This window comes from Marinobacter sp. F4216 (assembly GCF_019931195.1).
GTDB lineage: Bacteria > Pseudomonadota > Gammaproteobacteria > Pseudomonadales > Oleiphilaceae > Marinobacter > Marinobacter suaedae.
In genome coordinates, this window is sequence record NZ_JAIOUO010000004.1 from 287149 (window position 1) to 344819 (window position 57671).

At 58.7% G+C, this 57671-nt stretch carries 53 protein-coding genes (2 of these 53 only partly in view); 27 read left to right on the forward strand and 26 right to left on the reverse strand.

Features of this window, described 5'->3' with window-relative positions:
* From K8I84_RS10770 to panP, 3 genes are all read left to right on the forward strand, one after another.
* A protein-coding gene (locus K8I84_RS10770; RefSeq protein ID WP_411722673.1) for an isovaleryl-CoA dehydrogenase crosses the window boundary here: on the forward strand, positions 1–292 show its 3' portion. Its footprint begins 1409 nt before the window's first position; only the last 292 of its 1701 coding nucleotides appear in the window; the start codon falls outside the window, past its left edge; it ends in the stop codon at positions 290–292.
* Positions 293–320: 28 nt separating this feature from the next.
* On the forward strand, positions 321–659 hold the full coding sequence (locus K8I84_RS10775; RefSeq protein ID WP_223794762.1) for a DUF503 domain-containing protein: 339 nt from the start codon (positions 321–323) through the stop codon (positions 657–659).
* A 190-nt stretch (positions 660–849) separates the two neighbouring features.
* Positions 850–2526, forward strand: a complete 1677-nt coding sequence (panP, locus tag K8I84_RS10780) for a pyridoxal-dependent aspartate 1-decarboxylase PanP (RefSeq protein WP_223794763.1) — start codon at positions 850–852, stop codon at positions 2524–2526.
* A gap of 35 nt (positions 2527–2561) precedes the next feature.
* Here the strand turns inward: panP and K8I84_RS10785 are convergent, their stop codons facing one another.
* Both K8I84_RS10785 and K8I84_RS10790 read right to left on the reverse strand, forming a co-directional pair.
* A complete protein-coding gene (locus tag K8I84_RS10785; protein WP_223794764.1) occupies positions 2562–2828 on the reverse strand; it encodes a hypothetical protein in 267 nt (88 codons plus the stop codon).
* Between the two features lie 96 nt (positions 2829–2924).
* Positions 2925–4490 carry an inorganic phosphate transporter gene (locus K8I84_RS10790; protein WP_223794765.1) on the reverse strand — a complete coding sequence of 522 codons (1566 nt, stop codon included), beginning with the start codon at positions 4488–4490 and terminating at the stop codon, positions 2925–2927.
* A gap of 198 nt (positions 4491–4688) precedes the next feature.
* Between K8I84_RS10790 and K8I84_RS10795 the strand changes: the two genes are divergently transcribed.
* From K8I84_RS10795 to K8I84_RS10805, 3 genes are all read left to right on the forward strand, one after another.
* Entirely contained in the window at positions 4689–5792 is a 1104-nt protein-coding gene (locus K8I84_RS10795) for a GGDEF domain-containing protein (RefSeq protein WP_223794766.1), read from the forward strand.
* Positions 5793–5861: 69 nt separating this feature from the next.
* Positions 5862–6311, forward strand: a complete 450-nt coding sequence (locus K8I84_RS10800) for a flavodoxin (protein WP_223794767.1) — start codon at positions 5862–5864, stop codon at positions 6309–6311.
* Positions 6312–6406: 95 nt separating this feature from the next.
* Complete coding sequence (locus K8I84_RS10805) at positions 6407–8956, forward strand: EAL domain-containing protein (RefSeq protein WP_223794768.1); 2550 nt, start codon at positions 6407–6409, stop codon at positions 8954–8956.
* 3 nt (positions 8957–8959) lie between these two features.
* Here K8I84_RS10805 and tesB read toward each other — a convergent pair whose 3' ends face one another.
* From tesB to K8I84_RS10820, 3 genes are all read right to left on the reverse strand, one after another.
* The gene (gene tesB / locus K8I84_RS10810) at positions 8960–9820 is read right to left on the reverse strand and encodes an acyl-CoA thioesterase II (protein WP_223794769.1); all 861 of its coding nucleotides are present in this window, start codon (positions 9818–9820) and stop codon (positions 8960–8962) included.
* Positions 9821–9954: 134 nt separating this feature from the next.
* On the reverse strand, positions 9955–11109 hold the full coding sequence (locus K8I84_RS10815) for an NAD(P)/FAD-dependent oxidoreductase (RefSeq protein WP_223794770.1): 1155 nt from the start codon (positions 11107–11109) through the stop codon (positions 9955–9957).
* Between the two features lie 18 nt (positions 11110–11127).
* Positions 11128–11295 (reverse strand): rubredoxin, encoded by a 168-nt coding sequence (locus K8I84_RS10820; protein ID WP_008173532.1) that lies wholly within the window; start codon positions 11293–11295, stop codon positions 11128–11130.
* 282 nt (positions 11296–11577) lie between these two features.
* Between K8I84_RS10820 and K8I84_RS10825 the strand changes: the two genes are divergently transcribed.
* The 8 genes from K8I84_RS10825 to rsuA all read left to right on the forward strand — a co-directional run bounded on the left by K8I84_RS10825 (position 11578) and on the right by rsuA (position 18978).
* Positions 11578–12135, forward strand: coding sequence for a hypoxanthine-guanine phosphoribosyltransferase (locus tag K8I84_RS10825; RefSeq protein ID WP_223794771.1), 558 nt, complete (start codon positions 11578–11580; stop codon positions 12133–12135).
* Positions 12116–12697: a chorismate--pyruvate lyase family protein gene (locus tag K8I84_RS10830; RefSeq protein WP_223794772.1), complete on the forward strand. Its 582-nt coding sequence runs from the start codon at positions 12116–12118 to the stop codon at positions 12695–12697. The genes K8I84_RS10825 and K8I84_RS10830 overlap by 20 nt, the downstream gene beginning before the upstream one ends.
* Positions 12698–12781: 84 nt before the next feature.
* Positions 12782–13669: a 4-hydroxybenzoate octaprenyltransferase gene (gene ubiA, locus K8I84_RS10835; protein ID WP_223794773.1), complete on the forward strand. Its 888-nt coding sequence runs from the start codon at positions 12782–12784 to the stop codon at positions 13667–13669.
* A 74-nt stretch (positions 13670–13743) separates the two neighbouring features.
* Positions 13744–14436 (forward strand): phosphate regulon transcriptional regulator PhoB, encoded by a 693-nt coding sequence (gene phoB, locus K8I84_RS10840; protein WP_223794774.1) that lies wholly within the window; start codon positions 13744–13746, stop codon positions 14434–14436.
* Positions 14437–14472: 36 nt separating this feature from the next.
* Positions 14473–15885 carry a phosphate regulon sensor histidine kinase PhoR gene (gene phoR, locus K8I84_RS10845; protein WP_223794775.1) on the forward strand — a complete coding sequence of 471 codons (1413 nt, stop codon included), beginning with the start codon at positions 14473–14475 and terminating at the stop codon, positions 15883–15885.
* Positions 15886–16046: 161 nt separating this feature from the next.
* Positions 16047–17243, forward strand: a complete 1197-nt coding sequence (locus K8I84_RS10850) for a lytic murein transglycosylase (protein WP_411722674.1) — start codon at positions 16047–16049, stop codon at positions 17241–17243.
* 5 nt (positions 17244–17248) lie between these two features.
* Positions 17249–18280, forward strand: coding sequence for a metal-dependent hydrolase (locus K8I84_RS10855; RefSeq protein ID WP_223794776.1), 1032 nt, complete (start codon positions 17249–17251; stop codon positions 18278–18280).
* A complete protein-coding gene (gene rsuA, locus K8I84_RS10860; protein WP_223794777.1) occupies positions 18277–18978 on the forward strand; it encodes a 16S rRNA pseudouridine(516) synthase RsuA in 702 nt (233 codons plus the stop codon). Before K8I84_RS10855 ends, rsuA begins: the two co-directional genes overlap by 4 nt.
* Positions 18979–18980: 2 nt before the next feature.
* On the opposite strand, the gene K8I84_RS10865 is transcribed toward rsuA, so the two are convergent.
* Positions 18981–19460, reverse strand: coding sequence for an asparaginase domain-containing protein (locus tag K8I84_RS10865; RefSeq protein ID WP_223794778.1), 480 nt, complete (start codon positions 19458–19460; stop codon positions 18981–18983).
* Between the two features lie 23 nt (positions 19461–19483).
* A complete protein-coding gene (gene pbpG / locus K8I84_RS10870) occupies positions 19484–20401 on the reverse strand; it encodes a D-alanyl-D-alanine endopeptidase (protein ID WP_223794779.1) in 918 nt (305 codons plus the stop codon).
* 208 nt (positions 20402–20609) lie between these two features.
* On the opposite strand from pbpG, the gene K8I84_RS10875 reads away from it, so the two are divergent.
* On the forward strand, positions 20610–23024 hold the full coding sequence (locus K8I84_RS10875) for a xylulose 5-phosphate 3-epimerase (protein WP_223794780.1): 2415 nt from the start codon (positions 20610–20612) through the stop codon (positions 23022–23024).
* A 104-nt stretch (positions 23025–23128) separates the two neighbouring features.
* Here K8I84_RS10875 and K8I84_RS10880 read toward each other — a convergent pair whose 3' ends face one another.
* The 3 genes from K8I84_RS10880 to ald form a co-directional block, all read right to left on the reverse strand.
* Positions 23129–23740: a Yip1 family protein gene (locus K8I84_RS10880; RefSeq protein ID WP_223794781.1), complete on the reverse strand. Its 612-nt coding sequence runs from the start codon at positions 23738–23740 to the stop codon at positions 23129–23131.
* Between the two features lie 200 nt (positions 23741–23940).
* Positions 23941–24510 carry a glutathione S-transferase family protein gene (locus K8I84_RS10885; protein ID WP_223794782.1) on the reverse strand — a complete coding sequence of 190 codons (570 nt, stop codon included), beginning with the start codon at positions 24508–24510 and terminating at the stop codon, positions 23941–23943.
* Between the two features lie 23 nt (positions 24511–24533).
* Complete coding sequence (ald, locus tag K8I84_RS10890) at positions 24534–25652, reverse strand: alanine dehydrogenase (RefSeq protein WP_223794783.1); 1119 nt, start codon at positions 25650–25652, stop codon at positions 24534–24536.
* Positions 25653–25815: 163 nt separating this feature from the next.
* Between ald and K8I84_RS10895 the strand changes: the two genes are divergently transcribed.
* The gene (locus K8I84_RS10895) at positions 25816–26619 is read left to right on the forward strand and encodes a dienelactone hydrolase family protein (protein ID WP_223794784.1); all 804 of its coding nucleotides are present in this window, start codon (positions 25816–25818) and stop codon (positions 26617–26619) included.
* Between the two features lie 35 nt (positions 26620–26654).
* Here K8I84_RS10895 and K8I84_RS10900 read toward each other — a convergent pair whose 3' ends face one another.
* From K8I84_RS10900 to cysZ, 6 genes are all read right to left on the reverse strand, one after another.
* Positions 26655–27353 carry a lysophospholipid acyltransferase family protein gene (locus K8I84_RS10900; protein WP_223794785.1) on the reverse strand — a complete coding sequence of 233 codons (699 nt, stop codon included), beginning with the start codon at positions 27351–27353 and terminating at the stop codon, positions 26655–26657.
* Between the two features lie 176 nt (positions 27354–27529).
* Positions 27530–27736, reverse strand: a complete 207-nt coding sequence (locus tag K8I84_RS10905; protein WP_223794786.1) for a cold-shock protein — start codon at positions 27734–27736, stop codon at positions 27530–27532.
* 250 nt (positions 27737–27986) lie between these two features.
* Positions 27987–28367 carry a fluoride efflux transporter CrcB gene (gene crcB, locus K8I84_RS10910; RefSeq protein WP_223794979.1) on the reverse strand — a complete coding sequence of 127 codons (381 nt, stop codon included), beginning with the start codon at positions 28365–28367 and terminating at the stop codon, positions 27987–27989.
* Positions 28368–28508: 141 nt separating this feature from the next.
* Entirely contained in the window at positions 28509–30959 is a 2451-nt protein-coding gene (locus K8I84_RS10915; protein WP_223794787.1) for an acyl-CoA dehydrogenase, read from the reverse strand.
* 123 nt (positions 30960–31082) lie between these two features.
* The gene (rapA, locus tag K8I84_RS10920; RefSeq protein ID WP_223794788.1) at positions 31083–33944 is read right to left on the reverse strand and encodes an RNA polymerase-associated protein RapA; all 2862 of its coding nucleotides are present in this window, start codon (positions 33942–33944) and stop codon (positions 31083–31085) included.
* An 11-nt stretch (positions 33945–33955) separates the two neighbouring features.
* Positions 33956–34711 carry a sulfate transporter CysZ gene (cysZ, locus tag K8I84_RS10925; protein WP_223794789.1) on the reverse strand — a complete coding sequence of 252 codons (756 nt, stop codon included), beginning with the start codon at positions 34709–34711 and terminating at the stop codon, positions 33956–33958.
* Positions 34712–34808: 97 nt separating this feature from the next.
* On the opposite strand from cysZ, the gene K8I84_RS10930 reads away from it, so the two are divergent.
* Complete coding sequence (locus K8I84_RS10930; protein ID WP_223794790.1) at positions 34809–35198, forward strand: VanZ family protein; 390 nt, start codon at positions 34809–34811, stop codon at positions 35196–35198.
* A gap of 440 nt (positions 35199–35638) precedes the next feature.
* Here the strand turns inward: K8I84_RS10930 and K8I84_RS10935 are convergent, their stop codons facing one another.
* A complete protein-coding gene (locus K8I84_RS10935; protein ID WP_263283085.1) occupies positions 35639–36292 on the reverse strand; it encodes a class I SAM-dependent methyltransferase in 654 nt (217 codons plus the stop codon).
* A gap of 138 nt (positions 36293–36430) precedes the next feature.
* Between K8I84_RS10935 and mnmH the strand changes: the two genes are divergently transcribed.
* From mnmH to K8I84_RS10960, 5 genes are all read left to right on the forward strand, one after another.
* Positions 36431–37534 carry a tRNA 2-selenouridine(34) synthase MnmH gene (gene mnmH / locus K8I84_RS10940; protein ID WP_223794792.1) on the forward strand — a complete coding sequence of 368 codons (1104 nt, stop codon included), beginning with the start codon at positions 36431–36433 and terminating at the stop codon, positions 37532–37534.
* Between the two features lie 136 nt (positions 37535–37670).
* Positions 37671–38504, forward strand: coding sequence for a mechanosensitive ion channel family protein (locus tag K8I84_RS10945; protein ID WP_223794793.1), 834 nt, complete (start codon positions 37671–37673; stop codon positions 38502–38504).
* A 170-nt stretch (positions 38505–38674) separates the two neighbouring features.
* Positions 38675–39229, forward strand: coding sequence for an aminoacyl-tRNA deacylase (locus K8I84_RS10950; protein ID WP_223794794.1), 555 nt, complete (start codon positions 38675–38677; stop codon positions 39227–39229).
* An 80-nt stretch (positions 39230–39309) separates the two neighbouring features.
* Positions 39310–40605, forward strand: coding sequence for an FAD-dependent monooxygenase (locus K8I84_RS10955; protein WP_223794795.1), 1296 nt, complete (start codon positions 39310–39312; stop codon positions 40603–40605).
* A 42-nt stretch (positions 40606–40647) separates the two neighbouring features.
* A complete protein-coding gene (locus K8I84_RS10960; protein WP_223794796.1) occupies positions 40648–41013 on the forward strand; it encodes a histidine triad nucleotide-binding protein in 366 nt (121 codons plus the stop codon).
* 19 nt (positions 41014–41032) lie between these two features.
* Here the strand turns inward: K8I84_RS10960 and phoU are convergent, their stop codons facing one another.
* The 5 genes from phoU to K8I84_RS10985 all read right to left on the reverse strand — a co-directional run bounded on the left by phoU (position 41033) and on the right by K8I84_RS10985 (position 46524).
* Positions 41033–41755, reverse strand: coding sequence for a phosphate signaling complex protein PhoU (phoU, locus tag K8I84_RS10965; protein ID WP_223794797.1), 723 nt, complete (start codon positions 41753–41755; stop codon positions 41033–41035).
* Positions 41756–41788: 33 nt separating this feature from the next.
* Positions 41789–42676 (reverse strand): phosphate ABC transporter ATP-binding protein PstB, encoded by an 888-nt coding sequence (gene pstB, locus K8I84_RS10970; RefSeq protein WP_223794798.1) that lies wholly within the window; start codon positions 42674–42676, stop codon positions 41789–41791.
* 11 nt (positions 42677–42687) lie between these two features.
* Positions 42688–43962, reverse strand: coding sequence for a phosphate ABC transporter permease PstA (gene pstA, locus K8I84_RS10975; RefSeq protein WP_223794799.1), 1275 nt, complete (start codon positions 43960–43962; stop codon positions 42688–42690).
* A complete protein-coding gene (gene pstC, locus K8I84_RS10980; protein WP_223794800.1) occupies positions 43955–45343 on the reverse strand; it encodes a phosphate ABC transporter permease subunit PstC in 1389 nt (462 codons plus the stop codon). The genes pstA and pstC overlap by 8 nt, the downstream gene beginning before the upstream one ends.
* Before the next feature lie 137 nt (positions 45344–45480).
* Positions 45481–46524 (reverse strand): substrate-binding domain-containing protein, encoded by a 1044-nt coding sequence (locus tag K8I84_RS10985; RefSeq protein WP_223794801.1) that lies wholly within the window; start codon positions 46522–46524, stop codon positions 45481–45483.
* A 194-nt stretch (positions 46525–46718) separates the two neighbouring features.
* On the opposite strand from K8I84_RS10985, the gene K8I84_RS10990 reads away from it, so the two are divergent.
* A complete protein-coding gene (locus tag K8I84_RS10990; RefSeq protein WP_223794802.1) occupies positions 46719–47144 on the forward strand; it encodes an acyl-CoA thioesterase in 426 nt (141 codons plus the stop codon).
* A gap of 5 nt (positions 47145–47149) precedes the next feature.
* Here the strand turns inward: K8I84_RS10990 and K8I84_RS10995 are convergent, their stop codons facing one another.
* Positions 47150–48334 carry an MFS transporter gene (locus K8I84_RS10995; protein ID WP_223794803.1) on the reverse strand — a complete coding sequence of 395 codons (1185 nt, stop codon included), beginning with the start codon at positions 48332–48334 and terminating at the stop codon, positions 47150–47152.
* 154 nt (positions 48335–48488) lie between these two features.
* Between K8I84_RS10995 and K8I84_RS11000 the strand changes: the two genes are divergently transcribed.
* Together K8I84_RS11000 and K8I84_RS11005 are read left to right on the forward strand one after the other, a co-directional pair.
* The gene (locus K8I84_RS11000) at positions 48489–49115 is read left to right on the forward strand and encodes a hypothetical protein (protein WP_223794804.1); all 627 of its coding nucleotides are present in this window, start codon (positions 48489–48491) and stop codon (positions 49113–49115) included.
* A gap of 105 nt (positions 49116–49220) precedes the next feature.
* Positions 49221–50018, forward strand: a complete 798-nt coding sequence (locus K8I84_RS11005; protein WP_223794805.1) for an undecaprenyl-diphosphate phosphatase — start codon at positions 49221–49223, stop codon at positions 50016–50018.
* Positions 50019–50340: 322 nt separating this feature from the next.
* Here the strand turns inward: K8I84_RS11005 and uvrD are convergent, their stop codons facing one another.
* Positions 50341–52506, reverse strand: coding sequence for a DNA helicase II (gene uvrD, locus K8I84_RS11010; protein WP_223794806.1), 2166 nt, complete (start codon positions 52504–52506; stop codon positions 50341–50343).
* Between the two features lie 198 nt (positions 52507–52704).
* On the opposite strand from uvrD, the gene K8I84_RS11015 reads away from it, so the two are divergent.
* On the forward strand, positions 52705–54450 hold the full coding sequence (locus K8I84_RS11015; RefSeq protein ID WP_223794807.1) for an N-acyl-D-amino-acid deacylase family protein: 1746 nt from the start codon (positions 52705–52707) through the stop codon (positions 54448–54450).
* 48 nt (positions 54451–54498) lie between these two features.
* Here the strand turns inward: K8I84_RS11015 and K8I84_RS11020 are convergent, their stop codons facing one another.
* Positions 54499–55950, reverse strand: a complete 1452-nt coding sequence (locus tag K8I84_RS11020; RefSeq protein ID WP_223794808.1) for an NAD-dependent succinate-semialdehyde dehydrogenase — start codon at positions 55948–55950, stop codon at positions 54499–54501.
* A gap of 173 nt (positions 55951–56123) precedes the next feature.
* On the opposite strand from K8I84_RS11020, the gene K8I84_RS11025 reads away from it, so the two are divergent.
* Positions 56124–57137, forward strand: a complete 1014-nt coding sequence (locus tag K8I84_RS11025; RefSeq protein WP_223794809.1) for a histone deacetylase family protein — start codon at positions 56124–56126, stop codon at positions 57135–57137.
* Between the two features lie 4 nt (positions 57138–57141).
* Here K8I84_RS11025 and thiI read toward each other — a convergent pair whose 3' ends face one another.
* Positions 57142–57671: the 3' portion of a tRNA uracil 4-sulfurtransferase ThiI gene (thiI, locus tag K8I84_RS11030; protein ID WP_223794810.1), read on the reverse strand. Its footprint extends 925 nt past the window's final position; the window shows 530 of its 1455 coding nt (coding positions 926–1455); the start codon falls outside the window, past its right edge; the stop codon is at positions 57142–57144.

The following is a 57671-nucleotide window of genomic DNA, read 5'->3' on the forward strand; positions in this document are numbered from 1 at the left end:
GAGTGAGGTATCACTGGCCCGGGGCGCGGACGCCCGATTCGACCGCTTCCTCGATCATCTGCAAAAGGATACCGGCGATCTGAGCGACGCCGAATACCGGGCCCGCAATCTGGTGGACCGCATGGCGCTGGCCCTTCAGGCGGCACTGCTGCTTCAGCACTCCGATCAGGCAGTGGCCGACGCCTTCTGTGCCACCCGCCTCACCCCACACGGTGGGCTGAACTTTGGCAACCTACCGGCTGACACCGACGCCAAAGCCATTCTCAAACGGGCGACACCTGTAGTAGATTGAAACTTTGACGCGGTAAGTGTGAAGCACTATGTCTGAAGCCCTGAGAAAACTCCTGAACCAGCCAACGGCCAAGCCGGTCATCACGCCCCACGTGGGCGTTCTTACCCTGCATTTCCAGCTCTATGGCTGCGAGGATCTCAAAGCCAAGCGCAAGGTCTTCACTGCACTCCGGGCGGTATGGGGCAAGGAGCCGGATCTGGCGGTGTCCGAAACGGCGGACCAGGATTCCCTGGACTGTGCCACCTGGACCATCGCGGCCCTGGGCACCTCCTCCCAACTGATCACCCAGCGCCTGGACCAGGTCGAAAAGGCCATCGCCGACCGGGTGGATGCGGCCATACTCGACATCCACCGGGAGATTCTCTGAGCCCCGTCCAGCCCCGGTCCGACCTGTAGCGAAGCCGGTGATCAAAACGTATACTGAGAAGCTTCAGGAACGCCGCTGTGCCTGCACTTTTTCGGGCCTCTGAGAACTCTGCGCCGGGAATCGAGCCCGGCATCTCCCGCGGGCATCGGACATCCGCCCGGCGAAGCAACACTGACCACGCGTGCCACCTATGACCGGAAAGAAAAAATCCGCCCAGGCTTCCGTGGAGGCCATGTACCGTGTGTTCACGGTGCCCGAGGCACCCGACTCTACACTCAGCCGGATTGACCAGAATATCTCCCAGAACCTTGCAGGCTTTTTGCAGGAGCACATTGTCGCGATTGAACGGGATCTGGCTGAGGTTGAGAAGGACTTTGCCGATCCCATAATCCCCGAGAAGCCGGTGTTCGTGTCGGAGCAGGCCCAGTTCCTGCTCGACAAACTGGTGGCAAACTCGGTTCATACGGCCTCCCCGGCGTTCATCGGCCACATGACATCCGCACTGCCCTATTTCATGCTGCCGCTGTCAAAGATCATGATCGCCCTGAACCAGAATCTGGTGAAAACCGAAACCTCCAAGGCGTTTACGCCCATGGAGCGCCAGGTGCTCGGGATGATTCATCAGCTGGTGTACGAACAGGACGGCTCGTTCTACCAGAAGTGGATGCACAACCCCCAGTACGCTCTGGGCGCCATGTGCTCCGGCGGCACTATCGCCAACCTGACCGCCCTGTGGGTGGCCCGAAACCATGCCTTCCCCGCCGAGGGCAGCTTCCGGGGCCTGCATCAGGAAGGGCTGTTCCGGGCCCTCAAGTATTACGGCTACGAAGGCGCGGCCATTGTGGTATCTCGCCGTGGACACTACTCACTGAGGAAGGCCGCGGATGTGCTGGGACTGGGCCGCGAATCCCTGATCGCGGTGGATACCGATGATGAGAACCGCATCGAGATCGATGCGCTCCGGGACAAGTGTCTGGAGCTGCAGCGCCAGAAGATCAAGGTAATGGCCATTTGCGGCATTGCCGGGACCACCGAGACCGGCAACGTGGACCCCCTGGAGGCCATGGCGGACGTGGCCCGGGAATTCGGAGCCCACTTCCACGTGGACGCGGCCTGGGGTGGCCCCACACTGTTCTCCCGCCGTTACAAGGCGCTGCTGCGGGGCATCGAAAAAGCCGATTCCGTGACCTTCGATGCCCACAAGCAACTCTACGTGCCCATGGGCGTGGGCCTGGTGGTGTTCCGGGATCCGAGCCTGGCCAGCGCGGTGGAACATCACGCCCAGTACATCATCCGGAAAGGTTCGCGGGATCTTGGCAGCAATACCCTGGAAGGTTCGCGGCCGGGCATGTCGATGCTGATCCATTCCGGCCTGAAGATCCTGGGCCGGGAGGGCTATGAGATCCTGATTGACCAGGGTATCGACAAGGCCAGGACCTTTGCCGGGCTGATCGAGGCGGATGCCGACTTTGAGCTGGTTACCCGCCCCGAGCTGAACATTATGACCTATCGGTATTGCCCGGAGAACGTCCAGCAGGCGCTAGCGGTCGCCGATCCGCTGCAGGCTGAAAAGCTCAATGCCTCCCTGAACCGGATCACCAAGTTTCTCCAGAAAACCCAGCGGGAACGGGGCAAGGCGTTTGTCTCACGAACCCGGCTGGAACCGGCCCGTTACTATCACTTCCCCTGCATTGTCTTCCGGGTGGTGCTGGCGAACCCGCTGACCACAAGGGAAATCCTGGGCGAGATACTCGAGGAGCAGAGAGGACTGGCTGAAGAGCCAGGCATTCAGGAAGAGATGGGCTTGTTGCAGAAAACGGCCCGGGAAGTACTCAAGAAACACCAGCCGGACGCCCGGCTGGCGTGACCCCACGCGGGGATTAGCGCAGGGTGCCGTCGCGCTTAGTAAAGCGCCTCTTCGTCTTCCAGAACCTCGTGAATGATATCGAGGAACATCCGGTCAGCTTCACTCCACTGCTCAGGAATACGAATGTTGGTGTTGGCGCTGATTTCCTGCGCAATCAATTCGTTGGCGTTGGGTTCCGAGCGATACTTGCGGGCGATTTCCATGGACTTCACGGCGATCGTCGGCTCACTCAACACTTTCTTGATGAACACTCGAAGTTCATCAATCATCCGGGCCTGGCGGCTTTCAACAGATGTACTCATTACTTCACTCCACGAATACGGTCGTAACCGGGGGCAATTCCGCCCCCGTTTTTCAGCAAGTATGACCCAAACCGGCGGGCCTCCACCAGCCCCGACTTAGATCAACATGCCCCGCAGGGTGAAGAACAGAAGAGCCGCCATGAGGGCAGACGCCGGCACGGTAATGATCCAGGCGGCAGCGATTTTCATCAGGTGGGAACGCTTGACCAGCTCTTCCCGGTAGATCTTCTTCAGGCGACGGCGCTCGGACTTGGCCAGCGGCACCTGCTTCTTCTGTTTGCGGGCCTGCTTCAGCAAGTCCTCCATTTCCTCAACGGACGCGTCGCGGAAGTTATCGAGGAACGGCTTCAGGCGCTTCTGTTCTTCCTCGTCGTGCTGCTCCATGATCTTGTGCAGCTTGGAGGCATAATTGGACTTCAGGTATTCGCGCAGGAAGCCCACACCGAACACGCCACCGATGGCAATGTGGGTGGAACTGACCGGCAGACCCAGCTGGGAGGCCAAAATGACGGTCAGCGCGGCAGACAGGGCGACACAGAAGGCCCGGGTCTTGTCCAACTCGGTAATTTCGCTACCCACGGTTTTGATCAACCGGGGACCAAACAGCGTGAGGCCGACAGCGATACCCAGAGCACCCACCATCATAACCCACAGAGGAATCGACGCCTTGGTCACCACACCACCGGACGACAGTGCGTCATTGATGGCCGCCAGGGGGCCGATGGCGTTGGCCACGTCGTTGGCACCGTGGGCAAAACTCAGCAGGGCCGCGGCAAAGATCAGCGGCCAGGTGAACAGGGTATTCACACCGGCGGAACTATTTTCCATGGTGGCGGCCTTGCGGTTCACCAGCTTGCGAACCAGGAAGTAGACAATACCTGCCGCCACGAGGCCAACCAGGGCTGCCTCATAAAAGTCCACCTTCACCACTTTCTTGACGCCTTTCACCATCAGGTAGGTGCCAAACGCCCAGGCCATGATCGCAACCAGCAAGGGAACAAACGTTCTTGCCGCCGGTACCACGTCCTTCCGGTACAGAACGGTCTTCTTGATCAGGAACAGGAACAGCGCTGCCAGAGCACCGCCCAGAACCGGGGAAATCACCCAGCTGGCGGCAATCTTGCCCATCACACCCCAGTCGGCGATCGCCCAGCCACCCGCGGCAATACCGGCACCCAGCACACCGCCAACAATGGAGTGGGTGGTGGAGACCGGCGCGCCCATCCAGGTAGCCAGATTGAGCCACAGGGCGCCCGCCAGCAACGCGGCGGTCATTACCCAGACAAAGGCCTGTCCCTGTCCAAGGGTAGACGGATCGATGATGCCACCTTTGATGGTCGACACCACATCACCACCGGCGATCAAGGCCCCGGAGGCTTCGAAAATAGCCGCAATGATCACCGCCGCGCCCAGCGACAGTGCGCCAGAGCCCACCGCCGGGCCAACGTTGTTGGCCACATCGTTGGCACCGATGTTGATGGCCATATAGCCGCCGATAACGGCCGCAGCCATCAACAACATGCTATTGGGCAGATCTTTGCTGATGGCGCCTACCACCAGCCAGATACCCAGTAGGAACAGAAGACTGATACCCACACGGTAACGTTCGGTGGTGGGACTGGTCAGCAGTGTATCGACGAATCCTGCGGAGGAACGGGCCATGGCGGAAAATCTCTTGTTGATCGGGTGAACAAATCAATAAACACAACGCGCCGCGAACTATAGGACCTTTGACATAAAAATGAAACGGCTGTCGTAGTATCCCTTACAACCAAACATGTCACATTCATGGATATAAATTCTGGACAATTTGACCCATAATCGAGCCAAATTGCGTCAAAATAAGAAGCTGGAACGTCCATGTCGGAATTGCTCCCGATCGACCACAGATACGCCGGAGAACATGAGGAAGCCCAGGTCTCCCGTGTGCTGACGTGGCTGTCCGTCATGGCAACGGCGTTCCTGATTGGAATCGGTGCAAAATCCTGGGCCAGTGACCACATGGTTCACGCATGGGTACTCTGGTCTTTCGCCATCGCCCTCAGCATCAACATGGCCTATTTTGCCCGAACCGGAAATCTGGCCTTTCAGAAGTTTAGCCTGCTGCTCATTGTCAGCATCCTGTTCGCCTACCTGGTTGCTACCGGTGGCGAAAGCAATACCGGCCCACTTTGGCTGTACGCGTTTCCGCCGCTGCTGTTTTATGTCACCTCCCTTCGGGTTGGCACCGTGGTACTGGTGTTATGCACGGTGATCGCGTTCATTGTCTTTTCCTTTCCGGAACTGCCTTTTGTCACCGCCGAGTACCACACCGATTTCAAGATCCGGTTCTTCTCCACCCTGATTTTCGAGTCCATGTTTTGTTACATCCTAGAGGCCAGCCGCCTCAAGGCCCGCAACGAATTGGTAAAACAGGCCGACAGTCTGGAAAAGGCCGCCCGTACCGACGAACTGACACGCTTGCCCAACCGGCGAGATATGCAAAGCCGACTGCAGATGGAGTTCTCCCGCTACCAGCGTGCAGGCCACCACTTCTCCATTGCCCTGCTCGACCTGGACCTGTTCAAGAACATCAACGACAGTGCCGGCCACGACGCTGGCGACGACGTACTGAAACAATTCGCCACCCTCGCCCAGTCTATCGTTCGCCAGACCGATGTGATCGCCCGCTGGGGCGGCGAAGAATTCCTGATTCTCCTGCCGGACACCTCCCTCCTCCAGGCCCTGTCACTGGCGGAGCGTTTGCGATCGGAGGTAGCCAGTTACCCCTTCGAGTTCCGGGGCAAGGAACTGCCCGTGACCATCAGTGCCGGCGTCTGCACCATTGCCAAGGCTGGCACACTGGAAGAACTGCTCCGACAAGCCGACGCCAACCTCTACAACGCCAAAGAATCCGGTCGTAACCGCATCGCGCCCCGGGTCCGTACCCGCGACGAGCCAGTGGCAGAACCAGCCGATGCTTGAGACCACCCTGCCCCGCCAGTAAGATCGGCCACCAGACCTTTTCGACATAGCCAGACGACAGGACACACAATGACGACAGCCATTCGAATTCTGGTGGGCAGCGTCTATGGCGGCGCACTTCTCACCGCCCGGGAAATCAAGAAAGACCTCGAGAGCCAGGGCCATCAGGTAACGGTGCTGGAAAATCCGGCGCTGAGCGATATCACCAGCAATGACGATGCATTACTGGTCTGCACCTCGACCACCGGCCAGGGAGAAGTGCCGGCGAACCTGCTGCCTTTTTATGTCGAACTAAGGGATCAGCTGCCACAACAGCCGGGACGCCCGTTCGGCGTGATTGTGCTGGGCGACAGTTCCTATGGAGACACCTTTTGCGGGGCCGGCGACCTGATGGAAGAAGCACTGTATGAAACCGCCGCGCGTAAAGTGGGCGACACGCTGAAAATCGATGCTCTGGAAACCATGGAGCCGGAAGCCGAGGCACTCCCCTGGGCCAGAACTTGGGCCGAACAAATCTGATACAAGCGCCCCAAATTCGAGCATTGTTTGATTTACAGCTATTGAGTGGCCCGTTCAGACAGGTGATAATTTAACCAACTAAACCATGGAAATGGGTGACCGATATTTTCTGGCCGCGAATTCTGACAGCCTTGCTGTTGCTCTCGGTGCTGGCCCTTCCCTGCCAAGCTGCTGGCAATTCAATAGACCGGGCACGCATGCTCCTGGTACCGGCAGACGCTCAGTTGCTGCTGGAGGATGTGCTGTCATCCGAAGACTGGCAGCACCTCCAGGGTGGAAGCCCCAACTTCGGCTATATCGACGAAACGGTATGGCTCAGGTTTCCTGTGCCCGATGAGTCGTCACTGAACCTTCTCGAAATCAGCTACGCGCACCTGGACCAGATTCGGTTTTTCCTGCTGGCAGACGGCAAGGTGGTTGACCGGATCACCGCCGGGGACCGTTTCCCCTTTGACCAGCGCCCGATCCTGCACCGCCACTTCCTGTTTCCTTTCGAGCGCACCGAGCGGGCCGACTACGAGATTCTGCTTCAGATCCGCACCAGCGGGGCCATCCAAGTACCCCTGAGGTTCTGGAACGACAAGGCCTTCTTCGAAGAAGCGTTCATTGAAGATCAGGTGCATGCCATCTACTACGGCATCCTGACCACCGTCATCTTTTTCAACCTGTTTGTCTTTGTCGCACTCCGGGAGCGGGTCCACCTGCTGTATTCGCTCTCCACCATGGGCTATCTCCTGCTGATCGGAACCCTCAACGGCATTGCCTTCCAGGCCCTGTGGCCCGACAGCCCGATGATCCAGAATCAGGCCATGCTGCTCAGCATTCCGGCGGCCCTGCTGTTTACCCTCTGGTTTGCCCGCGCCTACCTGAATATTGGCGCTACCAGTCGGGCATTGGAGAAAACCGTTGATGCCGCCATTGGCATCAATGCCGCTGCCGCAGTGGCTACGTTCATGCTGGACTACAGCATCGCGATTCAGCTGGTGGTTGGTCTGTCCATACCCAGCAGCCTGCTGCTGACCATAGTCGGGCCCCAACAGTGGCTGCGAGGAAACCGGCAGGGGGTCTATTACACGCTGGCCTGGGGCCTGCTGACGCTGGGCAGCGCGATCACCGCTGCCAACAAGCTGGGCTTTCTGCCCAACAACTTCCTCACACTCTATGCCATGCAGATTGGCTCGGCCCTGCAGGCCATCCTGCTGGCCATGGCAATGGCCATCAAGCTGCTGCAGGAACGTCAGGACAAAATCGAGGCGCGTGATGCTGAGCTCCGGGCCATGGCAGCCCGCCGTGATGCTGAACTCAGGTTGATGGAGCATGCCCTGCACAACCCGCTCACCGGCCTGCCCAACCGGGCCTGTTTCGAGATGGCCCTGAACGACCTGATGCTGCGGAAACCGGGACACCGGCACGGGGTGACGGTGATTCACCTGAATAACCTGGATGCCATCACCAAGACCCTGGGCCACAACAACAGCGAAGAACTGCTGACCCTGGTGTCCCGTCATTTCAACAGGACCATCAGCACCATTCCCGGTGTCATCGCCGTTGAGCAGGCCGAAAATCAGTCACACTTCCTGGCGTCGCTCGACCCGAAGACCTTTGCTTTCCTGGTGGATGCGGATGTGGCTGAAGGCGCGCCGGATGACGTGGTCCGGGTACTTGAAGAGCTGCGAACGCCCGTTGACTACCTTGGCATGCAGGTACCGCTGGATGCCCGCATGGGCGTGGCCATCTTCCCGGATCATGGGCGAGACGCCAGCACCCTGATTCGCCGTGCGGCCATCGCGGAAGGCTCCGACCGGGCCCTGGAGCGAGGCATGGCTTACTACAAACCCACTCGCGACTCCTTCAGCGCTGACCGCCTGACCATGGTGTCGGAACTTCGCCACGCCTTAGGGGAGCAACAGTTTGAACTGCATCTCCAGCCCAAGCTGTCCCTGAGCACGAACGAGGTGGTGGGGCTTGAAGCGCTGATTCGCTGGCCGGACAAGCAACCCACTATCCGACCCGATGAAATCATCATTCTCGCCGAGCAAACCGGGCTGATCAAACCGCTCACCCGCTGGGCCCTGGAGGAGTCACTCGCCATGTGCAAAAAGCTCAGTGAACAGGGCTGGCCGCTGGGAATCTCGGTGAACATCTCGCCTAACAATTTACTGGAACCCGATTTCCCGCAGTTCGTCCAGCAATTGATGGACGAGCAGGCGCATCAGCCGGGCCAGATCACCCTCGAGATCACCGAGACTTCAATGATGCGGGATCCCACCAACTCCCTGGCCGCCCTCCGCCAGCTGGAGGCATTTGGCAACCCGTTGTCGATCGACGATTTCGGCTCGGGTTATTCGTCGCTGTCGTACATCAAGCAGCTGCCGGCCAGTGAAATCAAGATTGATCGCTCACTGATTTCGGACCTGATCAACGAATCGGAAGACCGCGTGATCGTGCAGACCACTATTAATATGTGTCACGACCTCGGATATCAGGTGGTTGCCGAGGGGGTCGAGGACGATGAGACGGCCAGCCTGCTCAAAGACATGGGCTGCGACATCATCCAGGGTTACCTGGTGGCACCGCCACTGTCTTTTGAAAACACGCTTAACTGGCTGGATCACTACTCCGGCCAGCAGCGGAAACTGGGTTGATTGTCAGCCGCTACGCTGACGGATCAACGCCTCCTGCACCGTGGAGGCTACCAGCACTCCGTCCTGGTTGAAGAAATTCCCCCGATTGAACCCACGACCGGCCGAGGCGCTTGGGCTGTCCTTGTCGTACAGCAACCATTCGTCCATGCGAAAATCCCGGTGGAACCAGATGGCGTGATCCAGGCTGGCCACCTGCATGTTCCGGCTCATAAAGGTTTTGCCATGGGGCCTGAGAGACGTGCCCAGCAACTGGAAATCCGATGCGTAGGTCAGCAGGCAACGGTGCAATACCGGATCGTCTGGCAGAGATCCCTGGGCGCGAAACCAGCTCTGCTTGTAGGGGGGGCGTTTTTCAGGATTAAACGGGTCCACCGGATTGACCGGACGAATTTCAATCGGGCGATCCCGGGTGGCGGTCTCCCGCATGTGCTCCGGCAGCTTCGGCGCTAACAGTCGCCCCATCTCCTGCTCGGACTTGAGGGTTTCCGGCGCCGGTGTTTCCGGCATGTCCAGCTGGTGCTCCAGGCCCTGTTCATCCACCTGGAACGACATCGAACCGGTCAGGATTTCCTTGCCGCCCTGCCGGGCAATGACCCGACGAACCGTGAAACTGCCCCCGTCCCGGACCCGCTGTACTTCGTAATCAATAGGCATGCTGTGGTTGCCGGGACGCAAGAAATAGGCATGCAGCGAATGGCACAGACGGTCTTCGACAGTGCGACTGGCGGCCATCAGGGCCTGACCCAGCACCTGTCCGCCGAACACATTCGGAAACCCCAGGTCTTCGCTGTCGCCCTGGAAATGATCATCACCAATGGGCGACAGGTCCAGCAGCTCCAACAGTTTCTTCGTCACCTCTAGCATCTTCGCTCTCGCTTAATTCGTTAGCACACGAATTACTTTTCTACCCCATGAACGGAGAATTCGCAATGTCCGTCATGAAACACAAAGCCGGCGCAAAGGCCGGCTTTGTATTGCAACACTGCGAAAAACAACAATCAGGAATGGATCGGCGGCATTTCCTTTGACAGCGCCTGCTTCTCAACCGCATAACTGCCGGTGACGGCAAAGCCAAGCAAATCGCCCTCCGGGCTTCGGAACAGTGCCTTGACGTTACTGCCATCCTGTTCGATTTCCCAGTCACCGGCGGCATCATGGGGCGGCGGCGCCACGGCAGTGGGACAGCAGGGTGTTTTCACCATGACCGGCATCACTCCATAACGCACCTCTGTGCGCTCACCGGTCAGGGTCCTGGCCAGTGCCCGTGCACAGGCCATCAATGGCAGCACGTACAGCAGGACGTGGCCATCCACCTCGGCACAATCGCCCAGGGCGTATACATCAGGCGCCGATGTTTCAAGCGCACGGTTCACCTGGATACCACGACCCACCTCAATACCTGCCGCTTTGGCCAGCTCGGTACGAGGGCGTAATCCCACGGCCGACACCACCAGGTCCGCCTCCAGGGTATCGCCGTTGGCCAGAGTCAGGCGCACGCCCTCACCCTCACGGTCGACCCGGGTCACTTCGGTGCCGAGATGGAATCTCACCCCGAGGGTTTCCAATTCGCCCTGCACGGCACCGGCCGCAGCTTCCGGCAGCAGGCCGGGCATCACCACCTCGGACGGTGCTATCACATCGACCTCGTAGCCACCGTTGCGCAGGTCATTGGCAAACTCACAACCAATCAGGCCGGCCCCCATCACCGCCACGCGCTTGCCACCGTGAAGGGCGTCGCGGAAGGTCCGGTAATCGATCAGGTCATTGATGGAAAACACGTGTTCAAGACCATCACCAGCCAGGGACAGACGAATCACATCCGCCCCCCACGCCAGCACCAGGCGTGAGTAGTTCAGGCGATCATCCCCCAGCAACAGTACCTTGGCTTCGGTATCGATACCGGTCACGGTGGTAAAGGTCCGCACCTGGACATTCAGCTGCTCCGACATCGCCTCGTTGGAGGCCTGGGCCAGACCATCGGCGTCCTTGTCCTTGGTGAACCCGGTGGACAACATGGGCTTGGAATAGCTGACACCGTCGTCCGCCGTAACCATGACAATGGGCGTGTCCTTGTCTACCTTGCGCAGTTCCCGGGCCAGCGAATAACCGGAAAGCCCGGTACCCACAATGACGATAGGGGCCTGATCAGTCATAACGTTACTCCGTGGCGGTTAGCCAATTTCAATCATTTCGAAATCTTCTTTACCGACACCGCAGTCGGGACAAACCCAGTCTTCCGGCACATCTTCCCACTTGGTGCCGGGTTCGATACCGTCCTCCGGCCAGCCCTCGGCCTCGTCGTAAATCAACCCACACACCACACACTGCCACTTTTTCATCGGTTCTCTCCTATGTACTTCGCGCGCCATCATAATTGTCGAACAATATTGCACGCAAGAGCTTGATTCTCAATTTCGGACCCGTGACGCAAAACCAGCCCGTGTAGAACGTCGAAGCCATGATACCCATCCGCCAGACATTGACCAATGCCAACACAGACCGCGGCTTGCAAGAACTTCTGCCAATAGCCATAAATACAGACACGGTTCCCGGGCAAAGGCCCTCCCTTCCCCGGAATCACTCCGGTATAATCGACCGTTTTCTGACTGGATCCGACCGCTATGACCGATACCGTCGCCGAAATGAACCAGGTAATGGCCGAAGCTGACTGTCTGGTGAATGAACAGCAAGTGCAGGTAGCCATTCAATCCATGGCCGATGAGATTACCGGCCGCCTGAAAGACAGCGACCCTCTTCTGTTCTGCGTGATGAATGGCGGACTGATTCTGACCGGGCAACTGCTGCCGCTGCTGAAGTTCCCGGTTCAGGCCGAGTACCTTCACGCGACGCGGTACCGGCAGGAAACCACCGGCGGCATCCTGGAATGGAAGCTTCGCCCGGAAGCAGACATGCGGGACCGCACCATTCTGATCGTGGACGACATCCTTGATGAGGGCACAACCCTGTGCGCCATCGCCGATTACTGCCTCGCCCACGGAGCGAAGGAAGTCCTGACTGCGGTACTGGTCGACAAACAGCACGACCGCAAGGCAAAGCCCAACCTGAAGGCCGATTTCACTGGCCTGGAAGTCGAGGATCGCTTCCTGTTTGGCTTTGGTATGGATTACAAAGGCTATTGGCGCAACGCGCCGGGAATTTATGCCGTCAAAGGACTTTGACCCACCCAAGAAGCTGCCCACCGCCGACCGTGCTCAATGGGATCTGAGCATTCCTGCGACCGACTGGTACGACTCCCTCGCCGCGGCTGGCTTACGTAATCCGGACGTCCATGGCCCGGCCCGTCACTGGCTGCAAGTCGAGGGCTCGTTTACCCGGGCCCTTCAAAGTCGGTGCACCCGGTCCTTCCACGTGGAAGTCCAGCACGAAGGCTTCGCGGTGCCCACACTGGAAGAAGCCAGACACTTGAATATCCCGATTCGACAGCGGGCATGGATCCGCGAGGTACGACTGTGTGGCGATGGCTCTCCCTGGGTACTGGCCCGCACCGTCGTCCCTCTCAGTTGTCTTGAGGGACGGGGACGCCGCTTGCGACACCTTGGAAATCGGCCGCTCGGCGCCTACCTGTTCAGCAGCCCCGACTGGCAACGGGGTCCTCTGGAGACTGGCCTGTGCCAGCGCACAGAACAAGGCCAACCGGAAATCGCCCGGCGCTCCGTATTCCGGCACGACGACCGAAAACTGCTCGTTGGTGAGTACCTGCTCCCCGTTTTGTACCGCTAACCCGCCCTTTCATCATCGACCGGCCACTGTATAATCGGGCAGCATCTGTCGATTCATCCGCATTACCCAACGGATCAACAACCTATGCTTCAGAACGTCATGCCTGCCCACGTGCATCAACGGCTCGGAGAGTACGCCAAACTTCTGCGTATCGACCGCCCCATTGGCACCCTGCTGCTGCTCTGGCCGACTTACTGGGCGCTCTGGCTGGCTGCCGACGGTATACCGGATGTCGGCAACCTGATCGTATTCACCCTGGGCGTTATTTTCATGCGCGCGGCAGGCTGCGCCATCAATGATTACGCCGACCGGGACTGGGACCGACACGTCAAGCGCACCAAAGACCGCCCGCTCACCGCCGGTCGGATCGACCCCTGGGAAGCCGTTGCGTTGTTTGTCGGGCTGTGCCTGGTGTCTTTCCTGATGGTCGTGCTATTTACCAACAGTCTGACCCTGTACCTGTCCTTTGGCGGCGCACTGCTGGCGTTCATTTATCCGTTCATGAAGCGCTACACCCATCTGCCTCAGCTGTTTCTGGGTGCGGCCTTTTCCTGGGCCATTCCCATGGCGTGGGCTGCACAGGCGAATGAAGTCAGCCAACTTACCTGGCTGCTGTTTACCGCCAACGTGCTTTGGACCGTTGCCTACGACACCTTTTACGCCATGGTAGACCGGGACGACGACCTGAAAGTCGGGATCAAGTCCACCGCCATCCTGTTTGGCGAGGCTGACCGCACGATCATCGCCACCCTGCAAGTTATGGTGGTGATTATCCTGCTGATGATTGGCCCGCGCGCAGAACTGGGTTTCTTCTACTACCTCGGGGTGGCCGGCATGGCCGGGTTGTTTGTCTACCAGCAACTCCTCACCCGTGACCGCTCACGGGAAGGCTGCTTCAAAGCCTTCCTGAATAACAACTGGGCCGGACTCGCCGTCTTCGTCGGACTGTTGATTGACCGGTTGCTAAACTAAACCTGTCATATACTTGTCACACTTGGGCGTTGTAATAGGCTGGCAACATTCAAGGACTGACACAGGGTAGGTTTATGTCTGGAAAAACCGTGCTGATCGTCGATGACGAGGCGCCGATTCGCGAAATGATCGCCGTGGCCCTCGAAATGGCTGATTACCATTACCTCGAAGCCGCTGATGCCCGCGAGGCCCATGCCCTGATCATCGACAACCAACCGGACCTGATCCTGCTTGACTGGATGCTGCCAGGCACCAGTGGGATTGAGCTGGCTCGCCGTCTTAAACAGGACGAGACAACCGCCGACATCCCCATTGTCATGCTCACCGCCAAGGTCGAGGAAGACAACAAAGTCCAGGGGCTGGAAATGGGGGCCGATGATTACATCACCAAGCCGTTCAGCCCAAGAGAACTGGTAGCCCGACTGAAAGCCGTTCTTCGCCGGGCCACACCGCCGGGTGTCGATTCTCCGGTCGAGTTTGACGGGCTCACCCTCGATCCTGTCGGGCATCGGGTTTCCACCAAAGAAGGCCCACTGAATGTGGGCCCAACGGAATATCGGCTGTTGCAGTTTTTCATGACTCATCCGGAGCGGGTCTACACCCGTTCCCAGCTGCTGGATCAGGTGTGGGGTGGCAACGTCTATGTCGAAGAACGCACCGTAGATGTTCATATCCGGCGGCTTCGCAAGGCATTGGGTGAAAGCCATGATCACCTCATTCAGACCGTACGGGGAGCCGGCTACCGGTTTTCAACGCAGTCCGCCTAATCGGGTCGGTTCGCACACATACAAGGCAGTGTTTGGATGCAGAACAGCTGGTCACAACACCTAAGGCAATTGCTGGGCGCACTTACAGGCTGCCTGATTCTTGGATTCATGATTGGCTACCCGCTGCAGGTTCTTTCTGTCGGACTGATCGCCTACCTCGCGTGGACCATGGTGCAATCGCGCAAAATGTACCAGTGGCTGATTAACCCCCAGACGACCAGCAATCCGCCCCAAAGCGTAGGGCTCTGGGGCGACCTGTTCGACAATCTTCACAAGCTGCAGCTGAAAAACAGGAAAACCGAAGAGAAGCTCCTCACCCAGATTAATCGGGTTCGGGAATCCACCAACGCCATGCGTGACGGCGTGATCATGACCGACAGCCAGGGCACCATAGAATGGTGGAATGGTGCGGCGGAGCGGTTGTTAGGTTTCAGGCTCAAAACCGACCTTGGCCAATACATCCAGAACCTGATTCGCTCCCCGGACTTTAAACGCTACTTCGAGTCCAGAAACTACGACGAACCGCTGGAACTGAACTCACCAGCCCGGCCGCACATACGCCTGCAGTTGCAGATTAGCCTGTTCGGGGACAACGACCGGATGATCGTCGCCAAGGATGTCACCCGTTTGTACCAGCTCGAACAAATGCGGAGAGACTTCGTCAGCAACGTCTCTCATGAGATGCGTACACCGTTAACGGTGATCAGCGGTTACCTGGAAACTCTGGAAGACAACGCCGAGGACCTGCCCCCCAAGTGGCGCCGGGCTATACATACCATGTCTACGCAGTCGTCGCGCATGGAAGCCCTGATCACCGACCTCATCCTGCTGTCGAAGATTGAAATCGGCGAACAGGCCTACGACGACCACCTGAACGATGTGACCAAGATTCTTGAGAAAATCGTCCACGATGCCCAGGTTCTCAGCGGTGACCAAGAGCACACCATCCAGCTTGAAATAAATGACCACCGCTGGCTGCGCGGTGACGAGGGCCAGCTTCGAAGCGCCTTTTCCAACCTGATATTCAACGCCGTAAAATACACGCCAGCTCAGGGTAAAATCACCATTACCTGGGCTGCCGACTCAACAGGCGCTCACCTATCTGTGAAAGACAACGGGATTGGCATCGACCCGATTCACATCCCCCGACTGACCGAGCGCTTTTACCGTGCGGATCCCAGCCGTCACCTTGACACCGGCGGCACCGGATTGGGGCTGGCCATCGTGAAGCACGTGCTGCTGAACCACGATGGAAAACTGGATATCCGTAGCCGGATGGGTGAAGGCAGTGAATTTATCTGCCACTTTCCCACCAACCGACTGATTAGCAGGGAGGCGGAAGCGATGACAACTAGCAACAATGACACCGCAATCAGCGACAGGATCGGGGCAGTCCACAACCCCGATGCATCGGACGAAAGCCCGGACAGGGCGGAACCCCGAGGTTAAACAATTGTCACCTCGATTAATCCCAAACGGTATTTTCGACGTGGAAAAACGCGCTACCATGGGCCCCAAAGCTTCCACAACCGCCATCCTGACAGAGGTTTCGCGTGCCTAACCCTTTCACATGGATTCTGCCGTGCCAGCGTTTCATCCGAGGCCTGCCCTTGACCACTGCGCTTGTGTCTCTGGCCCTGCCCATTCATGCCGCCGACAGCCCACAGCCACCCACAGCCGACACCTTCGACACCTGCAAGGCGCAACTGGAGCAGCGTGCTGTTGAATCCGGCGTGAGCCAAGAGACGGCCAGCAAAGTCATGGCGCAGGTGGAATACCTGGATCGGGTCATCGAACTGGATCGTCGACAGCCCGAATTCACCACCACCTTTGCCGATTACCTGAATCGTCGCGTGAACGACGACAGGGTCAGCAAAGGCCGGGCACTGCTGCGCGAGCATAGTGAGCTACTGGAGCGCGTCACTCGTGAGACCGGTGTTCCGGCACCTTACCTGGTGGCCTTCTGGGGACTGGAAACCAACTTCGGCAGCTATTTCGGCAAGATGTCTGTTCCCAGCTCTTTAACCACCCTGGCCTGTGATCCCAGACGAAGCAGCTTTTTCAGCAAGCAACTGATCGCTGCCCTGCGCATCATTGATGAAGGCGCCATTGCTGTGGAACAGATGGAAGGTTCCTGGGCTGGCGCCATGGGCCACGTCCAGTTCATGCCAACGGTGTTCCTGGAGCACGCAGTGGATGCCGATGGCGATGGCCGCCGCGATCTCTGGAACAGCATTCCGGATGCCATGATGTCAGCCGGTAAATTTTTGCAGTCCATGGGCTGGGATCCGGACTATCGCTGGGGCCGGGAAGTCATCTTACCGGACAATTTTAACTATTCACTGGCCGACGGACGGCGCCTGCCGCTCTCCGAATGGCGCAGCAAAGGTATTACCGATGCCTTCGGCAAGCCACTGGCCAACGCCCCGATCAAGGCCGCCCTGGTGGTGCCCGCCGGTCATGAAGGCCCCGCCTTTCTGGCGTACAAGAATTTCCGTGTGATCATGGGCTGGAACCGGTCGGAGTTCTACGCCATCTCGGTCGGGCATCTCGCCGATCGTGTTGCCGGAGCAGGCAAACTGCAGAATCCGCCACCGGAGGATCTGCCGACCCTTTCCCGAAGCGCCATTATGGCCATGCAGGAATCACTCAACGCCCGCGGTTTCGACAGTGGCAAACCGGATGGCATTATGGGGCCAGGAACCCGGGACGCCATTCGGCGCTTCCAGGCCTCCAATGGCATGGTGGCTGACGGTTATCCGGGTGATTCGGTGCTGCAAGAACTCGGTGTGAGCACAGAGCGGTAACAGTCATGGATTCAGTAACACAAGTCGCGTTGGGCGCGTCCATTGCAGGCGCGGTTGCCGGCCCGAAGCTTGGGCGCTCAGCCCTGGTCATTGGCGCGGCTCTGGGCACCCTGCCGGACATGGATGTACTGATCGATTACGGCTCGGCAGTGGCTAACTTCACCCAGCACCGTGGCTTCAGCCACTCGCTGTTCGTGTTGGCGCCACTGGCAATAATCCTGGCCTGGGTCTTGTGGCGCTGGAAGCCACAGCTGAGTCTGGGTCGCTGGCTAACGCTGACCGGGCTGGTCCTGCTTACCCATCCCCTGCTGGACTCCTTCACTACCTACGGCACGCAAATTTTCTGGCCCTTTGGACCACCGGTCGCCATCAGCAGCATTTTCATCATCGATCCAGCTTACACCCTGCCCCTTCTGGCCGGCTGCCTGTTTTTCCTGATACGGCCACCAGCGCGCACTGCGCTGACGATGGGGTTGGTTTTGTCCACGCTTTACCTGGGCTGGACGGTAGCAGCCAAGCAGATTATCACTGAACGGGTCACCCCCGCCTTGGCTGCCGTGGGCCTCGAGCATTCAAACCTGCTGGTGCAACCGATGCCATTCAACACCATCCTCTGGCGAGCAACCGCCATCTCAGACACCGAGCAGGTGGAGATCGTGACTGGATTCCTGGATGGCGACCGCCCGCTTAACCTGGAATACTTTCCCCGCGATCCGGAGCTGGCACAAAGCGTGGCAGAACTGCCTGAAACCAGGCGACTGGAATGGTTCACTAACGGATTCCTATCGTACCAGCGCCAGGACCAGGAAGTGACCGCTACGGATATCCGGCTCGGTCTGCCCGGAGCCCATCCTTTTACCTTCATCCTCGCCGAAGGCAAAGGAGAACACCTGGCACCCGTTACCAGCACCCGTACACCCCGGCCTTCGGTTAAGCCAGAAATGCTCAGCCTGCTCTGGTCACGCCTGACCGGGGAGGCGCCCTTGCTGTGCCTGGCCAGCCTGTCCATCCCCGCTCCGGAGCAAACCTGCTCATGACCATGACGCGACTGGATCAGTTCATTTCCCTCAGTACACCGTTATCCAGAAAAGAGGCCCGGCGTGCCATCCATGCCAGCCGAGTGCAGGTAGACGGAGAGGCCTGCAAAAAAACGCATATTAAGATTCCGGAGACCGCCAGCGTCACTCTAGACGGGCAGCCCTGCACCATACTCGGGCCGCAATACCTGATGCTGAACAAACCTGTGGGCGTGGTCAGCGCCACCCGGGACAGCGAACACCCCACCGCTCTGGACCTGCTGCCACAGGAGTTGACCCGGGATCTGCACATTGCCGGTCGACTGGATATCGACACCACCGGCTTGTTGCTTTTCACCACCGACGGGCAGTGGTCACATCGGATCACCTCGCCCCGCGTGGAATGCCAGAAAACCTACCGGGTCACCCTGAGCGAGCCGATTGAACAGCCCGCTATCAGCGCCCTTGAAAGCGGTGTGGAATTGCGGAATGAGTCAAAGCCGATCCGGCCAGCCGGGATAACCGTGCTGGAACCGAAGGTGATCGAACTGACGATTTCGGAAGGACGCTACCACCAGGTCAAACGGATGTTGGCGGCGGTGGGCAATCATGTGGAGGCCCTGCACCGAATCCGGATCGGCCAGATCACGTTGGACCCGACGCTGGGCCCGGGCGAGTACCGCCCGCTGACCCAGGCTGAAATAGACGGTGTAAGCTGAACTCAGACCCGTTCGAAGCGCTTCGCTTCGAGGTTTTTTCGAACTGAGCCTGCCTCAAACACCTCGCCATTCATCGCAATGTATACACCCGGTGGCAGAAGGCTGACCGCCGACCAGGCAAACCCAAGGTTGAACAGGGCATCCGTTCGGCGCATCCGCGCTGGCTGCATGGCCCCAAACAGCACGATGGTCTTGCCCTCCAATTTGGACAGAACCGAAGCAGTTTCAGCCATGGTGTCCGTGCCATGGGTGATCAGTATCCGGTCGGAGGGGGACTCGCTGGCCGCCTGAAAGACGGCTTGCCGATCGTCTTCAGTCATTTCAAGGCTGTCTTTGCGCAGCACTTCCTTGAGCTCATATCCATCGTGGATATTGGACTCGGTCAACATCTCAGGCACCGTAGGATCGCCCACGGAAAACTCCGAGTTGGCATCAAAGTACACCTTGTCGATGGTGCCACCGGTGGTAAGAATCTGGATCATTACGACGGACCTTTTAGTCTGGGTTAGTTGGCACTGACTGTATTGTTGGCGGTAGCTGCGTAGGCTGCGTTCTTCTCCTGTTCATAACGACGGGCGGCCTTGGCCACCTGGCCACGGGCACCGGTGTCCAGCCAACGCTTGATGCGCCCGGCATCACCCATCGGAGAACGGGTACCCAGGGAGTCGAGTAATACGGTCACCACAGGCTTGCCCTCCATACGGGACACCATCACCAGGCATCGCCCGGCCTCCTCAAGATAACCGGTCTTGCTCAGAGACACGCCCCAGCTATCCCGGTGAACCAACGCGTTGGTGTTACCGAACGACAGGCTGTATCGGGGCTTGCGGAACTTGGCCCGATAGTAACGGGTGGTTGAATACTCCTCAAATTCCGGGTGCCGGGAGGCGGCATTGACCAGCTTCACCAGATCGGCGGCGGTCGACACGTTATCCGCTGACAGCCCGGTTGGGTCCACAAAGTGCGTTCCGGTCATACCCAGCGACCTGGCTTTTTCATTCATGGCCGCGACAAAGGCATCGAAGCCTCCCGGGTAACTGCGGGCCAAGGTATACGCCGCAAAATTCTCCGACGACATCAGGGCAATACGCAACGCATCGGAACGACGCAACTGGGAGTCGACGCGAATCCGCGTATAGGCGTTGGCAGCAGGGGGCGTATGCCGTTTCCTGAAGGTCAGCCACTCATCCAGCGGCTGGTCTGACTCAAGAACAACCAGTGCCGTCATCACCTTGGTCAGAGACGCGATCGGCACTGACCGATTCGCATTTTTGCCAAATACCAGTGAATCTTCCCCGACGGCGGCCACAGCGGCATTGACCGAGGCCAGGTTAGGCCCTTCGGACCTCTGACTGGCAACAGCCAGTCCGGAGAAACCCAGGAACAGGGCGAGCATTAAGGCCAGGCCACCACGTACTATCATAAGATCTGAATCCTGCAATTGCTTAAAAAAACGCCAAGTTTAAGATAATCATCATAGAGCGCCAATGCGGTCAGACCCGTACAGAGGCCTTTTCGGACACAAGACCGCTCTGTCGTCCCCGCCGGCTTACTGACTTGAATCAATTACACCTGCACCTCTCACTCCTACAATTTCCTCCAGACTCGACGCCATGGAGGCAGGTGAAACCATGCAGAATAACATCCCTCAGCCGGCATCCGAGCCCACTCAGGCCGTTGACGGGTGCGCCTATGACCTTTGGCAAAAAGGCTACGGCGTCATAGAACACAGTGAAGCCACCTGCGGCCGTGTCCAGAGCCTGGCCAATCGGCTGGTCAAAGCGGGCCTGCAGCCCGATGAGACGACCGTTTACCAGAAGCTCGCCGCGCTGGACCGGCTGGCCAGTGCGGGACTCTGGCTGGTGGCACACATGACCTATGCCAACCGGGTCGATGTGAGCGGCGATCCGCTGAAGCCACATGATTTCAAACTCCAGCCCCAGGGTCACACCGGCGGGGCCCTGAACATGGTCCCGGCCTACGCCGCTTATCTTGCCCTCAACAATCTGACCGGCCAAACCCGCAGTTGGCTAATGGGGCAGGGGCACTGCGTAGCCGCCGTAGAAGCAATCAACGTGCTGACCGGCAACCTGCACCCCGAACAGGCGCAACGCTACGGGTCAGCGGATGGCCAGTCACGCCTTGCCAGGGATTTCTACAACTACCGGCAGTGTACCGACGGAACGGTCAGTGCGCCCCTGGGCAGTCATGTTACCCCCTACACCGCTGGGGGCATTATCGAGGGCGGGTATCTGGGCTTCGCCGAACTTCAATACGCCCATATGCCACTGCCGGGGGAATCCCTGGTGGCGTTTCTGTCCGATGGCGCCGCGGAAGAGCAGCGGGGCAGCGACTGGATACCGCGTTGGTGGCGAGCCGAAGACTGCGGCCTGGTGATGCCGATTATGATCGCCAACGGCCGGCGTATTGAGCAGCGCACGGAACTCGGAACCCGAGCCGGCCTTGAACGTTTCGAAGAGCATCTGGCGGCGCGCGGCTTCGATCCCTACCCCTTCGACGGCCGGGATCCGGCGGCCTTTGTCTGCGCGCTGTTTGAAATGGAACAGTCGCTCAAGGCAAGCGGAGAGGAAGCGCTTCAGGGCAAGATCCGTTATCCCGTGCGCATACCCTACGGGATTGCAGAAACGGTCAAGGGCTTTGGCTTCTACGGTGCCGGCAGTAACGCGGCCCACAACCTGCCATTGCCCGGCAACCCGCGCCTGGACGCACCCGCTCGGGAACTCTTCAACCAGCACGCAGCCAGGCTCTGGGTAGCGCCGGACGAGCTGAACCTGAGCATCGCCCGCATTTCCGAGCACGCCCGGCAATGCCGGCCTCTGGAACGAGACCACCCTCTGGCTTTGCGGAATCCGCAGGAGCCCACTTATCCACACCTGCCTCCCTGCGAAAACCGACGCTCCCCCATGAGCGCGGTGGACGACTTCTTTTGCGCTCTGGTCGACGCCAATCCCGAACTACGGGCCCGGGTTGGTAATCCCGACGAATTGGCCAGTAACCGGTTGAACGGCGTACTGGCAGCGCTCAAGCATCGGGTCCTGGAGCCGGAAAACGAACAGGAATCCATTCACGGCAAGATCATCACCGCGCTGAACGAAGAGGCTGTGGTATCCGCTTGCCTGGCCAACAAGGCGGGGCTGAATCTGGTGGCGAGCTACGAGGCCTTCTGCGTCAAAATGCTCGGCGCCATTCGTCAGGAACTGATCTTCTCACGCCATCAGAAGGAAATCGGGCGGCCAGCACAGTGGCTCGGCGTTCCCGTGGTTGCCACCTCCCATACCTGGGAAAACGGCAAGAACGAGCAATCCCACCAGGACACCACCTTCTGCGAAAGCCTGTTGGCCGAGATGAATGACGTCTCCCGCGTGCTGTTCCCTGCCGATTACAACAGCACCCTGGCCCTGCTACCCAGCGTTTATCGTCGGCGCGGGCAGATTTCCACCCTGGTGATCCCCAAGCGGGAACGCCCGTGCTTGTTCTCCTGGGATGAGGCTGAGGCGCTGTCCGAACGGGGAGCCATCGTGGTGGACGAGGATACCTCTGGCGGCGAACCACTTTTGCTGATGGCCAATGGTGCCTACCAGCTGGCCGAGGCGATTCGGGTGTGCGAGCGGCTACGAGAAACAGGCACGTCATTCCGGCTGATTTACATTCAGGAACCCGGACGACTCCGCCAGCCCAGAGACGCCATGGAGGCGGAACAAACACTGCCTGACTTTGCCCGGGAACAGCTATTCCCCGCCCAGATCACTCGGCGCGTGGCGCTAACCCATATGCGACCGGAAGTGTTCAGGGGACACCTGCACAGTTTGTTTCCGAAAACCAAGCACAGTCGGGTGCTCGGTTATCTCAATCGCGGCGGTACGCTGGATACTGCGGGCATGCTGTTTACCAACCGGTGCTCATGGGCGCACACTCTGGCGGCCTGTGCGCTGGTGATGGACAAGCCTCCCGGCGAGTGGCTGTCGGCAGCGGAACTGGCCGCCGTAGAGGGCCGGGGCACCCCTGGGGTGATCACCGGGGTTTAGCGCCCTGACACGAAAAAGGGAGCTCCCAAGCTCCCCTCTTTGATTACGGTCATGGTAAACCGGCGGCACGGCCAGGCTCTTCCCGATACCCGACCGGCCTCACGTCACCCGCTGACGAACACCGGGCCAACACCCCAGTTCCAAAGGATCACCGAGCCAACCCGTGTGGTGACCAGAATCACCAGAGCCACGGTGAGGATTGCACCACCGTAGAAGACCGCGCGGTCTTTTTCTACGCCCATGACGATCGGCAAGCCGTCATACATGAGCCACGCCCCGTAACAGGCCGCCGCCAGAAAGACGATGGCGTTGAACCAGGGCACCGGATAAAGGAGGGCAAAGCCCGCCAGGAACAAAGGCGTGCACGAATAGGCCGCCAGCGCGATACCGTAGGAGGGCACGTGTTCTTCCCTCGCTCCGTAGGTTTTGGCCATCCAGTTAACGGCATAACCGAGGGCAAACACCCCGACCAACATGGCGATGTAGGTCAGGACGCTTAACTGCAGCGCACTTATTTGAGTCAACTTGATCAGGCGATCGTTTCCGACCGTCCAGCCAAAGAAGGCGGTCGAGATGTAGGCACAGATTGGAGCAATGGCTGCGAGAACAACCACGTAGGCCACGTACAGTCGGCGAGGAGTTTCGTGTTCTTTTCGAATGGAAGCCCACTCTTCGTCCGGGTGGGTGAATAAACCAAACGCGTGAGTCAGGAGCATGGACGACCCCCTTTAGAGACCTATTGTTAATATTATGAGATACGGGTAGGCAAATTGCTCAGATCAACCCACCTCCCTCAATTTAAATATAGACAAGATCAAAGGAGCCGAAAGGGAATTCGGTAAAAATTTGCTGCCTGTCTCACCTCGCGGCAAGTGATCGCCCGATGGAGCTCCATGGGCGATCGACAGGATCACAATCAGCCGCGTGGATCGGTACGGGCTACCCAGGGCTCGTCCTGATGGCGATCCCGGAATGACAGCAGACTCTCGATGCCGGTCCACTCCACGAGGCTGCGGAAATCCAGCCAGTCGACCAGGCAATACAGGCACATGGAGGGATAATCCCAGTCGTCGAAGTGCCCATCATCAACCATGGCGGCGAGGGTGCGCAGCGTCGTCAGGATGCGCTCCCGCTGCAGGTTGTAAAACATCAGGTCCTGCCCCGTGTCGATACCCGAGCGCTCGGAGAGCAGCATAATGACGGCCGAGTCGTTGGCACCATCGATCAGCGTCAACTGATTTTGCTGGTCCCAGGTCAGCGGATCCCGGCCCTGCTTTGCGCTGATGTACCGGGCAATAATCCGGGAGTCATAGATCTCCTGCCCTTCGTCTTCCAGCACCGGAATTTTCAGGGTTGGATTGGTTTTTCGCAGTTCATCCCGGCCTTCACCATAAATATCCAGATTCACGAACTCGTGGGGCTCCTCCCCCAGCAGGATTCGAATACGCCGGACGTAGGGCGAGGTGGTCGATCCAATCAGCTTCATCATGCCTCCCAGTGGATTACAGCTTATATTCCCAGCAGGGATGCCGGGTTGGTGTACGAATGCCCGGTGGCCTCAGCCACTTCCCGATAGGTGACCTTGCCATCGTAGACGTTCAGACCGGCGAGCAGATGCGGATCATCTTTCATCGCCTGATCGGCGCCCTTGTTGGCAATGGCTGATATAAACGGCAAGGTCACATTGTTCAGAGCCAGGGTCGAGGTTCTGGCGACAGCCCCGGGCATATTCGCAACGCAGTAATGTACCACGCCATCAACAATATAGGTGGGATCTGCATGAGTGGTCGGTTTCGAGGTTTCCGCACAACCACCCTGATCGATGGCCACATCCACCAGCACACTGCCCTCCGGCATCCGACTGATCATGTCCCGAGTAATCAACTTGGGGGCCGACGCGCCCGGAATCAGCACACTGCCTATGACCAGGTCCGATCGGGTGACGGCCTGATCCAGCGTATGCGCGGTGGAAAACAGAGTCGCGATCCGGTTGCCATAGCGGTGGTCGAGGCTGCGCAGAACCTCCATATCACGATCCAGTACTGTCACCTGGGCGCCCATTCCCACCGCCATCGCCAGGGCGTTCTGGCCAACTACGCCTCCACCCACAATGGTGACATGGGCGGCCTCGACCCCCGGCACACCACCGAGCAGAACACCGCGGCCACCCACGGACCGTTCGAGGCAGTGGGCACCCGCCTGGATCGACATTCGGCCAGCCACCTCGGACATAGGGGCCAGCAGGGGCAGCCGCCCCCAACGGTCGGTCACGGTTTCATAGGCAATGCAGGTTGCCCTGGAAGCCACCAGGTCATCGGTTTGGGGCTTGTCCGGCGCCAGATGCAGGTAGGTGAACAGTGTCTGACCGGCAGTCAATCGGGCCCGTTCTTCAGCTTGCGGTTCTTTGACCTTGACGATCATTTCCGCCGCATCAAACACCTCACTCGCGGTATCCAGCAGGCAGGCGCCTGCCTGCTGGTAGTCTTCGTCGGTAAAGCCAATCGCATTGCCTGCGTTTGCCTCGACGAATACCTCGTGCCCCTGACCCACCAGTTCATGCACAGCCGCTGGCGTCATGCCCACCCGGTATTCGTGATTCTTGATCTCTTTCGGCACCCCAATTTTCATGGCTCACCTCCAGGATTCGACAAATTCGTGTACCTGAGCCTCAATTGTAGTCAAAAGGCACAACATCGAAGCCCTCCTGAATGGGCAGAGGTCCGGGCATCGGATGCGCCCTTTTGCTCGTATCAGACTCTCGCAAACAGGATGAATCACAAGGAGCAGGATCATGACGAGACTTACAGCACTTGCCTCCGCCGCAACCCTGGCTATGGCATTGATCGGCCAACAGGCAACGGCAGCCATGAAAACCGAGACCATCGAATACCGGATCGGCGATGAAACCTTCTCGGGATTCATGGCCTGGGATGACGAGTTTGACGGCAAGCGTCCCGGCATACTGTTAGTCCACGAGTGGTGGGGGCACAACGAGTTTGTTCGGGAGCAGGCCAAGAAGCTGGCCAAAGAGGGCTATACCGCCTTTGCACTGGACATGTACGGCAAGGGCAAGCTCGCGGAGCATCCGGATACGGCCAAGCAGTTCATGCAGGAAGCCACGAGCAACTTCGAACAACTCAAGGAGCGCTTCCTCGCGGCCAAAGGCCTGCTCGAAGAACATGACACCGTCGATGGCAGCAAGATTGCCGCCCAGGGATATTGCTTTGGTGGCGCAGTGGTGCTGAATATGGCCCGTAGCGGTGTGGATCTGGACGGCGTGGTCAGCTATCACGGCTCACTGGCCAGCCCGATCAAGGCGGAACCGGACAAGGTCAAAGCCCGGGTTCAGGTGTACACCGGGGGCGCAGACCAGATGGTGCCGCCCGAACAGGTAGCCGGACTGGTGGAGGAAATGCAACTGGCCGGCGTGGACCTGACCCTGGTCACCTTCCCGGACGCTTTACACTCGTTCACCAACCCCGGAGCCGACAAGATTGCCGAACAGTTTGGCCTGCCCATTGGCTACGACAAAAATGCCGCCATGCGCTCCTGGCAAGGCACACTGGATTTCTACAACGCCATATTCAGTCAGTAAGCACCGACCCTGGCCGTCCCCCGGCCAGGATTTCCTTACGACAAGGCAGAGCCAATGGTGTCCCGCACCGCTTTCATGAGGGGCTCGATTGGCTCGTCCCCCACAACCACCGGCGGGTGAATCACAATGTCGATAACACCGGGGCTGAACGCCGCGTGCCCTTTCGGCAAGCGGTCGTGGGAACCTCTGACGGTGACCGGCAGAATCGGCAATCCGCTCTGACCGGCGATCACAAAACCGCCCGGTTTGAACGGCAGAAGCTCTCCGTCCCAGGATCGGGTGCCTTCGGGGAACATCAGGATACTGGTGCCATCCGGCAACTGAGCGACGCCGTTTTTGATACTCTCCAGGGCGTCACTGCCCTTCGAGCGGTCAATAAACAGATTTCGTGATGTCTCCAGTGCCAGCCCGAACAGAGGCACCTTGCGAAGTTCCTTTTTGATGACCCAGCGATATTGCAGCCCAAGCGACAACACCAGCGCGGGCGGGTCGAAGTAGGAGGCATGGTTGCTCAAGATAACGTATTTCTGGTCAGGCTGGATGTGCTCCTTGCCGGTAACCCGCAGCCGGATGCCGCACACCTTCAAAATACACCAGGCAAAAACCTGAGTTCCGTGAAAGGCGGCGTCGCCACGTTTGCCCAGCAAGGCCGCGACAACAATCGGACCAAACAGCGCAAGCGTGAGCACGACAGCCCAGCTACAAATCCACACCGCTTTTAGCAGATTCAGCATGAAGAGATTCCTGCAACTCTCGACAACGTAAGCAAGCTACACGGTAACAAGCTTGCTCAGAGCTTACACAGGAAATATAAAGCGGCACAACCGACAACATGCCAAAAGACAGGCATTAAAAAAGGCAGCCGAAGCTGCCTTTTTTCAAGCGGTTACTGCCTGTAATCCATTAGGAATTACAGCGCAACAACGTTCTCCGCCTGAGGACCTTTCTGGCCCTGGGTAATAGTGAATTCAACCTGCTGGCCTTCTGCCAGAGTCTTGAAGCCGCTACCTTGAATAGCGCTGTAGTGAACGAATACGTCCGGGCCGCCTTCACGAGTAATGAAACCAAAGCCTTTTGATTCGTTGAAGAACTTAACGGTGCCGGTAGTAGTAGACATACTTAATTTTCCTGAAATCAATCACATAATCTATAGCCTGACGCCTTCATGGCTCAGACCGGGGGTAGGGAAAAACTGAAATCGCGGAATCAAAAACAGGGACGGTCACTACTAACTGCGGAAGTACGCCTTATTCATGAATTGCATTACGAATCTTTCCTTACCGAGCCACTCTACTCCTGAACCAAAGTGATGCCAAGAGATATTTCAATAATTTAAGTACGTACTCGTACCCACGACAGGGAGGCCTCTAGGTCCTCAACAGACCATAGCTGTACAGACCAAGAGCCGTCATAATCAGCGAGCCAACCACGTGAGCCAGAACACCGGCCAGCGCCATTCCCCACTTGCCTTCCTGAAGGGCGGAAAACATTTCCAGTGAAAAGGTCGAGAACGTCGTCAGCGCCCCGCACAGGCCGGTGATGGCGAACAGCCGCCACTCCGGAGAGAGGCTGCTACCCGTGCTGAAGTACCCGATCAAAAAGCCAACAAACCAGCCGCCGGCCAGGTTGGCCACCAGAGTACCCAGGGGAATCGGGTGGTAATTGCTGTTCAGCCAGAGTCCCAGCGCCCACCGCAGATTGGCACCTATGACCGCTCCGGCACTCACCGCCAATACGGAAAGCCACATGCGTCTGATATCCATTCACGTTGAAACTGCACCGCCGGGCGGCAACCAGATTTCAGTATGCCGACATAAAACCAACAAGTTAAGACCAAAAAAAGAGGGGCACCGATCGGTGCCCCTCCACTGACTTTCAATGCCTTGCCATCAGGCTGCGTTGTGTTTGATGACCGCTTTCTTGTTACTGGCGAACTCATCAAAGGCAAAGTCGTCCACGGTCAGCATTTCAAGCACCACCGCCTCGTACTTGCGCATGAACTCAGCCTCTTCCTTGCTGAACACATCTGCTTCCAGAGCCGCCTCGAAGCGATCCTCAGGGTGCAGCGCGGTCATTGGCAGTTCACCCTTGGCGTAAGCTTTGGTGACCTTGCGATACAGCTTTTCGGCCCGGTCGTAATCTTTAAGCAGACCATTGTACTGTGCCAGCGGGTTTTCAATGCCACCCGCACCTTCGGTCGTCCACACGCCCGCCAACAGCTTGGAGCGGATGGGCGTATCGGTGGAGACCGCACGGGCGATCTTGCGGGTCAGATCGTCAGCCGGCTCATGCCAACGGCGCCCAAGAGGCAACGTGATGCCCCGAAGCACCAGAGCTACTGCACGGTTTGGCATGTTGTTCAGGAACTCATCCAGGGCCCGCTCAATACGGTTCAGCAACAGCGTCATGCTGTACTCCATAAGCTCGCGCTCACCCTGAGCCGGCTGCCCCTCATGCCAGTTCTTCAACACCATCGAACCCAGATACAGGTTCGACAGCATATCGCCCAAGCGTGCAGAGATCAGCTCGCGCATTTTCAGTTCACTGCCCAGCGTCGTCATGGCGGCATCCGAGCAGAGGCCAAAGGCCGCACTGAAGCGGGACAGCGCCTGAGCATATCGACGGCTGGCACTGTCAAACGGAACCTCCGCACGCCCCAGACCCAGTGCCTGGGTGAAGGAACGGGCGGCGTTGCCGAAGATCAGGCCGGCATGGCCGAAGAAGGCCTTGTCGAATGCCTGGATGTCATCCGCATCTTTGGCGGCCAGTTCCTTAAGCACATAGGGATGGCATCGGATTGCACCCTGACCGAAGATCATCAGGCTGCGGGTCATGATGTTGGCACCCTCAACGGTGATGGACACCGCCGCACCACTGAAGCTGGTGCCCAGGTAGTTGCGGGGACCCAGGGTAACCGCCTTGCCACCATGGACATCCATGGCGTCCGTGAGCACGTCACGCTGGAACTCGGTCAAATGGTATTTCAGGATCGCAGACGGCACTGCCGGCTTCTCACCCTGATCAATCATGTTCGCGGTGTGATTGACCGCGGACTGGGCGATGTAGGTTTTGCCCGCAATACGAGCCAGTGGCTCCTGCACGCCCTCCATGTCGGCCACCGGCGTATTGAACTGGCGGCGAACCCGGGTGAAGCCACCCGAAGTGCCCGCTGTATAGGCTGCAATGCCGGCCGCGCCGGATGGCAGCGTAATGCAGCGACCCACCGACAGGCACTCAACCAGCATACGCCAGCCTTCGCCCGCCATATCCTGCCCACCGATGATGTAGTCCAGCGGGATGAACACGTCCTTGCCCTTGATCGGGCCGTTCATGAACGGCTGGCCGATCGGGCAATGACGGCGGCCGATCTCCATGCCCTTGGTATCCCGGGGGATCAGGGCACAGGTGATGCCGATGTCTTTCTCTTTGCCCAGGAGGCCGTCCGGATCAAACATCCGGAACGCCAGTCCAACCACCGTGGCAATCGGCGCCAGGGTGATCCAGCGTTTTTCGAAGTTGAGCTTGATACCAACGACTTCCTTGCCATTGAACTTGCCCTTGCACACGATGCCGGTATCCGGAATGGAAGTCGCATCGGAGCCAGCCCGCGGGCCAGTCAGGCCAAAACAGGGAATGTCACGCCCGTCGGCCAGACGCGGCAGGTAATGGTTCTTCTGCTCATCGGTACCGTACTTGACCAGCAACTCGCCCGGGCCGAGTGAGTTGGGCACACCCACGGACACCATCAGCATTTCGTTGGCGGCCAGTTTTTGGAGCACAGCTGTCTGTGCCTTGGCAGAGAAGCCCAGCCCGCCAAATTCCTTGGGGATGATCATGCCGAAGAACTTCTCTTTCTTCAGAAAATCCCACAGTTCCTTGGGCAGATCAGCACGCTCGATGGCCAGGTCCCATGCGTTACACATGGAGATCGCCTCGGTGCACTGGTTATCGACGAAGGCCTGCTCTTCTTCCCGCAAGCCGTCGTGGCGGTTGGACAACAGGCTGCGCCAGTTGGGCTGCCCGGTGAATAACTCGCCATCCCATCCAACAGTGCCGGCCTCAAGGGCCACTTTCTCAGTGGCGGATACCTTCGGCGCCACCTTCTTGAACATGGCGAAAATTTTCGGCGTCAACCACCCCTGACGGAAGCCTGGCAGGCCTGCTGCTGCCGTTGCGCCGGCACCCAGGAACAGAACCAGGGTCAGCCATCCAGAGCCAAAGATCCACGACACAATGCCCACCGCGACCATGACACCAATGGCCGGCATGGCTCCGGCCTCACGGCGCATGACGATCAGCAGACCAGCCAGCGCCACCAGAAAAAGAATGAAAGTCATCATAGGTTCTCTCTGTCACCCGTATTTCGGAAACACATTAAGACTAAAGTTGGTACGCCAACAGTACCGCATCAGATGAAAGCTGAACAGCCAGCGATCACCAGAGAGCCAAGCGGCTCACACTGATCAGGAGGTCACGATAACGCGGATGCCTTCCAGTGCCAGAGTGGCATGGCCGATGGCATCCCGGGCCGCTGCCAGCTGCTCGCGGAAGTAGTTCACCTCTTCCTCGCGGATGGCCGGGTTCACGGCCTGCAGGGCTTCCAGCCGTCGGATTTCCGGCGTGAAATGGGATTCCACCTGTTCCAGGGCTTTCTGTCGCAGGGGTTCCAGATGAGGCCGGGACAGAGTCTCTGCATGGCCTACCAGGGTTTCCACCTGGCTACGGATTTTCGGCACGATGGCCTGGGCCGTGCGGCGACGGATGTTGGAGCACAGATCATTCAGGCGACCATGGGGTAACGCCGCAGACAGATCCTTGCCGGTCACATCCACCAGCAGGCGCAGCGGCGACACCGGCAGGTAACGGGTCAGCTGAAGCGTTTCCGGTGCCGGGCAGTGGACGGAGAACAGGGCTTCCAGCAGCAACGTGCCGGGCGGCAACGCCTTGACACTGAGATTCGCCAGCGCCGCCTTACCCAGGCCACTGCTGATGACTGAGTCCATCACCCCGGTCACCATGGGGTGCTCCCAGCTCATGAAGCCCAGGTCCTCCCGCTCAAGGGCGTCCTGACGGTCCCAGGTAACAGTAATACCGTCTTCCGGCAGTTCCGCCACATGTCCCGCCTGGTACTGTTCGCCGGGCTTGAGCACGTCGGAATGTTCGCCATGGTCCTCGACATCCACGCCAAGAATGTCAAAGGCTTCCAACATGTAGTCACGGACCCGGGCGGATTCTTCCTCGGTCTCAATCGCCTCAATCAGCGACTGGGCCACCTCCGGGCGGCAGGAATTCAATTCAATCAGGGCATCACGGCCCTTCTGCAGCATGGCTTTCAGGCGAGCGGTTTCCTCCGCAGACTCGGACACCAGCCTGTCCACGGCGGATAAATCCCCATCAATGGCGGCCCGCCAGTCGTCCTGAACCTTATCCTGCACACTGACGCCAACCGCACAACTTTCAGCAAAGGCGTTCAGGCCTTCATCAAACCAGCGGTACTGAACTTCCTGCGCGGTGCCCTTAAGGTACGGAATGTGTATCTTGATGGTCTCGGTCTGGCCAATACGATCCAGGCGACCGATGCGCTGCTCAAGCAGGTCCGGGTTAGCCGGCAGATCGAACAGCACCAGATGGTGGGCAAACTGGAAGTTACGGCCCTCGCTACCGATTTCCGAACAGATCAGCACCTGGGCACCCTGTTCGCTGTCGGTGAAATAGGCTGCGGCGCGGTCGCGTTCAATCAGGCTCAGGTGTTCGTGGAAGGCAGCGCTCCGAATACCGGCCCGCAACTGCAGGTAGTGTTCCAGTGCCATGGCCGTCTCGGCCCGGGCACAGATGACCACCACCTTCTGTGGTCGCAGTGAGGCAAGGGTTTTCTCCAGCCAGGGAACCCTGGGATCGTCTGCCAGCCACATGTCTTCAGTGACTTCCTGCTCCGGCGCCAGTCCGGTTTCGCCCCAGGAGTGGGGCCGATACATCTCCGGACAGGGTATCGCAGCCGGCCTGGGTTCTCGTTTCGGAAAGCCCTGGATCGCCGCACGGGTATTCCGGAACAGTACGCGCCCGGTACCATGCCGATCCAGCAATGCATCAATGATGGCCTGCTCCGGGGCCTCTCCCGCCAGCAACTGATCCAGTTCGTCGCCCAACCAGCCTTCCAGCGCCTTGCGATCCTCTGCCGTCAGCTCAGACGAGCCGGATTGCAGATGGCGGACCACCCGGTTGATCGCTTCGTACTGCTGCTCTTGCTTCTGGAACGCCTCCAGGTCGTGAAAGCGGGCCGGATCCAGCAACCGGAGACGGGCGAAATGGCTGGCCACCCCAACCTGCTCGGGTGTGGCTGTTAACAGCAGCAGCCCCTGGCTTTCCGCTGCCAGTTCCTCAACCACACGGTATTCAACGCTTGGATCTTGCGGACTCCAGGCCAGGTGATGGGCCTCGTCTACCACCATCAGATCCCACCCGGCTGCGCTGGCATGTTTCTGGGCGCGGGTGCTGTTGGTCAGAAAATCCAGGCTGCACAACACCAGTTGCTCGGACTCGAAGGGGTTTTCGTCGTCATCATCGCCGAAGATATGACTGACCAGCGCATCGACATCGTCTTTCTGCGCATCCAGAGCCTCGTAGCGCTGCTGATCGATGATGGAGAAACGCAGGTTGAACCGCCGGAGCATTTCCACCAGCCACTGGTGAATCAGGGAATCAGGCACCACAATCAGGGCACGCTTGGCCCGGCCCGTATGAATCTGGTAGTGCAGGATGAGGCCGGCCTCGATGGTTTTGCCAAGCCCCACTTCATCCGCCAGCAGCACCCGGGGCGCATGGCGCTTAGCCACCTCATGGGCGATGTAGATCTGGTGCTGCAGATGCTGGGTTCGCGCCCCGATCAGCCCCTGGGCCGAGGAGGCCCGCAGGCGCTCCAGATGCTGCATGGTCGCCACCCGAAGCCGGAACGCCCCATTCCGATCGAACTGGCCGGCAAACAGGCGCTGGTGGGGGGCCGAGAAATTGACCGCGCCACTCAACTTCACTTCGGAAATCTGGTGCGTCTGCTCACCATCGTCAGCCTCGTACATCAGCACACCAGCGGCTTCCTCGACCGCCTGCACCACGTAGCGGCTGCCGTCATAGATTTCAATTTCCTCGCCAACCTGAAACATGATGCGAGAGAGCGGCGCGTTATCAATCGCGTAGGTGCGCTCCTCGTCGGCCGAAGGAAAACCCAGCGTGACTCGGCGGCCAGAAATGTCCGTCACGATACCAAGCCCCAATCCGGTATCGCTGTGGCTGACCCAACGCTGACCTATGACAAAATCCAGTTTTTCCAAGTAACCTCCGATCAGACAGACTTGCGGGCAGCGCCTTTTTCACGCACCCAGTAAGCTGTGCCGCCACACACCGCAGCCGGCACGACAATAAGATTAAGCAAAGGAACCATGGCCGCCAGGGCGACCGGCAGCCCAAACCCGAGGGCGGACAACCGCGTTTCACCCAGCAAGCCTCTCAGCCCCTTGAAACTGACCTTGTGGTTATCTGCAGGATAGTCCACATACTGCAGAGCCATCATCCAACTGTTGAACAGGAACCAGAGCACCGCAGCCACAAGATTGACCACCGGAATGATGCCGATGATAAAAAGGCCCAGTGCACGCGGAAGGTAATAGAGAATTTTCTGAACTTCGCGACCAAGGGCCCGGGGAATGTCTTTCACGATGGCCTGCCAGCTGTCGTCCGTATTCAGCTCTTCTCCGGTCAGGTGTTTTTCCGTCAGTTCTGCCAGATAGCCGTAGAAAGGAGAGCCGATCAGATTCGCGACAATGACAAAACCGTAGGCAAGCATCAGCAGAATAACGGCGCCGTACAGTATCCAGAACAGCCAATCCAGGGCTTGTAACCACGTCCAGTCAGGCAGCCAGGCCATGGCGCCGGCAATCATGACGGTGAACAGTTCGGCGAGAAAATAGAACAACAGGCCAAACAGAACGATATTGAGAACCAGAGGAATGATAACAAACAGGCGCAGGCCGGGCTGGCGAATCAGGCGAAATCCCTCGCCGAGGTAACCCAGTCCACGAAAAAAATTTCCTTTCAGCATACTTGGCTTACGCTCCCCTTCGATGACAGTGGCGGGGCGCAGAGCATATCATGTTGGTGTTATTCACACAGCCAGCCAGCAGTAGCGGGATTCCCCCATGGTGCCAGTAAAAGCGCTTGTTCTTGATGTTCTTAATTGCCGTCCACTCTGGCGAGCGGCGCTTGCTCTGTCCGTGCTGGCCATTGCGATCCTGGCCACAACCAGCAAGCCCTACCTTATGCCGGCACAGGGCCACGACAAACTAATCCACCTGCTGGCTTTTCTGGAACTAACCATCCTGATCCGGCTGGCCTGGCCCAAATCCCATCCGCTGTTGTATGCCCCGGTGCTGCTGGCCTTTGGACTGATCATCGAAGGCGTGCAGGAAACGCTGCCCTACCGCGTTTTTTCCACATCGGATCTACTGGCAGGTGCTGCTGGTGTGGCGCTGGGAATGCTGCCGTGGCCACGCAGCCTGTTCGCCACGGATGCCGAATCGCACGGGTAGGAAATCCCCCACTCATCTTGTGCGATATTTCCCACAAACATGTGAGAAGTTCCTGATACGTGTCGTACGAAACGTGGAAAAAAAATCCGACACCACTCTGTAACTCCATGTAAATAAGGGTTACACAATATGTCAGCTTTCTTTACCAACCGTTACAGGGCGTTTTGTCACACACATGCAATCTAGCCCTTGCTATATTGAAAGCGTCAGGGATGACAGGGAAAAGGAAGACGCTAGGAAGCACCCCGGCAAGGAATGCAGGGAGAAGCAGGGACACAAGGAATAATCGCTTAGGGATAATTTTTCGGATGACCGGCTAGGATGCCGGCATCAGGGAAGATCAGGGATACCGGCGACAAGGTTGTTGCCAGGCGCAGGAACGCGCTACCCGCTTAAGAAGGGCAATCCAACTGGATTGCCCTTTTCTTTTCTGCCAGACATTACTCACCCGCGAGATAAACGCGTACCCGGTTGAACTCTTCGAACTCGTTCAGATCTGGCCAGGTACAAGCCTCCACTGTGGTCAGCAGCCGGTAGGCCTCATCGCCGAGGTTCTTTACCCGGGAATCCGCCAGCAACACCCGGGGCGCGGCTGACCGGAACACCTGAAGCAGAGGCCGGTTGTCCGGATCGTAGAGCACATCCGCCGCGGTAATTACCTCAATATCCTCAGGTCGCACATCCCAATCCCGACACAAGGACACCGACACGCCATTCAGTTCGGCATTGGCCGCCACGGCATCCAGAGCTGCCTCATCGAGATCACAGGCAATCACCTCGCGGGCTCCTGCCTTTGCCGCCGCCACCGAAACAACCCCGGACCCGGCACCGAAATCCAGTACTCGCTTGCCGGCCACCCACTGCGGATTGGCCAGAATCCAGCTCGCCAATACCTGCCCGCTGGCCCAGCAGAAGGACCAGTAGGCCGGCTCGGCCACAACCGCCTGAGCTTCGTCGTGGCTTAATGGACCTTCCAGTACCGAAGGGTCGAACAGGTATAACGGCAACTGCTCGCATCCCGCCGGCCGGGACACGGCAACCCGCCCACGACTCAGTGTTTTTTGTAAGTGACGATCTAAACAATCCAACGCCATCGACTCCCCTGCCACCCCGGTAATTGGCCTGTCCGCTATTGTAGCGGCGGCTCTCGCCGGATTCAGCGCCGGTGAGCGTTGGAATGGCATTTTCGGTATACTGCCGCCTCCGCTGTCGTTCACCAATCAGATACCCCAATGGCCACCAGACCTGACACTGACGATTACCTGTCGCTGTTCCTGAACGATGTCCCGCTGATGGACGTTCGAGCTCCCGTGGAATTTACCAAGGGCAGTTTCCCGTGCGCGATCAACGCCCCTCTGATGAACGACGAGGAACGTCGCCGGGTTGGCATCTGCTACAAGGAAAAGGGGCAGGATCAGGCCATCGAGCTGGGTCACCAGCTGGTATCCGGCGACATCAAATCACAGCGTCTCGAAGCGTGGAAACGCTTTGCTGCCCAGCACCCCGAGGGCTACCTGTTCTGTTTCCGGGGAGGGTTGCGTTCCCGGTTGACCCAGCAATGGATCAAAGAAGCAGGCATTGATTACCCGCTGGTTAAGGGCGGCTACAAAGCGCTGCGCCGGTTTCTGATAGACAGCCTGGAAGCCCAGATTGCGGAGGGGCAATTCCGGGTGCTCAGCGGAAAAACCGGCACCGGCAAGACCCGGGTTCTCCAGCAGCTTCCCAATCCGGTCGACCTCGAAGGCCTGGCCAACCACCGGGGTTCCAGTTTTGGCCGCCAGGTAACGCCCCAGCCATCCCAGATTGATTTCGAGAATCGTTTGGCTGTGGCCATGCTCAAGGCACACCATCACATTGGTGGTCCCATCTATCTGGAAGACGAAAGCCGTCTGGTGGGCCGTTGCGCCCTGCCAGAAACCCTGAAGAATCGCATGGGTGAAGCGCCACTGCTGATTCTGGAAAGACCGCTATCCGATCGTATCCAGATTATTCGCGAAGACTATGTCGAGGGCATGCTCGCCGATTACCTTGGCCGGGATGGCGAACAGGCGGGCTGGATCAATTTCCGCGATTATCTGCTCAGCGCCCTGGATCGCATTCGCAAGCGACTGGGCGGAGAACGGCATCAGCATCTTCGGAACCTGATGGAAGACGCGCTGGACCATCAGCACGACAGTGGCGAGACCGACCGCCACGACCGGTGGATTCAGGCGCTGCTCCAGGACTACTACGACCCCATGTACGACTATCAGCTCGGCCAGAAAGAAGGCCGGATCCTGGTGCGGGGTGAGCCCGAGGAACTGTTGGACTGGGCCAGCCACAGCGGTTGCGCGTAATTATTCCCCAATCACCACCAGATTTGGCAAGTTATTCCTTTGCCTGCTTTGACCGCCTTGGCTAAAGTGGTGGCGTTTACGCTGTTTGCTTTGATACAACCTTTCCGTGACAACCCAAGAACAAGGAGTTCTGGTAATGGACGATCTTTTTGGCGCCGACGGACGCGCCTCAGAATGGATGGATCAGGCGGTCAGAATGGTGATGGCCTACGCCCCGAAAGTGTTGCTGGCCATCGTCACCCTGATCATCGGTCTCTGGATCATCAATCGCTTTGTCGCGATTCTCGACACGAAGCTGAGCAACAAAGACCCTTCCCTGAATAAATTCCTGTGTGGCCTTGTCAGCGCCATCCTGAAAGTCCTGCTTCTGATTTCCGTGGCCTCCATGGTAGGGATTGCCACCACCTCGTTTGTCGCCATTGTCGGTGCCGCCGGCCTCGCCGTGGGCCTGGCGCTGCAGGGCAGTCTCGCCAACTTTGCCGGCGGCGTACTGATCCTGATCTTCAAACCGTTCAAGGTGGGAGATGTGATCGACGCCCAGGGCTACGTTGGAACGGTCCGCGAAATCAGCATCCTCTACACCATCATGGACACCTTCGATAATCGCCGCGTCATTGTCCCTAACGGGCAACTGGCCAATTCCAGCCTGACCAACAACAGTGCCTACGAAACCCGCCGCTGCGACCTGACCTTTGGTATCGGCTATGGCGACGATATCGACGCCGCCAAAGCCATCATCCAGCGGCTGATTGATCAGGACGAACGAGCCCTGAAAGAGCCGGAGCCTGTGATTGTGGTGGGCGGCCTGGGGGAGAGTTCTGTAGATCTGACCGTTCGGGTATGGACCAAATCGGCCGATCTCTGGCCCTTCTACTGGTCCATGCAGGAAAGCGTGAAGAAAACGTTTGACGCCGAAGGCATCAGAATTCCCTTCCCCCAACGGGATGTTCACCTGTTCAAGACCGAATGATGACCGGAACTGATGTCTCAAATTTAAAGCCAGTCATTCGAAAACTGCGCAACCCCGAACTAAGCTGACGGTGAATGGCGGGCGGACGAGGCCCCGCCAGGCCGTCGGGGCCTGCAAACCAACAACGACCGGCCCCGTGACGCTGTCATTGCTGGTAGGAGGTTGTCACTATGCCGGTACAGCAGTTAAAAAAGTTCCTTGATGAGGCAGGCGTCGAATACATGTGCCTCTCTCACCCGCCCGCTTTTACCGCAAAAGAACTTGCCCACCATGTTCAGATTGCCGGAGACCGCGTCGTCAAAACGGTCATCGTCGAGCTGGATGGAAAGATGGCCATGCTGGTCATGCCCGCTACCTGGCGCGTACGCTGGGACCGGCTCTCACGCACACTGGATACCGACTTTGTCGATCTGGCGGACGAACAGGAGTTTAAAGACCGCTTCCCCAATTGCGAGGTGGGTGCGATGCCTCCCTTCGGCAATCTCTTCGGCATGTCGGTCTATTGCAGCGAAGTGCTGACCGAACAACCGGAACTGGCGTTTGCCGCCGGAACCCACACCGAATCCGTGCACATGAAGACCGGGGATTTTTTGAATCTGGTACAACCCATGGTGCTTAATCAGGGTTTCGTGAAGCCGGGCGCGAAGAAACCCGCCTGGCTCGCCAAGGGCCGACGACGGCCCGACGATGTGGAAACGGGCCTGACCGGTGCCGCCGGTTACTGATCCTTGACTGAACGCAATTTCGGGCCGTTTGTCTGAGCGCTGCCATCGCGTAAACTGTTGGCACCAGACAGGAACCCGATATGACACACGCTTATGACATTGCGGTGGTTGGCGCAGGCATGGTTGGCGCTGCGCTGGCCACTGGCCTGGCACAGGATGGCTTCACGGTTGCGCTGATCGACCGCGCGCCAGCCCCAGAATTCGCACCGGACGCGGCTCCCGATATTCGCGTCTCCGCTCTGAGCGCCGGTTCAGAGCGTTACCTTCAACAGTTGGGCGCCTGGCCACAGATAACCGGCATGCGGGCCACCCCCTATCGGCGCCTCGCCGTCTGGGACCAGACCCCCCATCCACTGAGCGGCCTCGTTCCCCGCAAATTCACGGAAGTGGAGTTTGATGCTACCGGCCTGGGTACCAGCCACCTCGGGCACATCGTGGAAAATGCGGTCACCCAGCAGGCACTCTGGCAGGTGGCCGGAGCAACGGCCGGCGTGACCTTTTTTACCGGTCACGGCGTGTCGGCACTGACGGAACGTCAGGACAAGGTCACGCTGGCACTGGATAACGGAACACAAGTTGACGCGAACCTGGTGGTTGGCGCTGATGGCGGGCAATCCAAGATCCGTGAGCTGGCCGGCATCGGGGTCAGCCGTGACCAATACGCCCAGCAAGCCATGGTGTTGTCCGTGCGTTACCAGGGCCCGGTGGAAGACATTACCTGGCAGGGGTTTTATCCCTCCGGTCCGCGAGCGTTTCTGCCCCTGCACAGCGCGGGCCCTGAACATCCGGATGAAAGCTGGGCTTCACTGGTGTGGTACGACTCGCCGGAGCAACTCGCCCGCCTGAAGGCGATGCCTGACAGCGAACTGCTGGCAACCATCCAGAAGGCGTTTCCTGCCACTTTGCCGTTACTGACCCACCTGGACAGCAAGGCCAGCTTCCCCATCGCCCGCCAGCATGCCTCACGCTATTTCTCTGGTCGTGTGGTACTGGCCGGTGACTCTGCTCACACCATCAACCCATTGGCGGGCCAGGGTGTCAACTTGGGCTTTCAGGATGCCCAATGCCTGCAGACTGTGCTCAAAGAGGCCCGGCGCGCCAACCAGGACCTGGCGGATCCCGACCGACTGGCTCAGTATGAACGGCAACGCCGGCCGGCCAACCACCGGATGATGCTGACCATGGATCTGTTCTACCACCTGTTCAGCAACCGGATTCCGCCGGTGCACCTGCTGCGCAACCTGGGCCTCGGCGCCGCTCGCGCTCTGCCCTTTGCCCGCAACCGGGTGGCGCGCTACGCCATGGGCATCGACGACCAGTTACCAGCCGTGCTGACCCAGCTGGCGAATCGCATTCCCGGCCTGAACCAGCTTTAGTGTGCCGGCTACATCACGTACGTCACCGACTCAGGAGCCATCATGTCAGAAACGATTTTCACCAAGATCATCAACCGGGAGATTCCCGCCGACATCATCTATGAGGATGACATCAGCCTGGCGTTCAAGGACATCAATCCCCAGGCGCCCGTGCACTTCCTGGTGATTCCCAAGAAAGGCATTGCCACGATTAATGACGTAGAGGAAGGCGACCGGGAACTGGTCGGGCACCTGTACTGGGTTGCCAGCAAGCTGGCCAGGGAGATGGGCTTTGCCGAGGACGGCTACCGCACGGTGATGAACTGTGGCGAGAATGCAGGCCAGACCGTGTTCCACATCCATCTGCACGTGCTGGCGGGCAAGCCCTTCGGCTGGCCGCCCTACACCGATCGAATGAAACAGGCCTGATCCTGTCAGGGTGTGGGGCTCAGCGCCCCACCACCCGCTCGGCCTCTTCAACGGAGGTATGGCGAACGTCTTCGCCTTTGACCATGAAGATCACGTTTTCTGCAATGTTACAGGCATGATCGCCGACCCGCTCGAGAGCCCGCAGCACCCACATCACGGACATGCAGCGGGAAATATTGCGGGGATCTTCCATCATGAAGGTCAGCAAGGCCCGGGTGGCGGCCTGATACTCTTCATCCACCCGCTTGTCTTCCTTCATGATGCGCAGGGCCTGCTCTGAATCCAGGCGGGCAAAGGCGTCGAGGGCATCCTGCAGCATGGTTTTCACATGCTGGCCAATGTGGCGCACTTCCACATAACCGCGAGGAGCCTGCCCCTCTTCCGACAGTTTGATGGCCAGTTTGGCGATTTTCTTGGCCTCGTCACCGACACGCTCCAAATCCGCCACCATCTTGATGACGGAAATCACCAGGCGAAGATCCCGGGCGGTGGGCTGACGACGGGCGATGATCAGCGTGGCTTCCTCGTCGATGTCCATTTCCATCTTGTCGACGATTTTATCCCGGGCGCGGATTTCTTCAGCTTCATGCGCATCTCCCTCAATCAGCGCATGGATAGCTCCGTCGACCTGCGCTTCAACCAAACCTCCCATCTCAAGGAACTCGGTCTTGAGCTCCATGAGTTCGGTGTTGAACTTGTGAGAGATGTGGTCTCCGTACACATTGTCCTTATTCACTGGCATAACCTTGATCTCCAATAATGCTTTGCCCAGACATCAACCGAAGCGGCCGGTGATGTAGGATTCAGTCAATTCGTGCTCGGGCGAAGTAAAGACCTTACTGGTCTCATTCACTTCCACCAGATTACCCAGATGGAAATAGGCAGTACGGTGGGATACCCGCGCGGCCTGCTGCATGGAGTGGGTAACGATCACAATGGTGTAGCTTTCAGACAGTTCCGCGATCAGCTCTTCCACCTTGGCAGTGGCGATCGGGTCCAATGCCGAACAGGGTTCGTCCATCAGCACCACCTCGGGGCTGACGGCAATGGCACGGGCAATGCACAGACGCTGCTGCTGACCACCCGACATGCCGGTGGCGGTGGCATCCAGGCGATCCTTCACCTCGTCCCAAAGGCCCGCCTTGCGCAGGCTGTTCTCAACGATCTCGTCCAGGTCCGCCTTGCGGTTCGCCAGGCCGTGGATACGCGGGCCGTAGGCCACGTTCTCATAGATCGACTTGGGGAATGGGTTTGGCTTCTGGAACACCATGCCCACACGGGCGCGCAGTTCAACCACATCCCGCTTTGGGTCATAGATGTCGATATCATCCAGCATCAGGGAGCCGGTGACGCGACAGCTGTCAATGCTGTCATTCATCCGGTTCAGGCAGCGCAGGAAAGTGGACTTACCGCAACCAGATGGACCAATAAAGGCGATAACCTCGTTGCGGGCGATATCCAGGCTGATGTTCTTAATCGCCCGGTTTTCGCCATAGAACACCTCGACATCGCGAAGCTTGAACTTGGCTTTGTCGCTGAACGGCTTACCAACCGTTTTGCCTTCCTCGACAGAGCCATGGGCCGGCTTGCTTGCTTCCACTGCAACTACCGGCGTGTCCTGATCGGCTGTTTCACGGGCAACAGTTTGATTCATATTTGTCATGGGACTTCTCCTTACCACCGGCGCTCGAGACGTTTGCGCAGCCAGATGGCTAATGCGTTCATACTAATCAGGAAAGCCAGCAACACCATAATGGCGGCTGAAGCTCGTTCAATAAAGGCCAGTTCCGGGCTGCCTGCCCACAGAAAAACCTGCACGGGCAACACGGTGGCGGAATCGAAGAAACCGTTCGGGACATCCACGATGAAGGCCACCATACCAATCAGCAGCAACGGCGCGGTTTCCCCAAGAGCCTGCGCCATGCCAATGATGGAACCGGTAAGCATGCCGGGCATCGCCAGGGGCAACACATGGTGCAGGACAACCTGCATTTTGGAGGCGCCCATGCCCTCGGCCGCTTCCCGGATTGATGGCGGCACACTCTTGATGGCCGCCCGGCTGGAAATAATGATCGTCGGAAGCGTCATCAGTGTGAGTACCAGGCCACCCACCACCGGCACCGACCGTGGCATACCAAACAGGTTGATAAACACCGCCAGACCCAGCAGACCGAAGATGATCGACGGAACCGCCGCCAGGTTGTTGATGTTCACCTCAATAAAATCAGTGAACTTGTTCTGGGGCGCGAACTCTTCCAGGTAGATCGCGGCTGCCACGCCAATGGGGAATGACAGGGCCAGGGTCACGAACATGGTCAGCAGGGAGCCAACCACTGCGCCGAGAATGCCCGCTTTGGAGGGATCTCGGGAATCACCGCCGCTGAAGAACACATCGTTGAACGAGGTATCCACAATGCCACGGCTCTCAAGCTCATCCACCCAGGCCTTTTGCTGGTCATTGAGTTTGATGGAGTAACCTTCATCACCGGCGTGCTTCACGTAAACGTCCACATCGGTATGGGTGAGGAAGGTCATGGTGCGTGTGGTTCCAAGCCAGCCTGGATTGGCTTCCAGCGCCTCCCGCAGAGTCACCGATGCGTAGGGATTGATCAGGTCCTTGATGGCATCCCGATCCGCTTCGGTCGCATCTGGAATTTCCTTCATCAGGGCCAGAACCAGGGGTTCCACGAAATCCGCCATTTTAAGCTGGCGTTTATCCGTGGCGTCGTCCAGGTACATGATCTCTCCATCCAGATCCACGTTCAGGGTAACCGTGGTTTTCTGGAAACCGGTGTAGCCCTTGCCGATGATATCGGCGAACAGGGTTACCAGGGCGGCCAGTGCAATGGCGATGGCAATAATCCCGTAAGCACGGAAGCGACGTTCCTTGCGATAACGCGCCTTCAGTGACTGGCGGACGAGTTCCGCCTGTGAGTGTTGATCAGTCATACTGTTCCCGATATTTACGAACAATTTTCAGGGCGATTACGTTGAGCAGCAGGGTCGCAATGAAGAGCATCGCGCCCAGGGCAAAGGCTGCGAGTGTCTTGGCACTGTCGAACTCCTGGTCACCGGTCAGCAGGGTGACAATCTGCACCGTCACCGTGGTTACGGTTTCCAGTGGGTTGGCCGTCAGGTTGGCCGCCAGGCCAGCAGCCATCACCACAATCATGGTTTCACCAATGGCCCGGGATACCGCCAGCAGAATCCCCCCCATGATGCCGGGCAGCGCAGCCGGGAAGATTACCTTCTTCATGGTTTCAGACTGGGTAGCCCCCAGCGCCAAAGAGCCATCCCGCAAAGACTGGGGCACGGCGTTGATCACGTCGTCAGACAGGGACGACACAAACGGAATGATCATGATGCCCATTACTGCACCGGCCGCCAGCGCACTCTGGGAAGACGCCTCAATACCGATGGAGGCCGCCAGATCGCTGATAAACGGCGCAACGGTAAGCGCGGCGAAGAAGCCGTATACCACGGTGGGAATACCGGCGAGCATTTCCAGCAGGGGTTTCACGATCCCGCGCACTCGCTTACCCGCGTATTCAGACAGGTAGATTGCCGACATCAGGCCCACCGGCACGGCCACGGTCATGGCGATGGCAGAAATCAGCAGGGTGCCGGTGAACAAGGGAATCATGCCGAAAGCCCCTTCGGCGGCAACCTGGTCAGCCCTCAGCGCCGTTTGAGGGCTCCACTGACTGCCGAAGAAAAATTCGGTGAACGGCACCTTACCGAAGAAACGGAAGGTTTCGAACGCGACCGAGAAAATAATGCCAACCGTGGTCAGGATGGCCAGTGCGGCACAGGAAAAGAACAGCCATTTGAGAATCGATTCCACCTGAACCCGAGCGTTCAACTTCGGTCGGATTTTCAGCCATCCGAGGAAACCCGCCAGCACGGCAACCGACACCACCAACGCGGTCATCAACATCCGGCTCTGTTCACGCAGCGCTTCCAGCCGATCGGCGGCTTCAGCAATGGGCGCCTCTACAAATCCCGCCGGCAATGCCCCGCTGGCTACGTTGCTGATTTTGCTCAGCAACAGGCTGGCTTCCCCGGCGCTACCTGGCGCCAGTTCTGCAGGCAATGAGCCAAGCACCAAGGTCTGAATCACTTTGCCCTGAAAGGCCGCCCAGAGCGCCAGTACAACCAACGCGGGGATCGCACACCACAGGGATGCCCGCGCACCGTAATAAAACGGCAAGGACTTGAGGTGGCGTATACCGCCTAGAGGCGTGGCCAGTGTTCGTGACCTTGCATAGCCAAAGCCATAGGCAACAATGGCCAGCACGACGGTCAGTAAGAGCAGGTTTGCCGGTTGCATGAAATTTCCTGTCTAAACCTTCTGTGTGTTCAATTCCCATCCCCGATAAGGCTTTAATGGGATGGTTTTAAATAAGCGAAAGGGCACGGGCCGTTTGACTGGCCCGCACCCCTCGGATTGACCGGTAGAGCCGGTAATTACATCAACTCTTCCTTGGTCAGATTCGGCATAGTTTCTGCCTTATCCATCAGATTCATCAACTGATCACGGGGCGGCACAATCAGGCCGACATCTTTCAGGTAACCATTGCGCCCCATAGCCGCGTTACTGGTGAATTCGGAGACAAAGTCCTGCATACCGGGAATGACGCCCACATGGGCTTTCTTAACATAGAAGAACAGGGAGCGGGCGACCGGGTAATCATCGCTAGCGATGGCCTCGGCCGTCGGGGTCATGCCATTGAGCGTGGCCGCCTGCAGACGGTCCACGTTCTCTTCCAGGAAGCTGTAACCGAACACACCGTACATGCCGGTATCACCGATCAGCTTCTGCACGATCAGGTTGTCGTTTTCACCGGCTTCAATGAAGGCGCCGTCTTCACGAACACTCTCGCAGATCGTCTTGTGCTGGTCTTCGTTCAGACCCTTGGCTTCCGGCAGAGCGTCACAGCCAGCGGCAAGCGCCAACTCATTGAAGGAGTCACGTGTGCCGGACGTCGGGGGCGGGCCCATGACACGAATCGGCTTGTTGGGCAGACTGGCATCAACGTCACTCCAATTCTTGTTTGGGTTAACCACCCATTCGCCGTTCACCGGGACCTTGGCACCCAGGGCCAGGAACAACTGTTCCAGGGTGAGCTCAAGGTTTTCTGCTTCTTTGGAGCTGGCAATCACAATGCCGTCGGAGCCAATACGGAACTCGGTAATGTCGGCTACGCCGTTCTTCTGGCACAGATCAAATTCAGAGGCCTTCATCCGGCGAGAGGCATTGGTGATGTCCGGATGCTGGGTACCGATACCCTGACAGAACAGCTTCATGCCACCACCGGAACCGGTGGATTCCAGCTTCGGAGTCCGGAAATCGGTCTTGGTACCAAACCGTTCAGCAACCACCGTGGCGAACGGGTAAACAGTGGAGGAACCCACGATGCTGATGGTATCGCGGGCCATGGCCGGCGCAGAGACTCCGGCAACAGAGCCAGCCAGGGCAAAGGTGGCGAATGCTTTTTTCAGTGTGTTCACGTTGAACCTCCAGTTCAGTGTGGAAAACCCAGTTTCAGTCTGTTTTTCGATAGGGCCAGACTACGGAGGGTCTGTGACAGGTTTGTTACAGCAAATGAAAAAAACAAATTTGAGACTTTAATCTGCTTGCAGCCGCCCCAAACATCGCTACCATGCGTTGAAAACAACTCTAAATGCAGTACAAGGCGAGCCCCATGATGGCATTTGATGATGACAAGCCCACACCCAGAGGCGAACTGACGCTCCAGATCGTCCCTCTTCCATCGGACACCAATCCTAACGGGGATGTGTTTGCCGGCTGGCTGGTAAAGCAGATGGACATCGCCGCCGCCACCGTTGCCGGCCGGGTATCCCGGGGCCGCAATGCCAATGTGGCCATGGATCGCATGGAGTTCCTGTCACCACTTCGGGTGGGCTCTCAGGTAAGCCTTTACTGCGATCTGGTCGAGATCGGGCGCAGCTCCATGAAGATCAACGTGGAAGTCTGGACCCTCGACCGCAACGACCAGCAGGCAAGAAAAGTGACCGAAGGCCTGTTTGTTTATGTCGCCATTGATGAGCAGGGACGGATTCGCGAAGTCCCGAGCAAGACGTCGGATCTCACTGAACCCGCCCTGTAGGAAACCTACGCCGGCGGGGCATCTGGCCCAAGTTTGCGGAACGCCATTAATCCGAGCACCGGGCCGGGCAGCAGCCAGGCCACCACCCAGACACTTTGCTCCGCCCACAGCGAGCTGGTCAGCCAGATGGCTGGCAACGTCACGCCGAAACCAACCGCATTCATCACCGACAACGACGAACCCACCAGCTCCGGTGGTGCATTGGCCGCCGCCAGCGCTGAAAACTGTGGCGAATCGGCGATCACCGCCAGCCCCCAGACAAACAGAAGCACCAATAAGATGAGGGATGGGGCACCGGACAACAGCGGGTAACTCAGGCAGACCAGGCCCGAGGTGGTTAACGCCCGCCGGGCCACCCAGGCGCTACCCAGGCGCCGGCTCAGGAAGCCACCGAGCACACATCCGATGCTGCCCGTGGCAATAATCGCGAAAGCCAGCCAGGGAATGATCTGATCAGAGTGGCCAAGACGTTCAAGCTCCCGCCCCACCAGTAACGGCACCAGCATCCAGAACGCATACAGCTCCCACATGTGGCCAATGTAGCCTCCGGCCACCGCCCGGAAGCGGGGTACACGCAGGGCCGCCAACCCCTGAGTTAGCATCATCGAGCCAGCACGCTTGGGCAGATGGGGCCCATCCCCCAACAGCCAGATGAGCAGCCCACCCACCAGCGCCAGCATGGAGGCACCCAGCAATGGCCACTGCCAGGGCATCCCCAGCGTCGCCCCTCTCATCAGGTGGGGCAGCGCCGTGCCCAGCGTGAGCATACCTACCAGCCAGGCCAGGGCCGCACCGGCGTATTTGGGGGTCCAGGCAATGACCATTTTCATCCCCAGCGGGTAAATCCCCGCCAGGCACAGACCGGTGAGAAAACGAAGCAATAACGAGGCCGGCAAGAAATCAGCGACCAGGATGAATCCGGCATTCACCAGGGCGCCCAGCAAACTGGCCAGGGCGAAGATCCGGCTGGCACCGAACCGGTCTGCCAGACCCGTAATGGCCAGCGCCAGGGTTCCGCTGATGAAGCCCGCCTGCACGGCCAGAGTCATCCAGCCAAGCTCGGTTTCCCCGAATCCGAGATCCCGGGAAAAAGACAGCCATACCCCGTTTATACTGAACCAGAGCGAGGTACCGAACAGCTGAGCCAGCACAATGACCAGTAGAGGAGAACGTTTAAGAAAATCGGTCATTCTTGTTATCTGTCATCCGATTGATGGCCACAGCTTGGCCCGGGGAAAGAACTTTGCCCATTCCAGCAAACCATTGGCAAGAAAAGAGTAATATGCAAGGTTTCCATCGTTGCACGGAATCGTGCCAACCACCACCCAGCCCCGGAAAACGTGTATGAACCTCCGAAGTCGCACGGCCACCCTATTTGCCCTGTTCTTAACCGCGCCACCGGTGACGGCTGACATTGGCCTGTCACCTTTTGCCGGGTATCGCATCAGTAGCTCCGTGGATGTTGAGACGGCCGGTGCCAGCACCAGGGACCAGATCGACTTTCGGGATTCCGTCAGCTACGGTTTAGTGCTCAATTTCGATCTTGAGGAACCGGGCAAACAGGGAGAGCTGTACTTCGGCCGACAAAGCACCTCGGCACGGCTGGACGACGGCCTTTTCGCCCCAGGCGTGGACGCCATCGACCTGACGATTTACCAGCTCCAGTTCGGTGGCCTTTATTTTCCCGGCGGTCAAAACCACGGCGGCTTCGTATCCGGTGTGCTGGGAATGACACGGCTGGAACCGGAGGATTCACGATTCGAGACCGACCACCGTCTGGCGCTGTCTATCGGGGGCGGCTATCAGTTCTTTCTGACCGAAGCACTGCGCCTGAGGCTGGATCTTCGAGGGGTGTACACCGCCCTGAATTCGGCAAGCTCGGTATTCTGCTCCGGCGGATGCGAACTTCGGTTTGCCAGCAGCGGCTACCTGCAGGTTGAGGCGGGCGCGGGGTTGGTGGTTCGTTTCTGAGATTGGGTGGCCGAGGCCAGTCACCCGATCTGTTCACCCCACCCCCACCCTGCTACTATCGCAGCCTGCTGATTCTCCACGCCAGTTCGACAACGGATACACCACATGGACTTCTTCCAGGCCTTCTTTCTTGGTCTCCTGCAGGGGCTTACCGAGTTTCTCCCCATTTCCAGCTCGGCTCACCTGATATTGACCCCGGCGTTTTTCGGCTGGACCGATCAGGGCGTAGGTTTTGATCTGTCCGTGCACCTGGGCACCCTGCTGGCTGTGGTGTTCTACTTTCGCGAGGATGTGTTTGGCATTGCCCGGGACGGACTCATTTCCATGGGACGGCGCAAGGTGGTTGGTCAGGGTGCTTTGGCCCTGTATCTGGTGATCGGCACCATTCCGGCAGGCCTGGCCGGGCTGGCTTTGCTGGATCTGATCGACAGTACTCTGCGAGCGGTGGAAGTGATTTTTACCACCACTCTGGTCTTCGGGATCCTGCTGGGCATCGCCGACCTGCTGCCCAAACGCCAGCGAACCCTGGACACCCTGAACTGGAAAGATGCTCTGCTGGTGGGTATCGCTCAGGCGATGGCACTGGTGCCCGGCACCTCTCGTTCCGGCGTTACCATCACCGCCGGGCTGTTCCTGGGCATGTCCCGTGAAACCGCCTCCCGGTTTTCCTTCCTGCTGGCCATTCCCATCATTGTGCTGGCATCGTCCGTCAAATTGCTGGAGGTCGCCACGTCGGATGTGGTGGTGGACTGGAATGGCTTTCTGATTGGCGGCGTTACGTCCTTCCTGATGGCCATTACCGCTATCCACTTCTTCCTGAAGTGGCTGAATACTGTGGGTATGTGGCCCTATGTGATCTACCGGATTGTTCTGGCTGGGGTTATTTACGCGGTTTTGATGTAATCCGTCGGTTCCTTAACACTGGAGCAGCGGGGCTTGGGAATAACTTTCCAAGACCCGCTCGAGCACATCCCTGTGACGCTTGAGCTCCGCCATCCATGGCTCCGCACAGTTTTGGAAAGTTATTCCCAATCCCCATCAAACTCCTGAGTTGGTCTTTAAGACCTCACGGGCTACGAGTAGATGCCTGACGCAGGACGGGGGGTAAGGATTAACAATGTGCGGAGCCATGGATGGCGGAGCCCAAGCCGCACAGGACGTCTAGAGGCGTTTGTTAATCCTTACCCCCCATCCTGTGCTTCCCGATATCACCAAGAAAAATAAATCAGCAGGTCTCCAACGGCGCGTAAGCCAGCACCAACCACTTGGCGCCATCATCAAAGTTCACCTGCACCCGCGCATGGGCACCACTGCCTTCACAGTTGAGCACGATACCTTCACCAAACTTCGGATGGCGAACCCGCTGCCCAAGGCTGAAGCCAACCTGTTGAGCGGCATCCTGACTGAACAATCCCTCGTTGGGACGCTCTACCATGGCCGGACGGGTCACCGTGTTACGCAGGCGGACTTCCTGCAGGCAATCGCCGGGTATCTCCCGAACAAAGCGGGACAACGCGTGAAACTTCTCCTGCCCGTATAAACGACGGGATTCGGCGTAAGTGAGCACCAGCTTTTTCATGGCACGGGTGATACCCACGTAGGCCAGGCGGCGCTCCTCTTCCATCCGCCCCGGTTCCTCAAGGGACATGCTGTGGGGGAAAAGTCCCTCTTCCACACCGGCCAGAAACACCATGGGGAACTCCAGCCCTTTGGCCGAGTGCAAGGTCATCAGCTGGACGCTGTCTTCATGCTCACTCGCCTGCGCCTCGCCGGCATCCAGAGCGGCCTGGGCAATAAATTCGGAGAGTGGGTCCACGCCGTCCTCCACCTCAAAATCCGACAGTGCGTTGACCAGTTCTTCCAGGTTCTCCACCCGGGCCTGGCCTTTTTCGCCTTTCTCACTCGCGTGGTAATCCTTCAGTCCGCTGTCTTCGATAGTCTGCTTCATCAAGCCCTGCAAGGTGGCGTTGTCGGCCATGCCTGAAAGGCCTTCGATGATGGCCAAGAAGGTCTGCAAACCGGTTTTCGCCCGGCCCTTCACCTGCCCGGCTTCCAGCAGGCGTTCGGCGGATTCCCACAGGGAAATACCCTGTTCGGTAGCGTATTCCCGCAGGTCCGCCAGGCTCTTGGCGCCGATACCCCGAGGCGGCACATTCACCACCCGCTCAAAGGCGGCATCGTCCCGCCGGTACTGAACCAGACGCAGATAGGCCAGCGCGTTACGGATTTCCTGACGGTCGTAGAACCGCAACCCTCCATATACCCGGTAAGGAATGCCCTGACGCATCAGCGCTTCTTCCAGCACCCGGGACTGGGCATTGGAGCGATAGAGAATGGCGGTCTCGCTGCGCAGGTTGCCTTCCTGTACCCAGGCGGAAATGCTGTCAGCAATGTAGTTGGCTTCGTCCTGTTCGTTGAACGCGGCGTACAGGCTGATGGGCTCGCCGTCCACTCCGTCGGTCCACAGTTCCTTGCCCAGACGACCCTGGTTGTTGGCAATCACCGTGTTGGCGGCTTTCAGGATGGTCTTGGTGGAGCGATAGTTCTGTTCCAGTCGCACCAGCCGGGCGTTGGGGAAGTCCTGCTGATACTGCTGGATGTTCTCCACCCTGGCGCCACGCCAGCCGTAGATGGACTGGTCATCGTCCCCGACCACGGTGAGCGGGACCCGGTTGCTCGCCAGTACCTGAAGCCAGGCGTACTGGATGGTGTTGGTGTCCTGGAACTCGTCCACCAGAATGTGCTGGAACCGCTTCTGGTAATGGGCCAGCAGTTCGGGCCGGTGCAGCCAGAGTTCGTGGGAGCGCAGTAACAGTTCGCCAAAATCCACCAGCCCGCCCTGCTGGCAGAGTTTTTCGTACTGGCGGTAGATCTTCACCATGGTGGAAGTGAAGTGGTCACCCGGATTTTCCTGGATGTGATCGGCCCGCAGCCCCTCGTCCTTCTGGCTGTTGATGAACCATTGGGCCTGCTTGGGTGGCCAGCGAGTCTCGTCGATCTGGTTCTCCCGCATCACCCGCTTAACCAGCCGAAGCTGATCGTCGCTGTCCAGCACCTGGAAATTCTCCGGCAGGCCTGCGTCCTGCCAGTGCGAACGCAGCAGACGGTGGGCAATGCCATGGAAGGTACCGAACCACAGGCCGCGGGCAGGAATGTTCATCATCTGCTCAATGCGGTAACGCATTTCCTTGGCGGCCTTGTTGGTAAAGGTCACCGCCAGGATGCCAGTGGGCGGCACCCGATCCACCGTCATCAACCAGGCAATCCGGTGCACCAGCACCCGTGTCTTGCCGCTGCCCGCTCCGGCCAGCACCAGCAGGTGATCGTTCTGGGCGGTAACGGCCTCGCGCTGGGCGTCGTTGAGGGGATCGATAATGTGGGAGACATCCATAGCTGAAATAAGACCTGCGGCTGGTGAACTTCGGACAGCGAAGTATAACAGGCCACCGAAAGCCATTTCAGGGCTGGCCTGAAAAACACCGAACACGCTGGCTCAAACCGTGCCATCATAGAACAAACGTGTCCTATGCTGTGACATAAAACCAAAGGCAATAACGACAAAAACAACAACCCGACAAGGGCTGGGACCATGGCGCATTACGACTTCATCGTCACCGGCGGCCGCTATTTCGACGGTACCGGTGCTCCCTCTTCGATCCGCAACGTGGCCATCCGCGATGGCCGGATTGCCCGGGTCAGCAGCGATCCGATTCCCGAAGACCTGGCTGATCGAATCATTGATGCCACTGGAAAATGGATCACGCCAGGCTTCCTGGACACCCACACCCACTACGATGCCGAGATGCTGGTGAGCCCCAGCCTGTCGGAGTCCATCCGTCACGGAGTGACCACGGTGCTGGTGGGCAGTTGTTCCCTGAGCATGGTGTGTTCGGACTACGAGGACGCCTCGGACATTTTCACCCGGGTGGAAACCGTGCCCCGGGAACGGGTGTTGCCCATCCTGCGGGACAATAAATGCTGGTCTACCCCCAGGGAGTGGGTGGAGTATGTTCGCCAGCTACCTCTGGGCCCCAACGTGATCAGCCTGCTGGGCCACAGTGACCTGCGTGTCGGGGTGATGGGGCTTAGTCGGGCCACAGACCTTTATGAGCAGCCCACCGAGCCCGAAATGCTGCACATGGAAGGCTTGCTGGAAGAAGCCCTGGAGGCGGGTTTCCTTGGGCTATCCACCATGTGCCTGAAGTGGGACAAGGTGGACGGAGACCGGGAATGGTCCAAGAGTCTGCCCAGCACCTACGCCCATTGGAAGGAAGTTTCCCGTCTGAACAAACTGGTGCGCCGCTATGGCCGGGTGCATCAGGGCGCCCCCAATGCCGCCACCCCGTTACAGATTACCCAGTACATCCGGGAATGCCTGGGCTGGCTTCGCAATCCGTTGAAGACCACGCTGATCAGCCAGATGGATCTCAAGGGCAGCGGCTACCTGAATTTCCTGACCAGGCTGACCTCCAAAGTTACCAACCTGCTGCGGGGGGATTTCCGCTGGCAGGTGCTGCCTACCCCGTTCACCGTCTACGCCGACGGCATCGACGTGGTGTTCTTCGAGGAATTCGGCGCCGGCGAAATGGCCCTGGACCTGAAAGACGAGATGGAGCGCAACGAGCTGTTGCAGGACGAGTCCTATCGCCGGGATTTCCGCAAGTTCTACGGCGAGAAACTCAGCCCCCGGGTCTGGCAGCGAGACTTCGGCGACGCCATGATCATCGACTGCCCGGACCAGTCCCTGATTGGCAAAAACTTCGACGAAGTGGCCCGCGAGCGGGGCATTCATGTGGTGGACCTGTTCCTGGACCTGGTGGTGGAGCACGGCAAGGCCATCCGCTGGTACACCACCGTGGGCAATCACCGCAAAGACGTGCTCAAGAAACTGGTCAGAGATCCGAGATCACTGATCACCTTCAGCGATGCCGGCGCCCACATCCGCAACATGGCGTTCTACAACCTGCCGCTTCGGATGCTCAAACTGGCCAAGGAAGCCATCGACGAAGGCAACCCCATCATGACCATGGAGCAGGCGGTGCACCGGCTCACTGGCGATCAGGCCAACTGGTTTAATGTCGATGCGGGTACGATTCGCGAAGGGGACCGGGCCGATGTGGTGGTCATCGATCCGGACGGATTCGATCAGAACCTCGAAGCCGTGCATTGGGCAGAGATGGAGAACTTCGGACTGAAACGACTGGTGAACCGGAACCCCGGCATCGTGAAGTACGTTCTGGTGAATGGACAGATGGCGGTGGATAACGAGGAAATCGTACCGGAGCTGGGCACAGCGAAAGGCTTTGGTAGCTTTATTCCCGCACAACGCTTTTGATTGCCCCGCCCGGCCAGTAAGCGGCGGACGGGGCGTTTGCCAGACGAATCAGAATCCCCGTGGGACGGTCTGCGCCTCAACGAACTCGAACAGGCCTTCCAGACCGCCTTCGCGACCAATGCCCGAGGCCTTCATGCCGCCAAACGGCGCTTCCGGGGTCGGGCCGGTGCCGGTGTTCCAGCCACAGTGGCCAAAGCGCAGACCCGCCGCGACCCGCTGGGCCCGCTTGGCATCATTGGTGAACACGTAGGACGCCAGCCCGAATTCGGTATCGTTGCCCGCCTCAATCACTTCCTCTTCTGTCCTGAACAGGGCCATGGGCACCAGCGGACCAAAGGTTTCTTCCCGATAGCAACACATGTCCCGGGTCACGCCGGTCACCACCGTCGGTGGAAAGAACAGACCATCCCCCAGATCCTGCGGTGACTTGCCGGCCACCAGATCGGCACCCTTATCCAGCGCGTCCTCCAGGTGACGTTTGACCTTATCGAACCCGGCCTTGTTAATGAGCGGGCCTATATCCACATCGCCGTTGATGCCATTACCCACGGTCATCTTTGCCACGCGCTCGGCCAGTTTCTCGCCGAAAGCGTCGGCTACGGCTTCATGCACGAAAATCCGGTTGGCACACACGCAGGTCTGGCCACCACCCCGGAATTTGTTGGCGATCAGGTTGTCCGCCGCGGCGTCCAGGTCGGCATCATCGAAGACGATAAACGGCGCGTTGCCACCCAGCTCCAGAGCGAGCTTCTTGACCTGTTCAGCGGTATCCAGAATCAGCTTGCGCCCCACTTCGGTGGAACCGGTGAAGCTCAGCATCGGTACGTCTGGGCTCTCACACAGCACCTTGCCGATCACGCTGGCCTTACCCATCACCAGGTTGACCATACCCTCGGGCAGGTCCACATGCTTATCCAGCAGGGTGAACAGGGCGATCATTGTCAGCGGGGTTTCACTGGCGGGCTTGATGACTGACGGACACCCGGCCGCCAACGCCGCCGAGAGTTTCTTGGCGATCATGCCAATCGGAAAGTTCCAGGGGGTAATCAGACCGGCCACGCCAATGGGACGATAGTGCACGGTCCAGGAACAGCCCCGCGCCTTGTCGGGCAGCTCATGGGCGTCCAGCGCCTGCACGTGCTTGGCGCAGTAATCGAAAAAGCCGGCGGCGTAATCCACCTCACCCTGGGCTTCCTGCAGGGGTTTGCCATGCTCCATGCAGAGAATCCGGCCGACTTCCTCTTTATTCGCTTTCAACGCATCGCGGATGTCTTCCAGCCACTTCTTTCGGGTGTCGATGCTGTAGGGCTCGGTCAGCCTGAGAGCCGACTTGCCAGCTTCGACAGCGGCCTGCACGTTGGCTTCAGACAGGGAGGCCACCTGTGCAATGACGTCCCCGGTCGCCGGATTGTAGACATCGAAGGTATCCCCCGGTGCATCCTCGATCCATTGACCACCGATATAGCCTGTCAGCTTTTCCAGCAGTGGTGACTCGATCATCTCGCATTCTCCTCCGTAACTGACTGAATCCCTGTGGGGGATGCAGTTGCGTTGATTCCAAGTGTCTTCCATAGTGGATGCTGAATCAGGGGCTGTAAAGTCATCACCGGGGCTTTTGATACCCGGGCGTCCGGGCCTATACTCGGAGACAGAAAACCAAGGAGGTCGGATTTATGAAAGCGTTTTTTCATCCTGCACAGGATCAGCACATCCCCAAGACCTACTTAACCCGTGGCCAGATGCGTCAGCCACAGGAAGTGCCAGACCGAACCGGACACATGCTCGAAGGTCTGAAGGAAATGGGCATTCCCGTGCTGCAGCCATCCGACCAGGGCGCCCGCCCGATCTCCAAAGTCCACGACCTCGGTTACCTGCGATTCCTGGAATCCGCTCACCGACGCTGGAAGGAGATGGACGACTGGGGTGACGAGGTCATTTCCAATATTTTCGTGCGCTCGCCCAACCACCTGACCGGCATTCTTGCAGAGGCGGCCCGCTACCAGGCCGACGGCAGCTGCCCGATTGGCGAGAACACCTGGAAAGCCGCTTACTGGTCTGCGCAGACCGCCCTCGGTGCTGCCGACGCCCTGATCGCCGGCGAACGCCATACCTACGCTGTCTGCCGCCCGCCCGGCCACCACGCCCGCCGGGATGCCGCCGGCGGTTTCTGCTACCTGAACAACTGCGCGATTGCCGCCGAGCACCTGAAAACCCGTTTCCCGCGCATCGCCATCCTGGATACGGACATGCATCATGGCCAGGGCATTCAGGAAATCTTCTACGATCGCAGCGATGTGCTGTACGTCTCCATCCACGGCGATACCACCAATTTCTACCCGGTTGTCACCGGTTTCGAGAACGAGCGGGGTGAAGGCGAAGGCTTCGGCTACAACATCAACCTGCCGATGCCCCATGGCTCATCGGAAGACGATTTCTTTGCCAGGCTTGAGGAGTCGCTGGCCGCGATCCGGCTGTTCCAGCCAGACGCCCTGATTCTGGCGCTGGGCTTTGATGTGTACAAAAACGACCCGCAGGCCAAGGTGTCGGTGTCGTCGGAAGGCTTCCGCCGGCTGAGCACCCATATCGATCATCTGGGCTTGCCCACGCTGGTGGTTCAGGAAGGAGGGTATGATCTGGACGCCCTCAGCGAGAACGTCCAGCAATTCTTCAAGGGCATGGCCGGCTAGTCCATCAGGACGCCGGCGCGTACACCTTGATGTTTTCGTAGCCGTCGGCCTTCAGGTGGCCGGCGTGCATACGGCTCATGGTGCCCCGGTCACAGTACAGCAGGTACTGCTGGTCCGCAGGCAGGTCGGCCACCTGCTCATTCAGTTCGTAGAACGGAATCTGCATCACCCGGTTATTGGTGAGCATCAGGGGTGACTGCTCGCCCTCGGACGGGTGGCGCACATCAATGATCACATCATCCAGGGACGGCGTCTGCACCAGTTCCACCTCTTCCGGTGTGGTCACCGAATCCAGCAGGCGGGCGATGGGGGTTTCGTCCCTATCATCAATCGCCTTTTGCAGAACAGCGGGATCCATCTCAGCCTCATCGGTTTCAATCCGGTGCAGCTTGGCCCGCGTCACCGGCTTCTGGGAAATCACACCACAGTACTCCGGCATGTTGCGGGCGAAGGACTCGGTGCCGATGTCCTTGGCAATGTTAATGATGCTTTCTTTGTCCATGGAAATCAGCGGGCGCAACACCACCTCATCGC

Coding starts and splice junctions, on each gene's coding strand:
- K8I84_RS10960 (WP_223794796.1), top strand. CDS start 40,648: ATGTCAGAAACGATTTTCACCAAGATCATCAACCGGGAGATTCCCGCC.
- phoR (WP_223794775.1), top strand. CDS start 14,473: ATGCAGAACAGCTGGTCACAACACCTAAGGCAATTGCTGGGCGCACTT.
- K8I84_RS11000 (WP_223794804.1), top strand. CDS start 48,489: ATGAACCTCCGAAGTCGCACGGCCACCCTATTTGCCCTGTTCTTAACC.
- K8I84_RS10905 (WP_223794786.1), bottom strand. CDS start 27,736: ATGTCTACTACTACCGGCACCGTTAAGTTCTTCAACGAATCAAAAGGC.
- K8I84_RS10915 (WP_223794787.1), bottom strand. CDS start 30,959: ATGATGACTTTCATTCTTTTTCTGGTGGCGCTGGCTGGTCTGCTGATC.
- K8I84_RS10795 (WP_223794766.1), top strand. CDS start 4,689: ATGTCGGAATTGCTCCCGATCGACCACAGATACGCCGGAGAACATGAG.
- uvrD (WP_223794806.1), bottom strand. CDS start 52,506: ATGGATGTCTCCCACATTATCGATCCCCTCAACGACGCCCAGCGCGAG.
- K8I84_RS10855 (WP_223794776.1), top strand. CDS start 17,249: ATGGATTCAGTAACACAAGTCGCGTTGGGCGCGTCCATTGCAGGCGCG.
- K8I84_RS10945 (WP_223794793.1), top strand. CDS start 37,671: ATGGACGATCTTTTTGGCGCCGACGGACGCGCCTCAGAATGGATGGAT.
- K8I84_RS11015 (WP_223794807.1), top strand. CDS start 52,705: ATGGCGCATTACGACTTCATCGTCACCGGCGGCCGCTATTTCGACGGT.
- K8I84_RS10880 (WP_223794781.1), bottom strand. CDS start 23,740: ATGCTCCTGACTCACGCGTTTGGTTTATTCACCCACCCGGACGAAGAG.
- K8I84_RS11025 (WP_223794809.1), top strand. CDS start 56,124: ATGAAAGCGTTTTTTCATCCTGCACAGGATCAGCACATCCCCAAGACC.
- K8I84_RS11005 (WP_223794805.1), top strand. CDS start 49,221: ATGGACTTCTTCCAGGCCTTCTTTCTTGGTCTCCTGCAGGGGCTTACC.
- K8I84_RS10815 (WP_223794770.1), bottom strand. CDS start 11,109: ATGACTGATCAGGCCCCTATCGTCATTGTGGGTACCGGGCTTTCCGGT.
- pbpG (WP_223794779.1), bottom strand. CDS start 20,401: ATGATAGTACGTGGTGGCCTGGCCTTAATGCTCGCCCTGTTCCTGGGT.
- ubiA (WP_223794773.1), top strand. CDS start 12,782: ATGCTTCAGAACGTCATGCCTGCCCACGTGCATCAACGGCTCGGAGAG.
- K8I84_RS10875 (WP_223794780.1), top strand. CDS start 20,610: ATGCAGAATAACATCCCTCAGCCGGCATCCGAGCCCACTCAGGCCGTT.
- K8I84_RS10900 (WP_223794785.1), bottom strand. CDS start 27,353: ATGCTGAATCTGCTAAAAGCGGTGTGGATTTGTAGCTGGGCTGTCGTG.
- phoB (WP_223794774.1), top strand. CDS start 13,744: ATGTCTGGAAAAACCGTGCTGATCGTCGATGACGAGGCGCCGATTCGC.
- K8I84_RS10950 (WP_223794794.1), top strand. CDS start 38,675: ATGCCGGTACAGCAGTTAAAAAAGTTCCTTGATGAGGCAGGCGTCGAA.
- K8I84_RS10895 (WP_223794784.1), top strand. CDS start 25,816: ATGACGAGACTTACAGCACTTGCCTCCGCCGCAACCCTGGCTATGGCA.
- mnmH (WP_223794792.1), top strand. CDS start 36,431: ATGGCCACCAGACCTGACACTGACGATTACCTGTCGCTGTTCCTGAAC.
- crcB (WP_223794979.1), bottom strand. CDS start 28,367: ATGTGGCTTTCCGTATTGGCGGTGAGTGCCGGAGCGGTCATAGGTGCC.
- ald (WP_223794783.1), bottom strand. CDS start 25,652: ATGAAAATTGGGGTGCCGAAAGAGATCAAGAATCACGAATACCGGGTG.
- K8I84_RS10995 (WP_223794803.1), bottom strand. CDS start 48,334: ATGACCGATTTTCTTAAACGTTCTCCTCTACTGGTCATTGTGCTGGCT.
- pstA (WP_223794799.1), bottom strand. CDS start 43,962: ATGACTGATCAACACTCACAGGCGGAACTCGTCCGCCAGTCACTGAAG.
- K8I84_RS10935 (WP_263283085.1), bottom strand. CDS start 36,292: ATGGCGTTGGATTGTTTAGATCGTCACTTACAAAAAACACTGAGTCGT.
- K8I84_RS10800 (WP_223794767.1), top strand. CDS start 5,862: ATGACGACAGCCATTCGAATTCTGGTGGGCAGCGTCTATGGCGGCGCA.
- tesB (WP_223794769.1), bottom strand. CDS start 9,820: ATGCTAGAGGTGACGAAGAAACTGTTGGAGCTGCTGGACCTGTCGCCC.
- K8I84_RS10865 (WP_223794778.1), bottom strand. CDS start 19,460: ATGATCCAGATTCTTACCACCGGTGGCACCATCGACAAGGTGTACTTT.
- phoU (WP_223794797.1), bottom strand. CDS start 41,755: ATGCCAGTGAATAAGGACAATGTGTACGGAGACCACATCTCTCACAAG.
- pstC (WP_223794800.1), bottom strand. CDS start 45,343: ATGCAACCGGCAAACCTGCTCTTACTGACCGTCGTGCTGGCCATTGTT.
- rsuA (WP_223794777.1), top strand. CDS start 18,277: ATGACCATGACGCGACTGGATCAGTTCATTTCCCTCAGTACACCGTTA.
- K8I84_RS10790 (WP_223794765.1), bottom strand. CDS start 4,490: ATGGCCCGTTCCTCCGCAGGATTCGTCGATACACTGCTGACCAGTCCC.
- K8I84_RS10820 (WP_008173532.1), bottom strand. CDS start 11,295: ATGAAAAAGTGGCAGTGTGTGGTGTGTGGGTTGATTTACGACGAGGCC.
- panP (WP_223794763.1), top strand. CDS start 850: ATGACCGGAAAGAAAAAATCCGCCCAGGCTTCCGTGGAGGCCATGTAC.
- K8I84_RS11020 (WP_223794808.1), bottom strand. CDS start 55,950: ATGATCGAGTCACCACTGCTGGAAAAGCTGACAGGCTATATCGGTGGT.
- K8I84_RS10775 (WP_223794762.1), top strand. CDS start 321: ATGTCTGAAGCCCTGAGAAAACTCCTGAACCAGCCAACGGCCAAGCCG.
- K8I84_RS10785 (WP_223794764.1), bottom strand. CDS start 2,828: ATGAGTACATCTGTTGAAAGCCGCCAGGCCCGGATGATTGATGAACTT.
- K8I84_RS10825 (WP_223794771.1), top strand. CDS start 11,578: ATGACCGATACCGTCGCCGAAATGAACCAGGTAATGGCCGAAGCTGAC.
- K8I84_RS10990 (WP_223794802.1), top strand. CDS start 46,719: ATGATGGCATTTGATGATGACAAGCCCACACCCAGAGGCGAACTGACG.
- K8I84_RS10830 (WP_223794772.1), top strand. CDS start 12,116: ATGCCGTCAAAGGACTTTGACCCACCCAAGAAGCTGCCCACCGCCGAC.
- K8I84_RS10955 (WP_223794795.1), top strand. CDS start 39,310: ATGACACACGCTTATGACATTGCGGTGGTTGGCGCAGGCATGGTTGGC.
- pstB (WP_223794798.1), bottom strand. CDS start 42,676: ATGACAAATATGAATCAAACTGTTGCCCGTGAAACAGCCGATCAGGAC.
- K8I84_RS10930 (WP_223794790.1), top strand. CDS start 34,809: ATGGTGCCAGTAAAAGCGCTTGTTCTTGATGTTCTTAATTGCCGTCCA.
- cysZ (WP_223794789.1), bottom strand. CDS start 34,711: ATGCTGAAAGGAAATTTTTTTCGTGGACTGGGTTACCTCGGCGAGGGA.
- K8I84_RS10885 (WP_223794782.1), bottom strand. CDS start 24,510: ATGAAGCTGATTGGATCGACCACCTCGCCCTACGTCCGGCGTATTCGA.